Source organism: Pseudomonas sp. Irchel 3A7 (genome assembly GCF_900187565.1).
GTDB lineage: Bacteria > Pseudomonadota > Gammaproteobacteria > Pseudomonadales > Pseudomonadaceae > Aquipseudomonas.
Window position 1 is genome coordinate 115,344 of sequence record NZ_FYED01000002.1, and the last position, 57,671, is coordinate 173,014.

The window sequence follows — 57,671 nt, forward strand, 5'->3', positions numbered from 1 at the left end:
GTACACGCTTTAGATTGGGGTCGCAGCTTTGACGGCCACACCCACATGCCCCTCCACCGGACTCTGCGCCTTGCACGCCTGGCTCAAGGTCAGTGATTTGGTCTCCGGCGCCCAGGCCCAGGACAGCAGCGCGCCAATCGCCAGGATTGCCGCGAGAATGCCCATGGTCGGGCTCAAGCCGATTCCCGCCACACTCACCGGCAACAGGAAGGTGCTGACCGCCGAGCCCAATCGGCTCACCGCCGTCGCCAGACCAATGCCACTGGCGCGCACTTCGGTCGGGAAGCTCTCGGCGGGGAACACGCCCACCAGGTTACTCACCGCCGACAACACCAGGGTGAACAGCCCGAACACCAGCACCATCAGGAACGCCGCGCTGCCCGGCAGTACCGCCAACAGGAACAAGGCGATGGCGAGGATAATGAACGAGTTGATCAGGAACCCGCGGCGGGTGAACTTGATGGTGCACCAGATGCCGATCAAGGCGCCGAGAATCAGCAGCATGTTCAGCATCAACTCGGTGCCGAAGCCTTCGGCCAGGCCCATCTTCTGCAGGATCGACGGCAGGAAGGTGTAGATAGCGAAGTACGGCATGACGATGCAGACGAAGAACAGGCAGTTGAACGCGGTGCGTTTGCGGTATTCACGGCTGAACAGCACCGCATAACCGGAACGGGTTTCGGTGGAACGGGTTTCGTCGAGTTCGACGTTGTCGCCCAGGAACTTTTTGACGATCGCGCGTGCCTCGGCAATACGCCCTTGGTTGACCAGCCAGCGCGGCGACTCCGGGGTACCGATGCGCGCAATCAGGATCAGCGCCGCCGGAATCGCCGACGAGGCCAGCATCCAGCGCCAGGCGTCGTCGCCGAGGCTGAGCATCGCGGTGCCGACGAAGGTCGCGGCCACGTAACCGAAGGTCCAGATCACGCTGAACGAACCGAGCAATACGCCGCGGTGCTTTTTCGGTGCGAACTCGGCGAGCATGGCGTGACCGACACTGAAGTCACCGCCCAGGCCAATACCGATCAGCACCCGGCACAGGAACAGGCTCATCGCCGTCTCGACGTAGAACTGCATGACCGAAGCGATGGTGATCAGCACGAAGCTGACCAGGAAAATTTTCTGCCGGCCGACCTTGTCGGAAATCCAGCCGAAAAACAGACTGCCAAGAAACAGACCGATCAGCGCCGAAGCCCCGATCAGGCCCTGCCAGAAAGCATCCAGTTGCATCTGCGGGCTCAGCAGGGTGAATGCGATACCGATCAGGCCGAGGATGTAGCCGTCGGTGAAATGCGCACCGAAGGTCAGGCCGGCGATCTTGATGTGAAAGCGCCCGATGGGCAGGTCGTCGATTTTTACCGGTTGTACGGACATGTAAGTCTCCAATTGTTGTTATTGACGGAGAAATGAAACCGATATTTCGGGTGGTGAAACTGTGGGAGCGAGCCTGCTCGCGAATGCGGGGTGTCAGTCAGCACCATGTTGCCTGACAGGACGCCTTCGCGAGCAGGCTCGCTCCCACAAGGGGATGGGGTGGGGTTACAGGCCCCCCATCAACAGGTATTTGATTTCCAGGTAGTCATCCAGACCGTACTTCGAACCCTCGCGCCCCAGACCCGATTCCTTGATGCCACCGAACGGCGCCACTTCCGTGGAAATGATCCCTTCGTTGATCCCGACCATGCCTGCTTCCAGGCCTTCGGCCATGCGCCACACGCGGCCGATGTCGCGGCTGTAGAAGTAGGCCGACAAGCCGTACGGCGTATCGTTGGCCCGTTGCAGCACTTCGGCCTCGTCCTTGAAGCGGAAACACGCGGCCACCGGGCCGAAGGTTTCGTCCTGGGCGATCAACATCTCGCTGCTGGCCTCGGCGAGGATGGTCGGCTCATAGAACGTGCCACCCAACGCATGACGACGGCCACCGCACAGCACCTTGGCGCCCTTCTCCACGGCATCGCTGACATGCAATTCAACTTTGGCCAGCGCCGCCGCGTTGATCAGCGGCCCCTGTTCGGTGTCGCCTTCCAGTGCATTGCCGACGCGCATCGCCGCCACGGCTTCGGCGAGCTTGCCGGTGAAGGCTTCGTACACGCCGTCCTGGATGAAGAAGCGGTTGACGCAGACGCAGGTTTGCCCGGTGTTGCGGAATTTCGAGGCCATCGCGCCTTTCACCGCCGCGTCGATATCCGCGTCGTCGAAGACAATGAACGGTGCGTTGCCACCCAGTTCCAGCGAGACCTTTTTCAGTGTGTCGGCGGCCTGGCGCATCAGCAGCTTGCCGATGCGGGTCGAGCCGGTGAACGACAGTTTGCGCACGATGCCGCTAGCCTGCAGCGCACCGCCAATCGCCACCGCATCGCCGGACACCACGTTGAACACACCGGCGGGGATGCCCGCCTGCTCGGCCAGTACCGCCAGGGCGAAGGCCGACAGCGGGGTTTCTTCCGATGGCTTGAGAATCATCGTGCAACCGGCCGCCAGCGCCGGGCCCACCTTGCGGGTGACCATGGCCAGTGGAAAATTCCACGGGGTGATCGCCGCGACTACACCGATGGCTTCCTTGACCACAATGATCCGCGCATCGGCCTTGTGACTCGGGATCACATCGCCGTAGGCGCGCTTGGCTTCTTCGGCGAACCACTCCAGAAAACTCGCGGCATACACCACTTCGCCCATGGCTTCGGCCAGTGGCTTGCCTTGTTCGCGACTAAGCAAGGTGGCCAGATCCTTCTGGTTGCTCAGCATCAACTCACCCCAGCGCTTGATGCGCTGGCTGCGTTCCTTGGCGGTGAGCTTGCGCCACGCCGGCAAGGCGCGATTGGCGGCGGCGATGGCCTGGTTGGTTTCTTCGGCGCCGGCCTTCTGCACGTCGGCGATCAACTCGCCGGTGGCCGGATTCAGCACCGGGTAGGTCGCACCACCGCCGCCCCCCACACCGCTGCACCATTGACCGTCGATGAAATTGCCGTGACGGATCAACGCGCTCATGCCACGGCCTCGGTCAGGTTGAAGCGTTCCGAGCCCGGACGGGACGAACGCAGGATACGTTTACCGGCGGTGTAATCGTTGATCACGTCGCACGGGGTGTAATTGCGTTCCAGCTCGTGCAGTTCCTCGGCATCGAGCCTGGTCTCCAGGGCCGCCAGGGCGCTGTCGAACTGTTCGGTGGTGTCGGCACCGACCAACATGCAATCCACACCCGGATGATTGGCGACCCAGGCCTGGGCAATCTGCGCGTTGGACACGCCGCGAGCACGGGCCACGCGTTGCACCGAACGGGCGATTTCGAACGAGGCTTCGTCGCTGTACATCTGCTGGGTGAAGAAGTCGGTCTGGTTGCGGGTCGACTGCACGTCGCCGGTCAACAAGCCACGGGCCAGCGGGCTGAACACCGAAATCCCCAGGCCCTGATCGCGACAGAACGGGATCATCTCGCGCTCTTCTTCGCGGTAGGCGCAATTCAGTTGCAGCTGCATGTTGATCGGCTTGACCCAGCCATTGCGCTCGCAGGCCATGAGGATTTTCGCCAGTTGCCCGGTGAGCATGGTCGAGACACCTATGTAGCGCGCCTTGCCGGAACGCACGATGTCGTTCATGGCGCTCATGGTTTCTTCGACCGGGGTGTTCACGTCAAAGTAGTGCAGCATGAACACGTCGACGTAATCCATGTCCAGGCGTTTGAGCGAAGCATCGATGCTGTCCATGATGTGCTTGCGCGAATGACCGCTGGCGTTGATACCCGGGCGGGTGCCGTAACCGACCTTGGTAGTGATCACCAGGTCTTCGCGACGGGCCAGGCGCTTGACGATGCGCCCCACTACTTCCTCGCCCACACCGGCGGAATAGAAGTCCGCCAGGTCGATGAAGTTCACGCCATTGTCCAGCGCGTGCTTGACGATCGGCTCGCTTTTTTTCTCATCGAAGATCCACGGTTTCCAATCCGGGGTGCCCATGTTCATGGTGCCCAGGCACAGGCGGGAGACTTGCAGGCCGGAGTTGCCCAAACGGATGTATTGCATGGCGCGAACCTCAGGCTTTAGGTGTGTAGAAAGGGTTACTGATGTGATTGACCACATCTTTGAGCTGCGCGGTTTCCGGCTTGCCGGTCAGGGCGGCGCGGATCGCGGTGCGGCAGGCGTTGTAGTTGTTCAGGTACACCGCATCCAGATCGTCGCAGGCCGGGTTGACCCAGTTGGCGGTGACGATGGCCCACTCGTCTTCCGCTTCCGGCGGCAGGGTGCCGTCCAGTAACGCTTCAAGAACCGCTTTGGCGATACCGGCCTGGGACGCGCCCCAGGTGGCGTTGCCGTGCAGATCGCTGCTGATCGTCGCCTTGTTCACATACAGGGTCATCGGCTTGACCGGGATGTTCGGCTGGGCGATCACCATGAATGGACAATGGCCCTGGCTTGGCGACGCCAGGCTATTGGCGAAGGCCTGACCGGCCGGGCCATTGCGCGGGCCGATCAGGATGTTGATGTGCGCGGCGTTCACGCCAGGGCCTTCGAAACCTTCACCGATGTACAGGTCGAGTTCTTTCATGGGTCGTTACTCTTCTGGGATTTGGGTTGATCAGAGGTGCACGCAAGCCGTGGGATTCGCGTGGCAAATGTCGGGGTTCGAAGAGCGCAGCAGGTCGCTGGCGCAGACGCGGCAGTGATGAATGATCATGGGTGCAAACGCTCTTTTTTGTTGTTGATGAGCAGGTTTGCGATTTTTATCACTGGGGGTTGGCGGAGCTGTAACCATAAAAAATCATGAGGGTATGACTTCAGGTCATACCCTCCGGTAACCGATGCAAAAACCTGTGGGAGCGAGCCTGCTCGCGAATGTGGTGGGTCAATCGACACTTGTATTGTCTGACACACCGCCTTCGCGAGCAGGCTCGCTCCCACAATGGTTCGAAGCGATCTGGACTATTGAGACATCGCGTCCTTTTTCATCGCATCCTTGGACATGGCGTCTTTTTTCATCCCGTCCTTGCTCATCGAATCCTTGGACATGCTGTCTTTCTTCATCGCGTCCTTGGACATGGCATCTTTTTTCATCGAGTCTTTGTGCATGGCGTCCTTGGACATTGAGTCCTTGGACATTGCGTCTTTGCTCATGCTGTCGTTGCTCATGGCATCGGCAGCAAAGACACTGGCGGCGCCCATTGCCAGGCACATCGACAGAACGGCGGTGGCTATCTTTTTCATGATGTAACTCCTTGAAGCTCAGTTTGCGGGTGTATGAACGAACCAGGCGCCGTCAGCTGCCACCGAACCAGTTGTAGCCCTGGTCTTCCCAGTAGCCACCGCTGTAGGTGTTGCTGACGAAAATCGCCTGGATGTGTTTGGGGTTCTTGTAGCCGAGCTTGGTGGGCATGCGCAGCTTCATCGGGAAGCCATACTCGCGCGGCAGTACCGCGCCGTCCCAGGTCAGTGCCAACAGGGTTTGCGCATGCAACGCGGTGGCCATGTCAATGCTGGTGTAGTAATCGTCGGCGCACTTGAAGCCGACGTATTTGGCATCGGTGTCGACGCCGATACGCTTGAGGAAGTCACTGAAGCGCACGCCGCCCCAGCGTCCGATTGCGCTCCAGCCTTCGACGCAAATGTGCCGGGTGATCTGTTCGGTCTGTGCCATGGCCCGCAACTCGTCGAGGCGCCAGCTGCGCTTGTCCGCGACCAGGCCTGTGACTTCCAGGCGAAAACTCTCCTCCTCCACCGTCGGCGCATCCTCGATGCCGTAGAACGCATTGAAGGGAAACGGCCGGGTGATCATCGACGCCGGATAGGTCGGCGCCATGGCATTGGGGTTGAACAGCCAGCCCTGCACCCGATCGTTGAAGCGCGACATGGATGACAACGCGGTCTCGACGCTGTCGCTGTCGGTCAGGTTGCAACCGGACAACATGGCTACGCCACCCAGGGTCAAGCCACGCAGCAGAAACGAGCGACGGGAGCGGTCCTCGATCTGCGGCGCGAGGATTTTCCGGGCGTCGGTCAGGATGGACGACTCGTCCAGTCCGGAGTCTCGAATGGGCTTTTTCATACGTGCTCCTTACGACCGGCGATCATGGCCAGCAGTGTTTTGGGAACCAGCGCGACCATCAGCAGATGCACCGCCACGAACGCCACCAAAAGCGCCATCGCAATGAAGTGCACATGCCGCGCGGCTTCGTAACCGCCCATCAGTTCACGCAACAACGGGAACTGCACCGACTTCCACAACACCAGGCCGGAGATCACCAGCAATGTGATGTCGACCATCACGAACAGGTACGCGACTCGTTGCACCTGGTTGTAATGGCTCATGTCGGCATGGCCGAGCTTTCCGCGCATTGCAGCCCACAGGTCATGCAGCACGCCTTTGGGCGAGACCGGGAAAAACCGTCGTTTGAGACGCCCACTGAGCAGGTTGATGAGCAGATAGACGAGGCCGTTGATCGCCAGCAACCACATCGCCGCGAAGTGCCATTGCAAGGCACCGCCGAGCCAGCCGCCGAGGGTGATCGATTTCGGGAAGCTGAAATCGTAAAGCGGCGAGGCGTTGTAGATGCGCCAGCCGCTGGTGACCATCACCAGCACCGCCAGGGCGTTCAGCCAATGGGTGAGCCTCAGCCAGCGAGGGTGGCTGGCCTTGGGTGAAGCAGTTGACTGCGACATGTCCGGCTCCCGGTGGTTGTTCGTTAGGGCCGAGTATGGGCAGCCGGAGATCGCCAAATCCTCACGTAAAGTTAAATTAATCGTGATAACTACCCTGCGCCCCCTGTAGGAGCGAGCTCGCTCGCGATGGTCGTTAACGATGACGCGGGTTTTCTGAATGAGCGCGGTGCCCGGGAGACCATCGCGAGCGAGCTCGCTCCTACAGGGGGTTGTGTCGTCCGCTGATGGCGCGAGTATGGTTAAATGCCGCCCCCTGAAACTGCCGACCCAGACCGATGAACCCTGACGCCCTCACCACCCTCCACGAACACCTGCTGACCGCCCTGGCAGCCGCCCCTGCCGAAACCCGCCGCCTGTTCCACGGTCGTGGTCGCTGCTGGCCAGGGCTGGAGCAAGTGACGGTCGACTGGTTGCAGGGCGTGTTATTGGTGGCGCTGTTCAAGGAGCCGGAGCCTTCGCAACTCGACGATTTGAAGCAGTTGCTGATGACGATCACCCAGTCAGCGCAGTGGGCACAATCGGGCGCGCATACCCTGTTGCTGCAACATCGCTACCTGCTGCAAAGCACCACCGAATGGCTGCTCGGGGAAGAAATCGACGAATTGACCATTACCGAGGGCGGGCTGAAATACCGGGTGGATCTGGGTCGCAAGCAGAACACCGGTCTGTTCCTCGACATGCGCTACGGTCGCGACTGGGTGCGGGCTAATGCCGAGGGCAAACGGGTGCTGAACCTGTTCGCCTACACCTGCGGTTTTTCGGTGGCAGCCATCGAAGGTGGCGCGACCCACGTGGTCAATCTGGACATGTCCAGCCCGGCCCTGAGCCGTGGCCGCGACAACCACCGGCTCAACGGACATGACCTGGGCAAGGTCACATTTCTCGGTCACGACCTGTTCAAGTCCTGGGGCAAGGTGATCGGCAAGGGCCCGTACGATCTGGTGATCATCGACCCGCCCTCGTTTCAGAAAGGCAGCTTCCTGCTGACCAAGGATTACCAGCGCGTGCTGCGCCGCCTCCCGGAGCTGCTCAGCCCCCAAGGCACGGTACTGGCGTGCATGAACGACCCGGCATTCGGTGCGGACTTCCTCATCGAAGGTGTGACCCGTGAAGCGCCGAGCCTGCGCTTCGAGCAGCGGCTGGACAATCCGCCGGAGTTTCCGGATGCGGACATCGAGTGCGGGTTGAAGGCTCTGGTGTTTCGGCAGTAAGACCGAATCACCCCCTTCGCGAGCAGGCTCGCTCCCACAGTTGAAATGCATTCCATTGTGGGAGCGAGCCTGCTCGCGAAGGCGGCGGCATGATCACCAGGACAATCCTGCCTGACGCGGCTGCAACACCAACGCAAACAACTCCCCATGCCCGTTCACATTGAGCTTGTGATAGAGGTTGCGCCGATGGACCTTCACCGTCTCCGGGGAAATACCCATCTGCTGGGCGATGGCCTTGCTGGAGAAGCCCTGGAGAATCAGCCGTGCGGTTTCGATTTCGCGGGCTGACAGGCGTGCGTCGAAGCGGTCGAGCAGGGTTGCCAGGTCGCCGGCCGCAGGTTCGGCAACCGGACCTTCCGGCGGCAGCAGTTGCAGGTGTCGACGCATGGCGGCCAGCACCCAGTCGCGCACGCACAGCAGACGGCCCTGCTCTTCAAGGCTGAAGCGGGTCGAGCGTCCCAGGGACAGGCCGAGCACGGCGCCATCGAGGTTAACCATGAACTGCAACTCGTCACCGCCGACCACCGAGCGGAAGTAGCTGAGGTAGTACTCGCTTTGCTGGAACTGGTCGGGCGCCACCGAGTCGAGGCTGTGCAAGCCGTCGGCGATGCCGGCGCACACGGCCAGGTAGAACGGATCGAGCAGGTACATGCCGGCGCTGTAATCGGCCAGTTCCTCGTGCTCGTCGCCGCTGCCTTTTGCGTCAAAATCGATCAGCAGGCGCGGCACCCGACCGGGCTGCATCACCGCGACCAGCGCATTGTCGAGCGGCACCAGCAGGCGCAGGGTGTCGACCAGCGCCCGCCAGAATCCGTCCTCGCCCAACGCACCGAACACCCGCGCCAGGCCCTGGTGCAGCGGCAACTCTTTCAACAACGCGTCCACGCACTACCCCTTTCGAGTAACCCATGATGGGAATGGGTAACGGCCACCCCGGTCGATACGCTGCAAGCTCCTGAATATCACCGGCCGCAGCAGGCCAGGAGTGCCGCATCATGAGTGGTCACCGCTCGTATTTCAATCTGGGCCTGGGCGCCTGCCTGGCGGCCTCGCTGTCGGCGGTTGCTGCCGAAGTCCCGACCGTCCACGTGTACAACTGGTACGACTACATCGGTCCCGATACCCTGCAAGACTTCAAGCGTGACACCGGGATCCAGCCGGTCTACGACACCTTCGACAGCGCCGAAGTGCTGGAAGGCAAACTGCTGACCAGCCGCAGCGGCTACGACGTGGTGGTGGCCAGCAACTTCAGCCTGCCGACGCTGATCAAGGCCGGCGCGCTGGCGCCATTACCCCGGGCCCAAATGCCCGACTTCAAGAACATGGACACCGACCTGTTGGCGAAACTGGCCAACAACGATCCGGGCAACCAATACGCCGTGCCGTACCTGTGGGGGACCAACGGCATCGGCTACAACATCGACAAGGTGCGTGCCGTGCTCGGCGACAAGGCGCCGGTGGATTCCTGGGACCTGGTGCTCAAGGAAGAGAACCTGGCCAAACTCGGCGAATGCGGCGTGGCGATGCTCGACTCCCCTGCGGAAATGCTGCCCGTCGCCCTGCACTACCTGGGCCTGCCACCCAACAGCACCCACCCCGAGGATTACAAGAAGGCCGAAGCGTTGCTGCTCAAGTTGCGCCCGCATATTGCCTACTTCAACTCGTCGAAATTCATCAGCGACCTGTCCAACGGCAACATCTGCGTGGCAGTGGGTTGGTCCGGGGCGATGCTGGAAGCCAAGACCACCGCCGAACAGGCGGGCAACGGCGTGAAGATCGCCTACAGCCTGCCCAAGGAAGGCGCGCCGGTATGGTTCGACACGCTGGTGTTGCTCAAGGACGCACCGCATCCGCAGCAGGGCCTGGCCTTCATCGATTACCTGATGCGCGCCGAAGTCATCGCCCCGGTCAGTAACCACCTCAACTACCCCAACGGCAACCGCAATGCGACTGCGTTGGTGGCCGAAGCGACCCGGACCAATCCTGCCGTTTATCCATCGGCCGAAGCGCTGGCCACGTTGTTCACCTTGCAACCTTTGCCGCCGGCGACCGAGCGCGTGCGCACGCGGATCTGGAGCAAGGTCAAGAACGGACAGTAATCCACTCACTGCAAATCACTTGTGGGAGCTAGCCTGCTCGCGAAAGCGATGTGTCAGGTAATACCTATGTCGACTGGCACACCGTCTTCGCGAGCAGGCTCGCGCCCACAGTTTTTGCGCCCAACCAGATAACTTTTTCCTGCCACGAATCGAAGATGAGAATCCCCATGAAACCACGTGCCCGCGACCTGAACATTCAGTTTGGCCAACTGCAACCCGGCCCTCTCAACGCCATCACCGATGTACCCGGCGTGCGGGTCGGCCACAGCAATGTGCGAGGTCGTACCGCCCAGGGTCGTGACATCCTGACGGGTGTCACCGTAATCGAACCGCGTGCCGGTTCCACCAGCCAGCAGCCATGTTTTGCCGGTGTCCATGTACTCAACGGCAACGGTGATGCCACGGGGCTTGAGTGGATTCGCGAGGCTGGCCTGTTGACCAGCCCGATCGCTTTCACCAACACCCACAGCCTCGGTGTGGTGCGTGATGCGCTGATCGTTGTGGACCGTGAGCAGCAACCGGATGACGGGCGGCTCTACTGGAACATGCCGGTGGTGCTGGAGACCTTCGACGGATTGCTCAACGACATCAACGGTTTCCACGTAAAGCCCGAACACGTGGCCGAAGCAGTGCGCACGGCGGTAGGCGGCCCGGTGGTCGAAGGCAATGTGGGGGGTGGCAGCGGCATGATCTGCCACGAATTCAAGGGTGGCATTGGCACTGCGTCGCGGCGTTTGAACAGTGCCCAGGGCGGCTGGACCGTCGGCGCCATCGTCCAGGCCAACCATGGTATCCGCCATGAACTGCGTGTCGACGGTTACCCGGTCGGGCGTTACATGGAACAGGTCGACTCTCCGTTTCTCAAGGCTTCATTGCCACACCCGGGCATGGGTTCGATCGTGGTCTGCCTGGCCACCGATGCACCGTTGCTGCCGCATCAATGCACGCGCCTGGCACAACGCGCCAGCCTCGGCCTGGCCCGCACCGGCGGCGGTAATGAAGACCACAGCGGCGACATTTTCATCGCCTTCGCCACCGGCAACGCTCACGTGCCACCCGCTGCCTATGAGAGCAAACGCGCGCCGACCACCGACCACCTGAGCATGGTCAATAACGATCACATCAGCGAATTGTTCCTGGCGGCCACCGAAGCCGTGGAGGAAGCGATCATCAACGCCTTGCTCGCCGCCGAAACGACCGAAGGTAACGGGCATGGGGTACCGGGGCTAGACGCCGAGACACTGCTCAAGGCCTTGAATCAGGCGGGTTGGCCGGGTGAACAGCCTCGCAGAAGCTGACCGTTCTGGGGGGATTCGACTAGCGGTACTTGAGGGCGAACCCCCATCTTTCTACGATGATTATGCGCAGCCGCTTGCTTGCTCAAGCCGTTGCGTAGGTGGTGAGTGCATTGAACCCCTATCAAGCTCACCGCCTGCTTCATGCGCATCTTGAGCCTCAATGGCTCCACTTCCTCCCCATCAAAGAGCTTTGAGGCTCTTTTTTAACCTGCGCGAAATCCAGACACTTAAAAGCCCGGCACTTTCCCGGGCTTCGCACTTTCCCGACAGCCATCCAAATCCCTTGTGGGAGCGAGCCTGCTCGCGAAGAGGCCTTCAGCTTCAATATCAATGTCGACTGACACACCGCTTTCGCGAGCAGGCTCGCTCCCACAGGGGGGTCATAAGGATTCAGGAGCAGCAACCGACCGCCATGCCGCCTCGGCCAGCATCTCCCGGTAGGCCTTCGGGCTCCCCTTGACCCGGCCCGACAACCAGGCGCGGCAGTAGCTGTCGGCCTGGCCGATGATCAGCGACGGCATCAACTCGGCCGCAAAGCCCCCCAACTGATCCCGATGCGCCGGATCGGACAGCCACTCCAACAGCATTTTGTTGCGCGCTTTGTTGCGGGTGGCCAGTTCGTCCTTGTGCGGCCCCTTGGTCACGGCAAATCGCGAGTGGTACTGGAAACGTGCCCATTCGGGCTGGCTGTCGACCCAATCCACGTAGCTGTGCACCAGGGCGTATACACCCTCCTGAGTGCTGGCGGCATCGGCCATGTAGCTATCGCGCAGCCTGGCCTGGTCATCCAGCGCGGTGAAAAACAACGCGGCCACCAGGCCTTCCTTGTTGCCGAAATGATGGTAGATCGCGCCGACGCTGGTATCGCATTGCGCGCGGATCATCTCGATGGTGGTCGCCTCGATCCCCTGTTCGTTGAACAGCTTGAGGGCGTTGCGAAAAATGTCGCGCTTAAGTTCGGCGCGGCGACCGGGGTAGCAGCGCTCGAGTAAATCTGAAGTTTCCATACTCAACACAGACCAAAAAAACGTGGGTAATGGCTGGCGGTTGCCAACGGACAAGTGGCGCTAGGTTGACAGATTTCCTACCGACAGAATACTGTTCTGTCACAGAACATTATTCTGTTACGGAACAATATTCCGTAAATCCATCATCCAGAGAGGCTTTTACATGAGTCAGTTCCTAACCATGTTCAACAGCGCAGGCCCGCAAGCGTTCAGCCAGATGGCCTGCAAGGTGGCGCCGTACTTCTCCACCATCAACCCGCTGGTCACGGACTTGCGCAAAGGCTCGGCCAGCGTGCAGGTGCCGTTCGCCCAGGAGATCACCAACCACTTGGGCACCGTTCACGCGATTGCGATGTGCAACGCCGCCGAACTGGCAGCCGGGATGATGACCGACGTGTCCATCCCCGCCGGCGCACGCTGGATTCCCAAGGGCATGACAGTCGAATACCTGGCCAAGGCCAAGAGTGATGTGACGGCGGTGGCTGACGGCGAGGCGGTGGACTGGACGACGGAAGGCGACAAAATCGTGCCGGTGGACATTCACGATGTTGAAGGCAAGAAGGTATTTACAGCGCGGATTACGATGAATGTGAAGCTGTCCTGATTACAAACGCGGACCAATGTAGGAGCGAGCCTGCTTGCGAAGGCTGTGTGTCAGGCAATAAATCGCTCGTATGACACACCGCTTTCGCGAGCAGGCTCGCTCCCACAGTTGACCGTGATTGCAGAAGGGAATCAGACCAACCGCAACCGCGGCCCACTGACTGGCACCGCCCCTTCCCCCAACCGCTCGCGCACAAATTCATTGGCCTTGCGCGTCAGCTGGTCCAGGTGCCGATCCCGCTGTTTCTCCGCATCGAGCATGGCCCGCTTGCCGTGTTTTTGCAGCAGATACGTATGGATCTGCCGCACTTCCAGCGAGCTGTAGATCGACGCCACGTCCAGCAGCGCCATCAAGCCATCGCTGCCGTGGTCGCGGGTGTTCATCAGCACCTGGGTGGCGCGCGCGCCCACCACTTGAAAACCCATCGCCTCGAAATACGGCACCTTGGCCACTGCGCAGGTCAACTCGGCATGGGGATAACGACCGACCATTTCCCGCAACATCCGGCGCGCAACGCCCTGGCGCCGATGACCGGCGTGCACCGCCATGTAGGCCACGCCGCAAGCCTCGGGATCGTCCTTGACCGGCAGGTACAACAGGAAACCGATCACCTGTTCCGGGTCATCCAGATCCGTGGCAACGATCAACTCCACATCGATCCCTTTCGCCCCGTTCAACGCCTCCAGATACAGGTGTACCTCATAACCGATCGCGTATTGGTAAACGTTGTACAGCAGGTTGCTCGGCGGTATCGCAACCATGCTGATGTCGGTCAGGTTGTCGACCACCATCTGCAGGATCTGGCTGTTGATGTGCTCGGGGCACGGTGTTTTGAAATGGGTGATCTGGGGCATTGCGGGGGGATGACTCCGAGGGGGCGATGGCTGCCTATCATATCGCGCCGGGAGGTTTGCTCGTGCGTCCTGATTAACTGCAAAGAACTGATACAAATTAATTCGATAACGACTCTCAATGGCTTTAAAGCGGTCCTGAATCAGCAAACAACCACCCATGAATGGTGATAGTAACCCAATGAAATAAGAGCATTTCCCCCGCAAATGAGGAATATCACCCACTGCTTACTGAATCAACCACGAAACAATTCGAAACAACTTGCTGATTAATCAGAACGTTATCTACCCCTGCCCGATGATGGCGCAACAGTTGCACCGCCGCTGGTACCGCAACGCAGTCGTCCCCTCTGCATCGGGGATGGCGGGTTTCGCCAATTTGGCACGTCTGCAGGGGAAACCAAATGAAAACCGTAGCACCCGCGTTCAGTTCGCTCAGCTTCATGTGCAGGTCAAGCGTGGCCTCGGTCATGCTGATCACCGCCAGCCTGGCCTCGGTCAGCGCGGCGCCGATGGACGACGAAAGCCAGCCGCCACCGACCGACCCCTCGGCCTATTACAACCCGCCGGCCGACCCGGCAGCCGCGTTGGAAGCCCTGAAAACCATGCCCGAGACCAACCAGGGCGCACTGGCCTTGCCCAACGGCGCGTACGGTGACCGCAACACGCCACGGGCCGACAACGTGCTGCCACCGAGCTTGCAGACCTCGTTCAACTACCCCACCAACGGCAAACCCAGCCCGCTGTTCGGCGCCGAACCGTTCACCCAGCAACTGCTGCTGTTCGAAGAATTCGGCACGGAAAAACTCGATCCGACGATCCCGGCGCCCCCCCTGGCTTTCCCCGTTCCCACCACAGGCCCGGCACCGCAGCAGGACCCGAACAGCGTCGCCCGCAGCGGCCCATCCAGTGCCGCGCTGGATGCCTTCATGCGCCAGCCCGGGTTGTTCCCATTCCCGTCGCAGTACTCCAATGTGCTGGACCGCAACCCCTGGAAAGCGCAGATCGAAACCTTCCTCAACCGTCACCCGGTAGGTTCGCCCGCCGAAGGACGGCCACCGGGAAAAGGCTGGTCGCACCAGCGCTGGAACGAGTTCTACCCGCAGGTGGATTTCAAGACCGTGCAAGCTGGCGCACGGACCAACCTCGGCCTGCGCGACCGCAAGCAATTGCACAACTACGCCGTCGGTGAATTCGCTCCCGGCGGGCTCTACTACCAGACCTCCGACATTCCGGAATCGGCGGGCACCACCAAGGGCATCGACGTGCGTTTCCACTCAAAAATGCCGGTGCAGAATCACAACGCGCTGTGGACCTTCGACGGCACCGTGCCGCCCAAACTGCTCATGGTCCGCTATGGCCAACCGCTGCTGATGCGTCACTACAATGCGTTGCCCATCGATCCGGCAGCCAACATGGGTTTCGGCCTGCACACCATCAGCACCCACGAACACAACGGCCACTCCCCGGCCGAAAGCGACGGCTACACCAACGCGTTTTTCTTTCCGGGGCAGTACTACGACTATCGCTGGCCGCTGCAACTGGCCGGTTACGACACCATCAACACCAAGGCGCAAGACCCGCGCGCGGCGTTCCCCTGCGCACCGGGCGAGAAACTGTTCGTCAACGACGCCAACCCCGGCATCAAGACCTGCGATAACGGCACCATCAAGATCCGGGGCGACTGGCGCGAAACCATGAGCACCCACTGGTTCCACGACCACATGCTCGATTTCACCGCGCAGAACGTCTACAAGGGCAACGCGGTGATGATGAACTACTACAGCGCCCTGGATCGCGGTAACGAAGCGATCGAGGACGGCGTCAACCTGCGCTTGCCCAGCGGTTCTGCAATGCCTTGGGGCAATCGCGACTACGACGTCAACCTGGTGGTCGCCGACAAGGCCTGGGACGCCAACGGCCAGTTGTGGTTCAACCCGTTCAATACCGATGGCTTTCTCGGCGACCAGATCCTGGTCAACTGGCAATACGAACCCCGCCTGAAAGTGCGGGCGCGCAGTTATCGCTTCCGCATTCTCAACGGCTCAGTGTCGCGCTACTTCAGGATTGCCCTGGTGCGTGAAATTGCCGGCAACGGTGGCGAGTTCCCGGGGCCGTCGGGTTCCGGGGTGTCCTACACCCGCGTGCCGTTCCACATGATCGGCAACGACGGCAACCTGATGGAACACGCCGTGCCGTTCGACGGCAGCATGGACCTGGACGGCGACGGCGATAAGCAGAACCACAACGCCATCCTGCCGACCCAGGGCATCGCCGAACGTTTCGACATCATCGTCAACTTCGCGAAAAACGGGATCAAGACCGGCGACAAGCTGTACTTCGTCAACCTGATGGAACACAAGACCGGCAAGGGCCCGGAGAAGAATGGCCTGAGCCTGGCCGACGTGCTGTCCGAGAAGTACAAGGCGGTGATCAAGCAGGGCAGCAAAGGGCCGGAATGGGACAAGGGCGACCCGGTGGTGGGCAAGTTCATGCAACTGGTGGTTCAGCCTTACAGCGGCCAGGATGTGAGCATGAACCCGGCGGATTACGAACCGGCAAAACCGGGCAAAGCGGCCGGCAAGATCATGATTCCGCTGACCCTCGACCGTAACAGCCCCACCGACCAGGCCAAGCTCAAGGTGGCGCGGCATCGCGAGTTCATTTTCGGCCGCTCAGACGGTACCGACGAAGCCCCCTGGACCATCAAGACCGACGGTGGTTTTGGCTACGCCATGGACACGCGCCGGCTCAGCGCCGCCCCGCAATTGGCCAACGGCCCGACCGATGGCGGCTACACCGGCGACGGCACGCTGGAAGTGTGGAAAATCAAGAACGGCGGCAACGGCTGGAACCACCCGGTGCACGTGCATTTCGAAGAGGGCATCATCCTCAGTCGCGACGGCAAGGCGCCACCGGAGTGGGAAAAAGGCGCGCGCAAGGACGTCTATCGCATCGGCGAAGGCATCGACAGTTCAGTGGATGTGGAAATGGCGATCCACTTCCGCGAGTTCGCCGGGACCTACATGGAGCACTGTCACAACACCCAGCACGAGGACACTTCGATGCTGCTGCGTTGGGATATCGAGCATCCGGGCCAGTTCCAGTTGATGCCAACGCCCCTGCCCGGCTGGGACGGTGTCACCTACGTCGCCTCCGCCGCGCTGCCGACCTTCCGCAATGGCGATGGCGGCAATGGTGATGACGACGATGATGATGACAACGAAGACCAGAACAAAAAACCCGTGGCCAACGCTGACAGTGCTGCCAGCAGCAACGGGCAACCGGTGACCATCAACGTTCTGGCCAACGACACCGACCCGGACGGCAACCTGCCGCTCAAAGTGGTCGGCCTGGCCCAACCGGACTCGGGCATGGGCACGGTCAGCACCGACGGTGTGCGGGTGATCTACATCCCACCGTCCACCGTCACCGCACCGTTCACCGCAACCTTCACCTACCAGGCGAGCGACGCCAAGGATGCCGTCTCGGAACCGGCAGCGGTGTCTGTGTCGGTAACGCCGGCGGCGGTCAACGAAGACCTGGTGGTCACCAGCGCTTCGGTTTCGGTCCGCAGCAACAGCCGCTACACCTGGGACCTGGCCGGCACCACATCGCGCGGCACCGGCAACACGCTGACGGTGACCGCGTCGACCACTGCCGGGCCACTCAACCTGGGTAACGCGATCCTCACACCAACCGGCACCGGAGCACGCTGGCGGGTATCGGTCACCACCACCGGCGCCGGCCCGGCACCGAGCCCGACCGTCACCATCAGTTCGACATTCGGCAAGTCCGTGACGGTACCGATAGCGGTGAAATGAGGTCACCCCGACTGGCGCCCGGTTCCTGCAATGGGGATCGGGCGCCCTCCTGGAGGAAGCTGTCCAGAGGAGTTCCGATTGTCCTCTCGCCAACTTTTCAGCCAACGCTTGAGAAATTTCAACACATTCGGAGCGAGCAACAATAAGCATGAGTAAGTTAGTAAGAAACCTCCAAACACATAAGTAAAAACGATAAAAATTACGCGCACAATTACAACACCAAACAGACAGACAATCGAAATTAGCAAGGCCCACATTATTTCAAATAAATAGAACAGAAGCTTTTCACCCATCTAACTTATAAATAACAAACCCTTAACAACACCATAGTAGAATCCACTGTAAAGCCAGAATTACAAAATCCGTAACATCCATAAAACACTTACACTTAACACAACACCTATCGATTGGTTACTGATCAACAGAGCGACATCAAACGCTATTATTGATCTTTGATTGTTACTGGAGCACAAACATGGACATTGAAAAACTGATCCGCTCTGTCCAGAAGGAGCTTGGCGTCGAGGTTGACGGCAAAGCCGGCCCGCAGACCTGGGCGGCCATCGCCAAGCGGTTGATACCCGATCAAGCACCGTCACTGGTGAGTACGGCGGTGACAGGGCTAGATGCCCGAAGCAAGAAAAACATCGAAACCTTGCTGCCGGAAGTCCAACCCTATGCCGTCGCACTCATTCAGAAAGCTGCACTCAACGGCATTCAAGCCAAAGTCATCAGCGGACATCGAACTTACGCCGAACAGGATGCACTCTACGCCAAGGGTCGTCCTGACAATGGCCCAAAAGTCACCAATGCCAAAGGTGGGCAATCCAACCATAATTTCGGTATTGCGTTTGACATCGGCATTTTTGAAGGCACCGCTTACTTGGGCAGCTCACCCAAGTACAAAGCCCTCGGGTTACTCGGTATGGATCTGGGCCTGGACTGGGGTGGCAACTGGAAAAGTTTCAAGGACCAACCTCATTTTCAACTACGCCCTTCCTGGGCTAATGGAATGAACGAAAGAGAGATGCTGACCGAACTCAGAAAACGCAAATCGGAAGATCAAAAAGTCTTTGTATGATGCCAAGTTGATTTGTCTGCATTGCAACGGCCGGCAACATCAGCGCTGCGGCGCCACCATCCGGAACCGGATGTTGATGCCATCGGAGACCATCGTGTCGGCCCACTCACCGTCGCCGATCTTGAAGTCGCTGCGTTTGAGCACCAGTTCGCCGTCGAAAATGCCGATGGCGTTTTCCGCCTTCAGCAATACCGGTACCGTCACCTCGCGGGTCAGTCCCCTGAGGGTGAGATTGCCAGTGATCCGGTAGCGGTTGTTGCCCAGGTCCTTGAACCGGGTCGACTCGAAAGTCGCCACCGGATAACTGGCGGTGTCGAACCAGGCAGGTTTTTGCAATTCAGTACTGGCGTCTTCGCTGCCGGCATCGATGCTGTCGAGTTCGATGGTGAGTTTGGCGCGGGCCGCTTCGGGGTGACGGGTATCAAAATCGAGTTCGCCCTCGAACTTGCCGAAGGTGCCATACACCCTCGACCCCATTTGGTTGTAGGTGAAACTGATGGTGCTGGCGGTGGCGTTCACGTCGGTGTATTCGACGGCATGGGCACCGGGCAAAACGCCCGGCACAAGGATGACAGCCATCGCGATGAAACGTGAAAATCGAGAGTTCATGGGACTCTCCGGGGCCATGGCCCCTCATGGTTTGAGGTGTCGAACGCACGATGGACTAAAGCAAAGAACCGCCGTTTATTCCACCCCCGAACGGACTTGCGATTATCTGTAGCCGATTTCACTCGGTGACTGTCAATCCTGTCCAGGCTCAAACCCGGGGTGCAACCGATACATCCGCCTGGCCGCTGGCCTGGAGTGCAGCGAGCACGAAACCGTCCGCCTTCTTGCGCTCTACGAACGCTCTCACGTAAGCCGCCCCCGCCTCTCGCTGCCGAGGCACCGCCATCGCCTGGCGAATGGCGGTGAACGCCCCTTCGAGCACCCGATAACGCCGGTCCGCTTCGGCCACTTTCTGCAACGGTTGGCGCACGCCGGCGGCGGCCTCCAGGCCCTTGTCAAAGAACAGATCGACCGCAGCGGCGGAGGTTTCTGCCCGTTCCAGTTGCGCGTGCTTCAGGGTGCGGGTCAGGAACAGGTCATAGGCCGCGCCCTTACCGACCGCCAGACGCAGCCCGGGTTGGTCGAGATCGTCGACCGTCACATAGGGCGAATCGGCCGCCACCAGATAAGTGCCTTCGATGATCACGTAGGGTTCGCTGAAGCCAATTTGCTGCTCGCGCACTGGCTCGATGGCCAGGAAAGCGACGTTCCACGCGCCCTCCTCCAACGCGGCGAACACCTTGCCCGCCGCGTCGAAAGTCAGCATGTGCAGGCGCACGCCCAGCTCCTCGGCCAAGGCTCTGGCCAAGGCCACCGAGACACCCCGCGGCGCGCCATCTTCGCCCTGCTGCGCCAACACCGGATTGCCGAAATTGATCGCCGCGCGCAGCACGCCGCCGGGGGCCAGGTCTTGCAGAACAGCGGGGGTGACAGCACTCATCATTTGCTCCAGTCAGGGGCCGGGACAGGCTCAGGCCTGCTTGTGTTCAGGTAGAAAAAACCATGCAGACCGGGCTTCCCGTGGACACCGAGAAACCGGTCTTGCTCAGCCCGCCCTTTTGCGGATCGACCGCCATCGAGAGGATGGTGTCGCTGTCTTCGTTGAGCGCAAACAGGAAACGCTCATTGGGTGTCAGCGTGAAGAAGCGCGGCGTCTTGCCGTCGGTGGGCATGAACTCCACCGGACTCAACAGCCCTGTGCCCTGATCAATGGCAAACGCCGCGACGCTGTCGTAACCGCGGTTGGAGGCGTAGACGAAACGGCCGCTGCGATCGACTTCGATCTCCGAGGCACGGCTGTTGCCGGTGAAGGTCGACGGCAGCGAGGTCACCACTTGCAGCGGCTTCAAGGAACCGTCCTGCGGGTTGAAGCGATAGGTCGTCACGGTCGAATCCAGCTCGTTGATCACGTAGGCGAACGGTGCCGTCGGGTGCAACGCCAGGTGCCGAGGGCCGGCGCCTTCACGGGTGGTCACGAAGGGTTGCGCGGCAGGGATCAGCGTGCCGTTGTCGAAGCGGAAGCTGAAAATCCGGTCCAGGCCTTTGTCGGGCACCAGGACGAAATTGCCGGTGTGATCGAACGGGTTGAAATGCGGTTTGGAGAACGGCTGCTCGACCCGGTGCGGGCCCAATGGGCCTTCCAGTTTCAGCAACTGATTGAGCGTACCGAGCGAACCATCCTTCTCGACATTCATCACCGCCAGGGAGCCGGTGATGTGGTTGGACACCACCAGGAAGCGCTCGGTCGGGTCCAGCGCCAGATGCACCGGGTTCTTGCCTTCGCAGCCTTGCCGATTGATGAACGTCAGCTTGCCGCTGGCCTTGTCGATGCGGAAGGCACTGACATCGCTCTTGTCGCCGTGCACGGTGTACAGGCGATCGCAGGCTTTGTTCAGTGCGAGGAACGATGGGTTCACCTGGTCCTTGACCACTTGGACCAGCGCCAGCGTGCCCGCGTCCTGATCCACTTTGTAAACGCTGATGCCCTCACCGCGAGCGTTGCGCTCCTTGGTCGTGCGCGACCCGACATAGGCGTACATAGGGGGGTTCTCCGTGAATCAGTCGAGGGTTTATCGGCAATGTTGACAGCAAAAGCCTGGGTTCGGGGCCTTCTCGGTCCTTATTCCGAATCAGTGCCGCGTTCGCTGCACCACTTTGCGGATCACGTAGGGCAACACACCGCCATTGATCAGGTAGCGAATCTCTTGCAGCGAATCGATGCGCACAGCCAGTTCCACCGGTTGCGATTGGCCACGGGCGCCGCGGATCAGCATCGTCACGGGGTTGTCGCCGACCTTGAGATCATCCAGGCCGAGGAAGTCGAACTGCTCGTTGCCCTGCAAGTCCAGGTCATCGACGCTTTGCCCATCCTTGAATTGCAACGGGATGACGCCCATGCCGATCAGGTTGCTGCGATGAATCCGCTCGATGCTGCGCGCCACCACGGCTTTCACGCCCAGCAGTGCCTGCGCCTTGGCGGCCCAGTCGCGGCTGGAACCGGCGCCGTAGTTGATGCCGGCGAACATCACCATCGGCAGCTGCTGTTCGGCGTAACTGCTGGCCGCCATGAACAGCGGCAGGCATTCGCTGTGATCGGCATTCCACGCCCAGCCGCCGGCTCCCGGCTGCCGGTCGCCGAGCAAGCGGTTTTTCACCGAGCGGTTGGTGAAGGCGCCGCGCAACATCACTTCGTGATTACTGCGCCGCGTCGAGTACTGGTTGAGGTCCTGCGGATCTTCACCCCGTTCCAGCAGCCACTGGCCCGCCAGGCTGTCGGCCGGAATCGCCCCGGCCGGGGAAATGTGGTCGGTGGTGACGTTGTCGCCCAGCACCATCAACACCCGCGCACCGCTGATGGCCAGGCTGGTTTTCGGCTCGGCCTGGATGTCCGCCAGGTACTGCGGCCGACGCAAATACGTCGACTGCGGGCTCCACGCAAACTGCACACTGCCCTCGGCGGACAACGCCTGCCAGTGATGAGTACCGTCCCACACCGTCGCCAGGCGCTGGCGGAAAAATTCGGGTTTGACCACTTCACGCACCTGCACTGCAACATCGGCATCACTGGGCATCAGATCGCGCAGGTACACCGGTTGACCGTCGTGACGGTGGGCCAGCGGCTGTGTGTCGAGGTCGATGTCGATGGTCCCGGCAATCGCGTAGGCCACGCACAAGGCCGGCGATGCCAGGTAACCGGCCGGAACTTTCGGGTTGACCCGGCCTTCGAAATTGCGATTGCCGGACAGCACCACCACGCCTTTGAGGCCTTGATCGGCGAAGGCTTCGACGTGTTCTTCAAGCGTGCCCGAGTTGCCGATGCAGGTCATGCAACCAAAGCCGGCGAGGTCGAAACCCAGGGCCGAAAAATCAGCGAGCAAATCGGCGTGTTTCAGGTAATCCGCCACCACTTGCGAGCCCGGCGACAGCGACGTCTTGACCCAAGGCTTGCGCGTCAGACCCAGTTGACGGGCCTTGCGCGCCAGCAAACCGGCCTGAATCATCTGCGACGGATTAGCCGTATTGGTGCAACTGGTGATGGCTGACATGACCACTGCACCGTGGCTGATCGGCTCATGGAACGACGGCTCGAAAAACCTCTGCCCGGCAGGCCCGGCGATCAGGTTGGCACCACCCAACACTTCATCGCGAAACGACGCCGCCGCGTCCGACAGTTTGCGTCGCTGGTGCGGTTGATGGGGGCCGGCGACGCTCGGCTCGATGCTCGCCAGATCCAGTTCGATCAACTCGTCGAAGTGCGGCTCGGGCACGTCATCCCGGCGCCACAACGGCTGGGCGTTCATGTAGCCGACGACTTTTTCACGCAGCGCCGCTGAGCGCCCCGACAGCTCCAGATATGCCAGGGTTTCATCATCGAACGGGAAAAACACCACCGTCGCGCCATACTCCGGCGCCATGTTCGATACGGTGCCGCGCGCCGCCCAACTCAGGGACGAAAGACCGGGGCCGGTAAACTCGACAAACTTGCCCACCACCGAACGCTGACGCAGGATTTCGGCCACGTGCAGCGACAGATCGGTGGCGGTAACGCCGGGCCTCAGCCTGTTGCTGACACGAATACCGATCACTGGCGGAAAGCTGATCGGCACCGGCTCGCCGACCATCGCCGCCTGCCCTTCCAGCCCGCCGACACCCCAGCCCAGCACCCCGATGGCGTTGATCATCGGCGTGTGGCTGTCGGTGGCGACCATGTCGTCCGGGTGCAGTAAACGCTGGCCATTGGCGGTTTGGCTTTCCCAGACCACCCGCGCCAGCGCTTCCATGTTCATTTGATGGATGATGCCGGTGCCCGGTGGAATCACGCTGAAGTTGTCCAGGCTCTTTTGCGCCCATTTGATGAAGCGATAGCGCTCGCTGTTGCGGCGAAAGTCGATGTCCAGGTTCTGTTCCACGGCATCGGCTTGGGCATAGCGCTCGACAATCACCGAGTGGTCGATGGTCAGCACTGCGGGAATCAGCGGGTTCATCGCGCTCGGGTCACCGCCCAGCTCGGCCACCACATCGCGCATCCCGGCAAAATCCGCCAGCGCCGGCAGGCAAGTGGTGTCATGGAACATCAGGCGATTGGGCTGAAACGGCACCTCGCAATCCGGCCCCTGCCCCACGGCGCGGGCCAGCACCGAGGGCAGCGCCTCGGGTGAACAACGGGCGACGTTCTCCAGCAGGATGCGGATCGAATACGGCAGCTTTACCACCTGATCGGCTGAAAGCAGTTTGTGCAGATCGACGTAAACGAAGGATTCGCGGTCGATCAACAGATCGGAGAAAAGGTCGGTGGCAGGCTCGGTCATGCGGGTATCGCTCGGCTTTTTTGTGTTCTTGGAAGCCGATACTAGGAGCAGTCGAAGCCGATGAAAATTGATGCTTTACCATGGCAGCGTTCTCCATCGGAGAACGCTCTGATGTATCACACATCCTTCCTGTGGGAGCGAGCCTGCTCGCGAAAGCGGTCTATCAGCCAACAATGATGTCGACTGACACACCGTCTTCGCGAGCAGGCTCGCTCCCACAAGGGGAAGTGTGTACTACTGCGTGGGCAATTTCAGATGATCAATCAGGGTCTTGATGGTCGGCGACGCCGCCTCGTACTTCTTGAACACCAGCAACAGCGAGCGCTGCGCCCAAGGCTCGGCCAGGGTCACCGGCTTGAGCTTATGGCTGCGCAGGTACTGATTGATCACACTGCGCGGCAGCACCGCCACCCCCAGCCCGGCCGAGACCATGCGGCACATGCAATCGAAACTGCTGATGCGGACTCTCGACTTGAGGGCCAGACCCAGCTTTTCCGCTTCGCGGGTCAGCAGTGTGTGCATCGAACTTTCCAGATGCGGCCCGACAAACTCATGCTCCAGCACTTGCTCGAAGCGTATCGATTTTCGCGTTGCCAATGCATGTTCGGCGGGCACCACCAGGGTCAGTTCGTCATGGCGATAGGGCAAGGTCTCCAGCCCTTGCGCCGCGGTCTGCACGGCAATAATCCCCAGATCGGCACGACCGTCCGCCACTGCGCGGATCACCGCCGAGCCGACCCGCTCCTCGATATCGAATTTGATTTGCGGGTACCGCGCGACAAACCCGGCCACGTCATCCGGCAGAAACTGCGACAGCGCCGAGGTGATCGCATGAATTCGCACATGGCCCTTGACCCCGGTGGCGTAGTCGCCCAGTTCGTTGTCCAGCTGTTCCAGGGTCTGCTTCAATTGCCGCGCGTAAAACAGCATCGACTGCCCGGCTGGCGTTAATTCCACGCCGCGGGCATTGCGGATCAACAGCGGTGAACCGACCTGGGCCTCCAGTTCGGTGATGCGCTTGCTGATCGCCGACACCGCCAGGTGCTTGATCCGCGCTGCGCGGGTCAGGTTGCGCTCCTGCGCCACCGTGATGAAAAGATCGAGACTCGTGAGGTCGTATCGCAATGGAAAAAATCCTTGGCTCGCAAGCCTTGAGTGAAGCACGCCGGGCCACGGGATAGCCAGCGAGGGCGCCGATCTTTATCCGCTACTGTTCAAGCTCACGCTGCCACGCCCGCTGCAACAGATCCATGACTTCCTTATCCGACGTCTGGGAAAAATCCATGTAGAAATATCCGATCGACATCAGCCATTCGGGGATCAGCGGGCAGATCAGTTCATCCACCTCACTGCGCAACGCCTCGGCCGTTTCAATCGGCGCCACCGGTACGGCGACCACGATCCTCGACGGCGCATGCACCCGCACCGCCTGAATCGCCGCCAGCATCGAGGCGCCGGTGGCCAGGCCGTCGTCGATCAGGATCACCACCTGATCCTTGAGTTGCAGCGGCGAACGCGACCCGCGATACACCTGCTCACGGCGCTTGAGCTCTTTCGTCTCCCGGTCGACCACGGCATCGAACGCGGCCTTATCGATCGGGTGCACCCGCAGCGCCTGTTCATTGAGAATCTGAATGCCGCCACTGGCAATCGCGCCCATGGCGAACTCCTGATGCGACGGCACCCCGAGCTTGCGCACCAGCATCAGATCCAGGCGCACCTCCAGCGCTTGGGCCACTTCATAAGCCACCGGCACCCCGCCACGGGGCAAGGCCAGGACAATGACATCGGCGCGATGGGCGTACGGGAGCAGCGGCTCCACCAGGCGTCGCCCGGCGGCGGCGCGGTTCTGCAGGATGGTTTGTGATGAGGGACCCATTTGAAAGCCTCCTCAGGCGATCTCGCCTGTCGGTTAACGCTTTCCCCCAGCATGGACGGTGGCCGGCAACTAGTCGGCCATGGTTCATTGTACGTCCACTCTTGTGGGAGCGAGCCTGCTCGCGAAGGCGGCTACACATCCACCATCACCGCTAGCTGACCCACCGCTTTCGCGAGCAGGCTCGCTCCCACATTTTTTGTGGCGGCACACACCAAAACCATGCCCAACACCGCCCCCTGTGGGAGCGAGCCTGCTCGCGAAGACGGCAGTGAGTTCAGCAGAAGTTTTGCCTGACAAACCGCAATCTCGATCCTTCCCCCCTACACCAACCGCTCAATCTTCTGATGTTGCCAAACCCTCTTGTAGTACAGCACCTGCAACGCCAGCATCCCCAGATACGCCACCGGAAACGCCATCCACACCCCTTGCAGGCCGAACCGCGCATCCAGCAGATACGCCACCGGCAACTGCACACCCACCACACATACAATCGAAATTGCCACCGGCACCATCACCGTACCGCTGGCACGCATGATCCCGCCGATGATCGCCTGGAAACCAAACACCAACAGGCTCCAGAGCATGATGTGCAACAGATGCTCGGCCATGCTCCGCGTCGCCTCCTCGGTGAGGAACAAACCCAGCAACCAGTGCGACAACAAATACCCCAACACCACCAGGCCACCGGTCAGGCACACATTGATCATCAACCCCGTGCGCAAAATCGGCCCGATCCGTTCGATACGCCCCGCTCCAATCGCCTGCGCCCCAAGAATCGACGCGGTAATGGCAATCGACAACGCCGGAAACTGCACGTAATTGACGATCTGCGTCACCGCCCCATACGCCGCCGTCGCCTGGGAACCGTGCTGGTTCACCAGCGCCAGAATCACCAGCTCCGACAGCGACAACACCACCATCTGCAACCCGGTGGGCAAGCCGATGCGCAGCACCTTGCCGAGGATCGCCATGTCCAGCTTCATCGCCGCAAAAAACTCGCGGTCCGGCGCCAACGGATGGCCCTTGCGAATCAAGCGCCACGCCAGCCACCCCATCGCCGCCAGGTTCCCCGCCAACCCGGCAAACGCCGCACTCTGGATCCCCAGCATCGGCAAGCCGAACCAGCCACGAATAAACGCCGGCGTCAGCGCCAGCCCGACGACGGTCGACACCACCAACGCCAACAACGGCGACATCGTGTCACTTACCCCGCGCAGCAACTGCGTGAACAACACAAACACCAGCAGCGACGGCATGAACCACAACATCACATGGGCATACGCCACCGCATCGTCCAGCACATCCCCCGGCGTCCCCAACCCCACCAGCGAAGACCGCGCAAACACACTCCCCAACACCGCCGCCACCACCCCGATCAACAACCCCAGCATCAACGTCGCCCCGGCGATGGCCTTCACCAGATGCGGCTCCCGCGCACCCCAGGCCTGCCCGATCAACACACCCGCGCCCGCGCCGAGGCCGATGACCAGGGCGATGAAGAAAAACACGATGGGAAACATCCCCGAAACCGCCGCCAGCGCTTGAGTGCCGAGCATCTGGCCGATGTAGATGCTGTTGACGGTGCCGGACATGGATTGCAGGAAGTTGGACAGGACCATGGGGGCCAGGAACAGGAGGTAAGTTTTCCAGAGGTGGGGTTGGGGGGTGGTTGGGGTTTGCATGGGGTGGAGGTCCGTCTCGACTGCTGGCGTGTGGGTTGAGGATAGCTTCGGTGAGTTATGAGCAAGGGGCAATGGACATTTCAGAACTGTGTTTAATTTCCCGGCAAGGTGAAGTGAAAGGTCCGAGATTTCATCATCACGAGTCCTACAAAAAGCTCGGAATCCCTCACCTACCCCCGCTGTTGCCATGCGGCTTATAGTCAACACCGTCGCCCATATGGCGATTCGGGTTTGGCGACCTGATCGATCGGAATGCAATGCGCTGTGCTTTAATGCAGGCGCTTTTGCATGCCCGCAAAGTTGTCTTTATGGCAGCTGTGCGCGGGAGACCTTCGGGTCTGCCGGTATCCCGATCCCGGTTCGCCAACCTGCGTACAGCTGTCACCCAATCGTTTGGCGACGATTGAGGGACAGTCAACCTTTGCCTTGATCGGAGTTTCAACTATGGAAAGATACATGCCCCTCACCGGAATCGACCTGACTCCGGCCTCTTTGCTCATTGATACCGAAGCCCCACTCGACGTTCTGCAAGCCATGGCGGATTACCGTATTCGTACCGTTACGCAGGTGCTGGAGAACATCGCCTTCCGCGCCGAAATTGGTTGCGACACGGTGGTGTTGTCGGACTTTTCCAAGCTGTTGGCGATACCGTTGCGGGATGGTTGTGATTTGATGGATGTGATTGGACGACGTTTGCGAGCGCAGGCGAAGGAGTAAGTAAAAACGGGCGCCTAAGCCGCCCGTTTTCTGTAATGGCAATCTGTGCGTAAACACCGCTGACGGCTCACAAAAAAATGTGCAGATATTTTTTCTATAAGAGCTTTGAAAACCTCTGTAAGCCAGTAAATTAGCGATTGTTAATCCCGTCAGTATGTGAAATAAAATGTGCAGACTTTTCTTATGGTACAAACCGGTATGTCCCTGATCACATCAAAATCCTGGCTCGACCCGGTTCTCCCTGAAACATTACCTCCGTCAATCATTGAGCTTGCGGATGCGCTGCCCAAGAAGACGCAATTCGCCCGGAAAGTGCACCCGCAATCATTGCGCTGATCACCCAAGGAAGCCTGCCGCGCAACGAAATAAGGACCTTCACCGGCCTCGCCTCACGCCTGGCAATCGATGAGCTTTCGCGGTTGATCAAAGTCGGCTTGGTGGAAAGTCGAACGCCCAAATCCCGAATCGTTACACCCGGCCTGCCCGCTTGGTTTGCGCAGGAAATTTTTCCTGATTTGCATAGACGGCTTCAGTAACTGGAATGAACGAAAACGGGTGCCTCGATGGCGCCCGTTTTTTGTTCGACGACCCAATAAACTTGTCCGCTGAACCTGCCTGAACCTCTAAACCTTGCTGTCAGTGCCTGCCACTGTTCTTGCGCCGACCAGGGTGCTGAATGCTTCGTTATCAAGCGGTCGGCTCAGGAAATAGCCCTGCCCTTCGTCGCATGCCACCGCCTTGAGCAAGTTCAGGTGTTCAGCGGTTTCGATGCCCTCTGCGGTCACTGTGAGTGACAAGGCCTGCCCCAGACCGACGATCGCCTGGATGATGGACTTGTCGTCATCGCTTTCGGCCAGTCGGTTCAGAAAGCTACGGTCGATTTTCAGCCCGTCGAACGGGAATGTGCGCAGGTAGCTCAGCGACGAATAGCCAGTACCGAAATCATCCATGGCGATCCGCACGCCAAGGCGCTTGAGCCTATGCATCACTTCCAGAGCGCCTGTGGCGTCTTCGAGCATGACGCTTTCGGTGATTTCCAACTCTACGCGGGCCGGGTCGATTCCCGAATCGTGAAGGGCTGTCTGCACGCGTTGAATCAGATTGCCTCGCTTGAATTCGGAGGGCGAAAGATTGACGGAGACGAACAGATGTTCCGGCCAGAGGACAGCATGGTGGCAGGCGGTCTCGATCACCCAGTTGCTCAGGGAAATAATCAGCCCCGTTTCTTCGGCAATGGAGATAAACGTGTCTGGCGCAATCAAGCCACGTTCTGGATGCTGCCAGCGAACCAGCGCTTCGGCGCCCACCATCTGTCCGTCGGCAATGCGAAAACGCGGCTGAAAATGCAGCCGCAACTCATTGTGTTTGATCGCGAAGCGCAAGTCGCGCTCCAGACGGCGGCGCTCAATGATTTTCGCGTTCATATCGCCTGCGTAAAAGCGCCAGGTGTTACGGCCCGAGGACTTGGACTCGTACAAGGCGATATCGGCATAGCGCAGCAGTTCACTGGCTTCGCTTGCATCGTTGGGCGCCATGGCGATTCCGATACTGGTGCTGACGAACACTTGCTGTTCATCGATCTGTATCGGTCGCTCGACGGACTCGATCAACCTCCGACAGAGCGTTTCGACCTCTTCTTGTGAACGCAGATCGGTAAGAATCAGTACAAACTCGTCCCCGCCTATTCGTGCGACGAGGTCTCCATGACGGATACACTCAGCCAGCCGATTCGACACTTCGTTGAGCACGAAGTCACCCGCCGCATGACCCAGCAGATCGTTCACCGGCTTGAATCGATCGAGGTCCAGGCTGAGCATGACCAGCGGATGTTCCACTGTAGGCGAAGCTTTGAGCTTACCGTCAAGAAACTCCTGCAGCCGCGTCCGGTTGGGCAGCCCCGTCAGGGCATCGTGTTGTGAAAGGAATTCGATGCGACGGCGGGCTTCGACTTCTTCGGTGACGTCGGTTGCCGTGCCGCGAAATCCTCCACCGGCCATCTTTCGCGCCGAAACACGCGTGATGCGCTCCTGCCCCTTGGTATCGACATAGCGACACTGGACACTGATGTTCGGGCGCCGGCTCGGGATGCTGAGCCACTGAGAGACCGTACCCAACTCGGTGCGCAGCAGATCGTCCATGGCTGCACCGATCCAGAGGTCCCTGGACAGTCCCGTCACATCCTCGAATCGTTCGGACAGGTAGATGAAGCGCCAATCGGCGTCTATTTCCCATACCCAGTCTGAACTGGCTTCAACGACATCACGAAAACGAGCCTCGCTGATCGCCAAGGCCATTTGGCTGTGTTGCAACGATGCGTAACTGGCATCAAGTGCCTGAGCACTCGCCGTCGTGCGACGCAAGATGACCCAGGTCATCAGGCAGACCAACAGTGCTGCAAAACCCACCAATGGCAAGCCCAGCCCAAGCAAGCGCTGGCCTGGCTCGGGCGGACTCCAGTGCAAGGTGCCCGCACTACCGTTCTCGCCCAATGAAAAGACTGACGGGTCGTAAAGTTCGTCAGGCGTGGCCACCCGCAAGTCATCAACCCCGTAATCCTGGCCCAGAGCTTCGAGCTTGGCAGGCTCCAGGATGTCTACGAATATCAACACGGAAGGTACCCTGCCATCGCGCAAGACAGTAGGATCGGTTCCCGGCGTTATCGCCGCCGCCACCACCAGCGCTGGCACGCCGCCAATATTGATGAAGGCCGATGTCGGGATTTCCGCTTCCGCCCCCGCGCGTGCCCTTTCGAGGATGGCCCCCGTCGACTGTTTAAGCCATTGTGAGGCGTCAACCGGTTTCAGCTCGCCTTTGACCACCGCGTACACAGTGCGATTGCTGTCGTTGACGACAAACATCCCCTCGAATCCAAAATCCGTGAAAAGCGTCGGGCCGACATTCTGACGCACGTAGGCCCAGTCGATGTCCACTTGCGTGTGCAGCTGCCGATAGGTGTCCCCCCAGAAGGCGTAATCCTTGACAGTCGATAGCAGAGACTTCTCCAGCGATTGCACCGCTTTTCTTGTATAGAAAGCGCTCTCGGCTTCCTCGGTCCGGTCCAGATCATTCGCCAGATAAACAAGCAAATAGCTGGCGAGAAAAAAGACGCCAACCAGAAGCCACAGAAACTTGAAAAGAGAAGCACGAGTCAATGCCACGCTGGAGCGACTGGACGACGGACTGGAGGTAGTTCGGGTGGTGTTGGGCATAGATTCCCGCAAGGCGTCGAAACGAGTAAGTTGCACGTCAGGCTATCGACTGTAGTCGATAAACCATTAAGTGTTCCTGGCGGTAATGACTGGCCCCTGAAAACCGAGACAAGACAGCAAAGGAAAGCACGGGCCAGCGTGATTACCGACTTGCCACCGCCCTCCGCGTCCCCGCAAACGCACTCGTCCCCAGCCAACGCCACAAGCTCTGAGCATCCTTCACCGCGCCATCCACACGCAGCTCCCGCGATTCAAGTACCTCCCGCGGTGTGCGGTCGCCTGCCCACACTTCGGTCAATGCGCGCACGCTGGAGTCGACGACCAGGGTCAGTTCGCGGCCGGGGTCGTCGCGGCACAGGTCTGCCACGCCCTCTTCAACCACCAGCCACCAGGCTTGCTCGCCGGGCCGGGCGTCGCGGAATTTGAATTGAATGACCACCGGTCGCGGGGGGAATGTCTCGATGTGGACGAAACGACGTACGTCCCACATGAGCAGGCCGGCGTCGAGCTCGTCATCGCGCAGGCGGCTGCCGATCCAGCGGGCGCCCCAATGCCCCAGCGCCATGATGATGGGGCGCAGTTCCTCGCCCGCCTCGGTCAGGCTGTATTCCCAGACTTTGCCCACGGCCGTGCGACGAACGACGCCAACGTCTTCCAGGTGGCGCAGCCGTTGCGCCAACAGGCCGGTGGACATCCGGGGCACCCCGCGGTGCAGTTCGTTGAAGCGCTTGCTGCCGCACAGCAGCTCGCGCACGACCAAGGGTGTCCAGCGCTCGCACAGTGCTTCGGCACCCCGTGCGACTGTGCAGAACTGACCGTAGCTCTCTTCCATTGCCTGGACTCCGCGACTGCAACACTTCAGATTCTGAACTAGTCCCGCCCCTTCCTTGCGCGCAGGCTCAAGACTTCGAAGCCAAGTGCCAAAGGAGAACGCCATGACCAAGGTAGCCATCATTCAACGCCCGCCCGTGCTGCTCGATCGCAGCGCGACCATCGCCCGGGCCGTGCAATCGGTCGCTGAGGCCGCGGCGGCGGGAGCCTCGCTGATCGTTTTGCCCGAATCCTACATTCCCGGTTACCCGTCGTGGATCTGGCGGCTGGCGGCAGGAAAGGACGGGGCTGTCATGGGCCAGTTGCACACGCGGCTGCTGGTCAACGCTGTGGATATTACCAACGGTGACCTGAGCCCATTGTGCGAGGCGGCCCGCGTTCACGCCGTGACGATCGTGTGCGGCATCAATGAATGCGATCGGCACAATGGCGGCGGCACGCTCTATAACAGCGTAGTCGTGATCGGCGCGAACGGCGCAATGCTCAACCGGCACCGCAAGCTCATGCCCACCAATCCCGAGCGCATGGTGCATGGCTTCGGCGATGCAAGCGGGTTGCGTGCGGTCGACACACCGGTCGGTCGCCTGGGTGCGCTGATCTGCTGGGAAAACTACATGCCGTTGGCCCGCTATGCACTGTATGCCCAAGGGGTGGAAATCTACGTCGCCCCCACGTACGACACGGGCGAAGGCTGGATCAGCACGATGCGGCATATCGCACTCGAAGGCCGCTGCTGGGTGCTCGGCAGCGGAACCGCACTGCGTGGCGGCGACATCCCCGACGACTTCCCGGCGCGTGCCCAACTGTTTGCCGATCCGGACGAATGGATCAACGACGGCGACTCGGTGGTGGTCAATCCCCAAGGCCGGATCGTCGCCGGTCCATTGCACCGGGAGGCCGGCATTTTGTATGCGGACATCGACGTCGCCCTGGTGGCGCCCGCTCGGCGCGCGCTTGACGTGACCGGTCACTACGCACGCCCCGACATATTCGAATTGCAGGTGCGGCGCACAGCGGCGACCTCGGTGCGCTACATCGACGCGTGAAGTCACCCTTGATCGAGGAGTCATTCCATGAACACTGAACGGTCTTACAAAGGCAGTTGTTTTTGCGGCGCGGTCGAGTTCACCGTCAGCGGCGAGCCGGCCGCGATGGGCTATTGCCACTGCGAGTCGTGTCGGCATTGGTCAGCAGGGCCGGTCAATGCCTTCACGCTGTGGAAACCCGAGGCGGTGCAGGTGACCCGGGGTGCCGAGAACATCGGCACCTACAACAAGACCCCGCAGAGTTACCGCAAGTGGTGCAAGACTTGCGGCGGGCACCTCTTCACCGAGCACCCGGGGATGGGGCTCATTGACGTGTATGCCGCAGTCATCCCGGATCTCGCGTACGAGCCGGGGGTTCACGTCCACTATCAGGAGGCTGTGCTGCGCATCAAGGATGGATTGCCGAAGCTGAAGGATGTGCCCAGCGAGTTAGGCGGATCGGGCGCCAGCATGGATGAGTAGCGGCCCCGCGGCGCTCTCCCGCTGAGCATTTAACCTGTGGGAGCGAGCCTGCTCGCGAAGGCGATTTATCAATCAACATTGATGGTGACTGGCAGACCGCTTTCGCGAGCAGGCTCGCTCCCACAGGGGATCAGCGAACCAACCATTGACTGCGTCAATAGTCACCATTAACTCAATGAAGTTCTCTTAAAAACTGTGCGGCGTAACATCTGCTCCATACCAACCAAATACCCCCGGAGCACACGATCATGAAACGCCAAACCATTCTCAGCATCGCTTTTTCGATCTTCGCAGTGAACGCTTTCGCCGCTACCTCTGCTCAACCTGTAGTCGCTGAAGGCGGCTCGGATCGCCTGCTCGAAAAACGCGCTGTTGCTGCCGATGGTTCGGATCGTTTGAAAGGCAACACCGTAGCCGCTGATGGCTCTGACCGCCTGAAAGGCAACACCGTCGTCTAACTAAACCGCTCCACCGCACCACTCAAAAAGCCCGGCCTGATCAGCCGGGCTTTTTGGTGTTTATGCATAGAGATCGGTATAGACACCTGATCAAAAACCGGATTTTTTTAGCAATGATGCGCTTTCGAAGGTAAACCCATCAGATACAAATAAATCCGTCCCCTTTTCGCTCTGGAAAAGGGGACGCCCAATAGCCTTGCCTTGAGATTGGCAAATGGGTGTCCTCTTGGTTTCAAGGGACTTGAGGCGCTCACTCTACCTAAAGCGAATCTATCGTCATGGTCAATTCGCTTAGATTTTCATCTTGCTCCACAGACTCAATTTTGATGGTCACAGTTTGATGGCGCCAACGATCAGTAAACCTCACAGTATCGTAGTCACGGCGTGGATTAAAATACCGAGGCTTTTCGACGCCCTGTTCCGAATAGTTAAAAATGTTTTGCTGAATGAGACACCGATCTACGGCCGCCTCAAGCTCGTTCATTTTTCTTACGAGAATTCCGCGTTGTGCCTCATCCGTTTGACCGTAATAGCAGACGTAATCAACGTGGTGCTTACCAAGACTTTTATCGATCACGCATTCGGACGCGCCGCCTAAGTTAACCGTTCCATAGAAACGATCGTCGTCGATACGTTTGCCTTCAAGTGCAGAAAAGTATCCTTTATTCAACCAGCTCTCCGTCCCCCTGACCAACACATGTGCCAAGCGTTGACAAAAATTTCCCGTTTCCGTACCGGCAGCCAAGTGTGGATTTTCATTAGATTGCTGGGGTTGGAGGGCGCAACCTGCAAGCATTAATAAAATTGCCCCTCCGGATAAGCAGTGGCGCTTCATTGTTTGCATGAAAACTTCACCTCATTATAAATATTTCCTTGATGTTCGCTCGGCCGGAATAACAATACCGCATCATATCCTTTGTAGTTATCAGTTACCCACTGATCAGCCAAAGCATTCAATAAAGCATTCACCGCATAAGTGACCAGCGCCCCCAATTGCGCCCCACCCCATGCAAGTAGCGCCCCAGCACTCTGCTGCCCAGTATCCTTCTGTTCTTTAACGCTGCCACCACTCAATTGAACTCGGTTCAATGCATCCGCTACCGATACTGGAAACTGACTAAGCGGCACAGCTGGTGAGAGTTTGATCGTGATCGAACCACGGCGCTGCCTTACAGCGGAATTTATAGCAGACGAAATAATCCTATCGTCGCCACCTGTAATCAAAAAAGGGTTGGCGTTATTGCAACCAGCCTTAGGTGCAGTCATTTCGGCAGGCAAAGCCGACATTATACTTTCGGCAACCACCTTAGCAGCCGCGCATTGCCCAGTAGTAAGATCACAGGCGGAGCTATTCATCGAGAACAGCGCCATCCACATAGCACAAACGCTAATGACAGTTATCTTGCGCATAGCCGTTCTCCGCAAAAACTTGCTTCACTACTGTCAACACTCCCGGCCCACAATAGATCGGCCAGCCTGTCGTTGCATCGGGTCTGACTTCTGCACCATGCGCCAGCAAATAATTCAGCATTTCCCGCTTTTCAGGGGTCCATGGCCCATACGTCTTGCTTTGCAGGTAAGCACTGGCATCTGTGGTAGACCACTCGACGCCCAATGCCAGTAAGTGTTTTATGGCTTCCACTGAGTCCAACTCAATAGCGGTACGAGTCAACAAAAGCTCTTTATTGAGCGAGTTCAAATTGGATTGTTCATTGAGCATGACCTTGAGCCAATCTTGCACTTTGCCGCTACGTATTGCGGCGGCAAAACCCTTAGTCAACATTTGTGGCTCTAACACCCAACCACTGTTATCTACTGTCACCGGAGCAGGTACCATTGTTGCCCCAAGGCCTTCGAGGCCCGTCATCCCTGAAAGTGTATTGGCCACACTTCCAACATCCAGCGCTTGGGAATGAACACCTACTATCGCGCCGTCTGTTCGAGCCACGATCAGTGCACCAGAGCTGGCTGGGAATGTCATGCAGTGATGGTAGAACTGACTCTGTATTGGTGTGTCTTCATTGCCTACACGGCAGTTCCCGCTTGAAAGCCGCTTCGCCTGCCCCAGTGGATAGCTGACAACCACCAATGTTTCGCCTTTGATCGGCAACCTGATTTTCATAGGGTATGGTTTGAATGAGTCTTTGAACGGTTTACTGAGTACCAACACTGAAATATCCGCGGTCGCCGACGACAATATGGGAGATGAAACAAGATCGATGTCTTCCTGAGCCAAAACACCTCGCACCGAGTCGTAGCTGACCACTTTCGCCCTTATAACTTTTCCCGGCCCGTTACCTGGGATGCAGTGCGCCGCTGTAACAACTTGACTAGGCGCTATTAGCGTTGCAGTACAGCTTTGATATTCTTTCTGTCCTTCGAACTCATTTAAAAGCTCCAGGCGAAGTGTCGCAACCTCAAGATCATGCCATGGAAAAGTAGTGGGTAACTGTTCGGTGAGAAACATCAGTCGTGGCGGCTCATTGGTATATCTACGCAGTGTTGCCATACTGACGGAACCACTACTCTCCGGGAAAGCCTTTTTTATGGCGTTGTACTCGGTTTCCGCATCACCAAATACGTGCGGGCATGTACCTGCTAGTAGAATAAAGATTATCACCACCTGAAAGCGCTCTCGCCAACCCCTCCAAGACGCGCGCATCATGCATGCCTCCCTCGCTGGATTAATCGAACCCACCTAAAAGTCCTTATGGAGAAGGACTGATCAAAAAACTGGCAATCTATCGAGATAGCGTAGTTGCGGGCCGTAAATTCGCAAACTACGGATAGGTAAGACTTCAAAAAAAGAACAACCAATTTGGCTATATCGACTATTCCCCTGTTCATGGACAGCCTAACTCTGCTAGCGAACCAAGCCGTCGAGTAATCAAGACAGGTGTTCCTTCTAAAACACGGCTCATTTTTTGATTAGCTCGGCGAGGTTTGGGTTTCGACCGCCCCTAAAATGCCGATCGTTGCCCGCTAATTCAGCTTTAATTGCCTCTAAATCTGACATTTTCCTCCCTGCACACCTTCGATCAAGCAAGAATGATGGCAAACGGCTACGCTCTCCCCGACGCCTCATGCACACCCCCAATAAAACTGAAACCAACCCATGACCCTGTGGTGAGGGAGTTTGCTCCCGTTGCACCGTTCCGTGCTCGGGGCAACAGGAGCAAGCTCCCTCTCCACAGGGTCATGGGCAGGCTTGTCCAGCCAGCATCTGCCCTACCTCCCTGCTTCACCCTCGCTCAATGACATGGAGTAAGCGTGCATGCCCTTCCCCCCTCGTTTCCTTGAGCACTACCGCAAAGCCGACCGGATCATGCTGGGTTTGATCTGGCTGATGTTCGTCTTCGCGTTGGGCCTGGCGTTCTGGCACGACACGTTCGTGCAGGCGTTGTTGGTGGGCGGCGGGACGAGTGTGGTGTTGACGGTGTTGTATCGCGCCATCGGCGGCACGCGGTTCATGCGCTGTTGCCTGGGTGTGGGTCTGATGGTGATGGCGGCGTTGCATATCAATCAGGCCCGGGGGGTCATTGAGTCACACTTCGGGATTTTTGCGTTGTTGGCGGTGCTGACGTTTTATCGCGACTGGCTGCCGATCCTGGTGGCTGCTGCGGCCATCGCGGTTCATCACGTGGTGTTTCATGTGCTGCAGCATCAGGGATTTCCGGTGTTTGTGATGGCGCATCACGGTGGCTGGACGATGGTGTTCGTGCACGCGTTCTATGTGGTGATGGAGACGGTCGCCCTGCTCTACCTGGCGGTGCACAGTGAGGCGGATGCGGTGGAGAGTCAGGACATGCTGGACAAGATGCTCGCGGCCACGTCGCAGTTGACGGTGGATGCCGGCAAGGGTGACAAGGCCGCGGTGCATGTGTCGCTGGCGCAGCGTTTCGATCAGTTTTTGACGCAGATTACGGCGCTGGTTGACGGCGTGGTGCGTGATTCTCAAGGGTTGGGTGAGTTGGGCCACGAGATTGCCAAGGCGAGTACGACGCTGGAGAAAGGCGCGCAGCATCAGTTGACGGAAATTGCCCAGATGACCGGTTCAATGCAGCGCATGGGGGATGCGATGGGGCATATCGCGGTGCATGTCGAGCATGCGGTTGAACACGCCGGACAGGCCAGTGTGCAAGTCACTCGGGGCCAGGAGAGTGTGAATCGGGCTCGACAGGAGATCACGCAGTTGGCGTCGCGCCTGAACGGCACCCACGAAACCGTGCAGGTGTTGGCGGGTCAGGCGCAGCAGATCGGTACGGTGCTGGAAGTGATCAGCAGCATTGCCGAGCAAACCAATTTGCTGGCGCTCAATGCTGCCATCGAGGCGGCTCGGGCGGGTGAGCAGGGCCGAGGGTTTGCGGTGGTGGCGGATGAAGTGCGCAGTCTGGCGCAGCGTACGGCGGTTTCCACCAAGGAAATCCGGACGATTATCGAGGCGTTGCAGCAAGGCAGCCGCAAGGCGGTCGAGGCAATGCATGACAGTCGTGAGGGTGTGGAGCGCTGTGTCGAGGACAGTCAGTTGGCAGCGGCGATGTTGCAGGCGGTGGGCAGTGATATTTCGCAGATTGATGAGCTCAATGGACGGATTGTGACGACCACTCGGGAACAGTCCTCGGCGAGCCTGGAAATTGTCGGGCGGCTACAGTCAGTGCAGTCGATTGCGCAGAGTACGGCGGATGATGTGGAGACCCTGGCGTTGAGCAGTCAGCGGTTGCCGCCGATTGCGACGCGGCTGGATGCGTTGGGGCGTACGTTTCATCAGTGATAGTCGCAAAACCTGTGGGAGCGAGCTTGCTCGCGATGGAGGTCAACGATAACGCGACATGCCTGAATGAATGCGTTGTGTGGTCGTTTTTCGCGAGCACGCTCGCTCCTACAGTTTGACGAGTACACCCACGAAATCAGGTCGGCTTTCAGGCGGTGATGGCCTTATTTCGATGCATTGCGCGGATCATCGTGGCTATCGATGTACTCAAGGCCCAGCGGGCCTGTCCCGTAGACTTGCGAGATGTACTCGCCTGATCTGGCCCAGTGGAAGTGTGGGGTATTGGCCGGGAGTATCACTACGCTGCCGGGACCATAGGCAACCAGTTTGTCCGGATCGAAAACCGTACCGAAGCCAATGTAGAAAACCCCGGACATGACGGTGTAGATACGATCTTCAGGATGCGTATGGGGCATCAGTTTGGTGCCATTGGGCACTTTGACCCGCACGACGTAGGGTGATGGTTTGCTGGGGTCGCCGACCAGCACAGCCAGTTTCACTTCCTTGGGGAAAGCCGCAAAGCTGCGCCATTCCACATCCTCATTATGCATAGCACCGGTTTTGCCCAGCGGTAATGGTTCAGCCTGGGCGAACGGCACGGCTGCGCCTGCGACAAGAAGCGCTGTCAGGCAAGCCGTTTTCATCATGCTCTGAATCATGAAAGACACCTTAGTTACGCAAGAATCGTCCGCCTTACTGTATTTGTGATGGGCATTACTGATAATGCCGTTACCGCGCATTACAGTTGATACGCAATGTAATCAATGTTCCGCCACATCCGAACCGCACCACCCAAAAAGCCCGCGTAATTCTCGGTTGAGCGAAAACGCCTGTGGGAAGTGGGTACCGGTTTTACAGCGCCGCTCCCATGGCACGCGCTTTCGCCCGTCGCGCAAATGCGATCTTGATGGCAACCAGCATGGGCGCGGCGACGGCGAACAGCAGGGTCACGGCGAAGAACGCCGAGTCGAAGGCAATCACTGTGGCCTGCCCCGAAACAGCCCGACCGAGAAGACTCGCCGCCCCACGGCCGGCCGCCAGCGCATCCATGCCTTTTGCCGACAGCATGGCGGTGGTGGTGGTCAGTCGTTCGATCACCGCGGCCGCCCCCGGGGTGATGTGTGTGCCGAGGATCGAGACGTTGGCGGCAACGTTGTGTTCGATCAGTGTCTGCAGCCCGGCGACGCCCATCAGGCCACCCAACTGGCGACCGGTATTGAACAGGCCTATGCCGCCGGCGAGGTTGCGGCGACTGAGATCGCTGAAGGCGATCAGGGTGATCGACAGAAACAGGAAGCCCAGGCCCAGGCCGCGCAACAGGATGGCGGCCATCATGTCGTCCGCACCGCTTTCACTGGTGGAGCCGGAAAGCATCCACATCGCAATCATGATCATCAGGATGCCGAAGGGCACGGTGGCGAACGGCGCCACCCGACAGACTTGAAACAGAAAGGCGGCAACCAGCAATGCGCCGATGAACAGCGCGCCACTGGGCAACAACAGCAGGCCGGCCTCGGTGGGTGTGAAGCCAAGGACCGACAACGCGAAGGCCGGGATCAGGAACGCACTGCCGAACAACGCGGCACCGGCGACAAAACTGACGATCAACGCAAAGGAAAAATCGCTGGACTGGAACAGGGTGAAGTCGAGCAGGCCCTGCCCCCTGGCCAACACTTGCTGACCGAAAAACGCCAGCAGCGTGGCGACCCCGATCACGCTCAGCCAGAGGATGCGCGGCTCCTCGAACCAGTCCCAGCGTTCGCCCTGGCTGAAGACGTAAGTGAGGCTGAACAGGCTGGTGGAGATCAGTGAGACGCCGATCCAGTCGAATGGACGCCGGACCTGCGCGGGCATCGGGCTGTCTACCATCAGCAGAAGTCCGCCAGACGCCAGCGCCACTGGCACAACGCTGAGGAAGATCCAGGTCCAGTCCTGGCTGTCGATCAACCAGCCTTGCAGCGCCGGGGCGAGTGTCGCGGGCGCAACCACCGAGCCCATGGCGAACAGGGCCTGGAGGATCGGCTGACGGGATGGCGCAAAGGCGAAAAAGATCAGTGCCTGGCCGCCGACCAGCAAGGTGCCGCCGGCGAAGCCCTGAAGGATGCGCAGCGCGATCAGCACGTCCAGCCGCGCGGTGATGGCGGCCAAGGCGCAGGCCAGGCCCATGAGCAGGACCGCGCCGATGATCACGCGACGCGGATCGAAGCGGCTCAGCAGCCAGGCGGCGGTCATGAAGCCGATCAGCTTGAACGCGGTGTACCCGACATCCAGCCAGGCGAACTCATCGGGCGTGGCATAGGTGTCGCCGAGGATGTCGCTACGCCCGAGGGCCAGCACAGTGCTGGCGATCGCTTCCGTCAACGCAGCCAGCACGATGCCCACCATGAGCAGCAGGCCAGTCGCGGCACCGGCGTGGCTGCGCACGATCGCGGCCGGCGTGTTCATGACCCTTCCCCTTGCGCAACGACCCTTTGCTCAACGTCGCCTTGCGCCACATCAACCCGTGCCGACAGACCGGGCACGATGCGCCCCGGCAATGGGTTTTGCACCAGGCGGATCTTCACCGGCACGCGCTGCACGACCCGCACAAAGTTGCCGGTGGCGTTGTCGGCCGGGAGCAGGCTGAACGCCGAGCCGCTGCCCGGTGCGAAGCTGTCGACCCTCCCTTCAAGGGCGGTGTCGGGGTAGCCGTCGACGGTAATGCGCACGCGCTGGCCGGGGCGGATGTGTTCGAGCTGGGTTTCCTTGAAGTTGGCCACGACCCACACGTCATGGACCGGCACGATATCGAGCAAGGCCACACCCGGTGTCACATAGCGGCCGATGCGCACCTGACGGTTGCCGATCACGCCATCCACCGGCGCGCGGACCACGGTGCTGTCGAGGTCGATCTGCGCCAGATCCCGCGCGGCCTGGGCTTGGGCAACGGTAGCAACGGCCGCTTCGCGCTGGGCCACCAGCACGGCGATGCGTTGTTGTTGCGCGTCAACCGTGGCCGAGGCCGCGGACACCGACGACTCAGCTCTCGAGCGAGCCTCGTCGCTTTCATCGACCAAAGCCTGGCTGACCGCGTTGCTGACAATCAGTTTGCGGCTGCGATCATGGGTCTTGGTCGCCAGATTCATCCTGGCCACGGCTGAGCGTCGCTGGGCTTCGGCTTCGCGAATCAGGGCGCGCTGCAACTGGGTTTGCGCATCGACGTCAGCCAGGCGCGCCCGGGCGGCGCTGACATTGGCCTCGGCTTGCGCCAGTTTTGCGCGGTAGTCGCGGTCATCGATGCGAAACAGCACATCGCCGGCGCGCACGCTCTGGTTGTCCTCAACTTCTGCCGCCGTGACATAACCGGCGACCTTGGCGGCGAGCGAGGTGACATCGCCGCGCACATAAGCGTTGTCGGTCGAGGTCGCACCACCGGTCAGCGACATCGCCCATCCGGCGGCCACGACCACCACGGCGCCGACGCACAGCAGTATGCCGACCATTTTCTTCTTGCTTCGCCGCACTACTACGACAGGGATCTCGGCGCTGGCGCCGGTAGCAATGGCGGCCTTGTCCTGGGGCGAGTTCATGGTGTTTTTCCTGTTCAATGCCAAGGGCCAGTCGCCACCTGCGGGCAGCCGCCTGCAGGTGGCGACATGGAGAGTTTCAGCGGCCCGCCCGGGCCATCGACTGAACGAGCCAGTCTTCGAAGCGAATCGAGCCCAGGCGCGGATGCTGGCCGGGGGTCAGCGATTGGTCGTCGAGAACGGCGCCGAAATAGCGCGCATGAACATCGGGAATCACCTTGCGCGCATCCTGGGTGATACGCAGGAAGCGTCTGACCAGTTCATCCAGCGGCATGGCCTCGGGACCGGCGACTTCCACCGTGCCATTGACCGGGGCTTCGAGGGTGACATCGGTCAGCACCGCGGCCACGTCGTCGGACGCCATCGGCTGGATCAGCGCCGGCGAAAGGAAAATCTCCTCGCCAACGGTGGCCGCCTGTGCGATGCCGCCGACAAATTCGAAGAACTGCGTGGCCCGCAGGATGGTGTAGGGAACGGGCGACGCCTTGATCAGGTTTTCCTGGGCGACCTTGGCGCGGAAGTAGCCGCTTTCGGGCAACCGCTCGGTACCGACAATCGACAAGGCAACGTGATGGCGCACGCCGGCGGCCGCTTCGGCAGCCAGCAGGTTGCGGGTAGAGGTTTCGAAGAACTCAAGAACGGCTTGATCCTCCCACACCGGGGCGTTGGCCACGTCGACCACGATATCGGCGCCATCCATCGCCTGGGCCAGGCCCTCGCGGGTGATGCTGTTGACGCCCGTGTTGGGGGACGCGGCAAGCGCTTCATGGCCGCGCTCGCGCAGGTTCTTCACAAGTTTCGATCCAATGAGGCCGGTGCCTCCGATGACGACGATCTTCATGGGCTCTCTCCGCTGGTCGGCGGCAACATTGCCGTCGGGGGTAGCTGCAGAGTGCCTGCGCAAGCCGGGCAAGTCCTTGTACCGGCCTTGAGTTTGCCTTTGAAGAAGCTTGGTTTTCCGTCCAACGCTGCCGGTGTGTGACGAAGCTGCCTTGCCGTGAACGGTGCAGCCCGCTACGCGCTGCCGTATCATCGTCCCATCGCCAGCTCGGACACGGAGTCGAGGGCATCCGACCGGGGGATACTGACCTTGCCATTCGTGTTTGAAGACTACGTACTCGACCAGGAGCGCCGGGAGCTGACCTTGCGCGGCGAAGTCGTGACCGTCGGGCCGCAGGTCTTCGATCTATTGCTTCAGCTTGTCAGCAACCACGAACGTGTCGTCAGCAAGGACGACTTGCTCAAGGCCGTGTGGGCCGGGCGTATCGTCTCGGAATCGACTATCACCAGCCACATCAATGCAGTGCGCAAGGCCATCGGCGATACCGGCGAGGAGCAGCGTCTGGTTCGAACCATCGCACGCAAGGGTTACCGCTTCGTCGGCCTGCTGAAGGTCGACGAGACTGACGCCACGCGACAGCCCGACGCACCGGACATCGTCACCCCCGCACCGGTGGCCCCGCCCTCCACGCTCAGCCTGCCGGACAAGCCCTCCATCACCGTCCTGCCTTTCCACAACCTGAGCGGCGATCCCGAGCAGGAGTATTTCGCCGACGGCATGGTCGAGGACATCATCGCCGCCCTGTCGCGCATCCGCTGGCTGTTCGTCATCGCGCGCAACTCGAGCTTCACCTACAAGGGCCGCGCCGTGGACGTCAAAGGCGTCGGCCAGGAACTCGGCGTGCGCTACGTGCTGGAAGGCAGCGTGCGCAAGGCCGGAAACAAGGTGCGCATCACCGGGCAACTCATCGACGCGCAGAGCGGAACGCACATCTGGGCGGAACGCTTCGAAGGCCTGCTCGATGACATCTTCGAGTTGCAGGACCGGATCGCCGAAAGCGTGGTCGGTGCCATCGCGCCGCAGCTTGAACGGGCGGAAATCGAACGCGCCAAGCGCAAACCCACCGACAGCCTGGACGCTTACGATTACTACCTGCGCGGCATGGCAAAACTGCACAACGGCACCCGCGAAGCCATCGAACAGGCGCTGCCGCTGTTCTACAAGGCGATCGAGCTCGATCCGGAATTTGCCTCGGCCTATGGCATGGCCGCCTGGTGCCACTTCTGGCGCAAGTTGAATGGCTGGATGGCCGACCGTCCGCTTGAGATCGCCGAGGGCATACGGCTCGCACGGCTGGCGGTAGAACTGGGCCGCGATGACGCCGTGGCGTTGACCCGCGGTGGACACGCGCTCAGCCATCTTGCCGGCGATGTCGATGGCGGCATTGCCTTGCTCGACCGGGCACGCCTGCTCAACCCCAACCTCGCCCCCGCCTGGTACCTGGGCGGTATCTTGCGCGCACTGCACGGTGAAACGGAATCCGCCATCGAAAACCTGACCCATGCCGTTCGCCTGAGCCCGCTGGATCCGGAGATGTTCAGGATGCAGGTGGGCATGGCCCTCTCGCACTTCTTCGCCGGGCGCTTCGACTGCGCAGCGGACTGGGCGGAAAAAGCCTTGCGCAACCTGCCCACCCTGCTACCGGCGGTAGCCTTGCTGGCAGCCAGCCACGCCCTCAGCGGACGCATGGATAAAGCCACGCAAGTCATGCAGCGCCTGCACGAGCTGGACCCGACGTTGCGCTTGTCCAGACTGAAAGAATGGCTGCCGATCCAGCGGCCGGAGGATGTTGCGCGGTTTACCGAAGGGTTGCGACTGGCTGGGTTGCCTGAGTAAACACATCCCATAGCGGAACGCTCTCCTCCTCTCTCGCAGCGAGTGCGGTCTTGCCAGGGTTACGGCGACTTTGCAGGTGGTGTGCCGTGGCATCACGCTGATCAATGCGTTGCTCGGCTGGATGGTGCGGACGGCGTCAGTTTGGGTTCAAGGTGATTGTTTTGATTGGCTGCTATCGGCCAGAAGCAGTCATCACGTGATTAGGAAACTACGAGAAATGCACAGGTGAGCGCTAGCCAAGAAGACCGGGATCTAACTTCGCTCAACAAGTTCGATAAGACGCAAATAGCGTTTATCTGATGCGAGACTAGGTTCAGTTTCCGCAATGAGCGCTAGGATCATGGGCAATTGATAAGGCGGTCGGGTGAGGACTTGAGGTGTCGCTCTGTATATCAAATCCAGCGTCGTTTCAGGAAATAGAGAGGTAATCGGGCTTTCATCTCTGAGTTCTCGAGTGAACCGGTAGAACGGTTGATCATTTGTCTCCACGGGCACCAAAAACTTTTTCACCGCTTCATAGACGACCGGAAAACAATCGCCGGTATCATCAAGCAGGCCGATCCATGCCCTCATTGATGCTGAGGTTCTGTACCGGCGCTCTCTTGGCCAGTCCTCGTTGATTAAAGGGATGACGAGCTCCGTCCAGCCGTTATCGTTTTTCCTTCCAACCTGGCCCAGCCAGAAAATAAACCGGTTCCGAGTATCGTCAGGCATCGCTCGTAAAACCGATCGCATTTCGCCTCTTGAAAGGCCGCTCGACTCATTCGGTTGAAAAATCCGCATGTAACCAAGCCACTGGGCGGCTACATTTGAGAGGTCGCGATCCCAAGAGAGTCCTCCGATCCAAGGAAATATGTTGATCAAGAGCGGTTTGATAATCTTTGCCAATGGCGTTCCAGGAACTCGCCCGCCGTGAAGAAAACCGCTCCACGCAGGTTCCGAAGAAGGGTGATCAAATGCCAACATTGGAATGAGGCATTCTTCTGTCCAGTTGGGATCAACGTACATGAGCCAATTCAGTTTGCGGCTCGCTACTGACACGGCATGATCTCCCCCCTCCCCAGGTGCCGTGAGGAGGCGATCGAAGCGAGACTTGATGTGATCTGGGATTAAGGAATCAGCTTCCTGTTTATCTCCTGGGACTGCATGGAAAAGTGCCTCAGTGCACATGCCAACAGGGCCATTCATCGCATGGCTGAGAGTGCGCCTAGTTTGTTGAGTAGTTTTTCCACCTCGGCGGACTTCCCCCAAACCGCTCTTCGCTGCATCCGCCCCGCAGCTAAAGATGCCATCGATAATGTGGTCGTATACTGCCCAGCCGAGACCATCATCAATCTCAAGGACCGCGACCAAATTCTTTTCGAGCCATCGGCCCAAGGTATGACGCAGCCCACCGATCACTGCATGTGGGAGTCGTATTAACCTATTCAGGAATACCCGCTTCAGCCTGGGCGATATGTCCGTAGGGAGCTCATTGATCATGGAAGACCAGAGTGCCTCAGGGTAGTCCCCAGTTTTTCCTGCAATAGTGAGTGCAGAGAGCGCCTTTTGCGGACTGATTTTAACCAAACCAGTGAAGGGTCGCCTCTCGGTGAAGCTATCGAAGTCGAGCTTCAGGTCTTCTTTCGCTCTGGAGGCAACTTCGTTTACGGGAAGGTTTATAAGTACATCTGGCTTTTCGTCTGTACCGATCCAACCTCCTCGAGCCCCCAGTTCGGTCACCGTCGAGACTGCCCAACCGTCGTTCCAACCTGAAATGCCTTTTATCATTTCAGCAAGCCGTTCACTTCGATCTTCGCTCAGATCGCAGCCCTGTAGTTCAAGATATCGAGCGTATTTGGCAGCCCCCAAGTCCCGCATTGCAGAAAACTCTTCGTCAGACCAATGAGCGCGCTGATCGGGACCGGCAAAGATGCGATCAGTGAGCTGGATTCTACTATCTTGCGAGAACTCTCCCCATCGATCCACCAGTAAGAAAAGAAGCTCTCGATCTACATCAGCGTCCCAGAATACCTCCTGATCTAAGGACAATAGTTCATTGGCAACATAGTCAGCCTCGAACGCGTCGACCTTACTGAATGCATACAGTTTAAGCTTTCGGAAATAGAACAAATCTGAAACAGGCCAGGTCGTAGCATGTGCCTTGGCCAGTTCTGGCCACTTGGCAGCCATTCGGTCAAAAAGTCGAACGAACCACGTCACGATATCCGCCGAATTTGTTATGTGTTCTTCTCCTTCAACATCACGGCCTGGATAGCAGGTTGGTGTCTGGAAGTAGACAGTCTCGATATCTCCTAGCAGTCCTGAGGCAATAGTTAGCTGCTCCTCTAGGATGCCTACTACCTCTGGCAATAGATCATCAGGCACGTCCAACTCTTCGTTGTGCCGCTCGATGAGCACAACCTCCCACTCACCAAGGTCCCTAAAATGGATTTCCTCCCACCGTGCTGATGGGGGCTTTGCCTTCCCCAAGCCGAACGGCCGCTCGATCTCCAATCGAGGAGTTGAAATCCTCCGGAATTCTCGTAGAACGCTGGCCGTCCAGCCCTCCGTCGAGATTCGCTTTTTGAATTTGAACCAGTCGCCATTCCACTGACGATTAAGGGGACCTCGATGGTATTCGAGGATCAACTGCCAGATATGGCGCGCATGCTCGTGGAGAGCCTCCGAATGCTCCACTCGCCACTCAAGCTGTTGCAGTAGTCGTGGATGCAGTCCACTCTGTCGGATGACCCACCAAGCCAGAACAGGGCTATCAATGCACTTGCTCATCCAGGTAATGAGATGACTAAGCCGTTTCGGCGTCGCTTCGTAACCATCAGCCTGACGCCCACATAATCGATGGCGCTCGTGTGGATTATCGTCCTCGTCTCGCCAGACTAGAAGATTGTCGTTGCTGACACCCTGCTTAAAATCATCTTCGGAAAGATCCTTCAGATCGTCATCGAGTGCATAGGCGGTCCAAGGGTCGAAGACTTCATCGTCACCATAGCTGCTGCTCTGGTTGGCTGATCGAACATTCGAATCCATTACGCAAACCCACTCCGGATGAGGCGCGGGCTCAGCCTCCGCAAACAACTTCGCCCCATGCACTGTGCGAAGGACATGTGCAACCTGACCACGCTCGTGCGGGGCTAGACCCTTTGGATCCTGCTGGCTGTTGGCGATGACGGATTCACGCCATCTACGCGGATCGTCAGCCCGATTTGCCCAGGCGTCCATGCTCTTCCACAGATCCGAGTGTTCGGAATAGGCTATGGCTGTGACACCGCGGTCACGCCATTTGGCTTCGATCTCCTCTGGAAGCCCACGGTCAAATGCATAGAGCCTAGAACGATCATACTGGCCATCATGGTTGAGACCCTGAAGAAGATATTTGATTGGTGGGTCTTCTGCCTGATAGCCGACCAATACGACGGTATAACGTTCGAGCAGGTTCCGGATGAAGTTGGTCGCCCATCCCTCTGAGAGATAGGCACGCCCAAAGTCTGCACTGCTCAGGACGTAGGGATGGGTTTCTGCGGCGACCTCTGCAAGCCGTCCGTGTAGATACGTGATTCCCTCTATCTTCGATCCGAAGTTCAAGTCGGGGAAAGCGGGTGGCATATGCAGGGCCAGTTTCTCTCCCTTCTCTCCTACTTCGAACAAACGATCGAAATTCGTCGTGACAATCTGTGGCACTCCGCCCTGGCTTGAAGATATTCGCTTGATCAAGCCGTGCTCATGCCCAAAACCTGTGTTTGCCAGGGAAGCACTCAACCGCTCTGTAACCAAAGCGTTAACTTCATTCTTGCCGTACTCAAGTTGAAGGAGGTTAAAGATCTGATCGAGTGGGACGTTCGCTGCCGCAGGTGATTGATCGTCCAGCCACGGTTGAAATGCGGCCATGATTTCTGAATCGCCGGGCGGATCATAGAACTCTATGACATACCGAGTAAGGCCAACAAACGTTGGCATCCCTGATGGAAGTGAAACGCCGGCACCGCACAGAAACACTACGCGACCAGTATCACAACGTTCCAGCAGGATGTCAGGTATGGAGGGACCATCAGGATGAAATTTCATGAATTCAGTATCTCAGTACTGTGCGTAGATTCTAATGCCAGATTGGTGATGGCGCCCGCTTCGATGCTAGAAAGTACCCCTGAGTAAATGGCTGCTTTTGGCCGGTAGCAGTACGCTTCTGGCCGACAGCAGACCGTCGCGTTGAACTGCACTACGCAACGAACCACTGGGCGACTGTTCAAGATAAAAACTGGCATAAAGTTGCCGCAATTCATCAAGTTAACAGAGCGCCACACCACCCAAATCGCAAGTTCGCGCTCAAGCAGTGGGATGGCGCTTTGAAGATCAGTCTGTACCACACCTAGGCTTTGATCATCGCTTGTCGAGCACCTCAATCAAGCGCTGGAAGCGCTCCAGAAGGTCATCGTAAGTGAGAATCTTGATATCTGACTTTGCGTTATGGATCATCAAGGTGTCTTTCTGCTCCTGCGTCAAATCCTTAGAGCGCCCGATCACCACCATACCTTCTGCGGCATAGTTGCCCGCCAGCCACTGTGGCAGGTTACTCGCGTTGTTATGGATCTCCCTGATCCAGTCCTGCACCTGCTGCACTGCGTGGGTCACCTTGTGCCGCTGGCTATTGCGCTTGGTGAATATCTGCGCGCTGTGGGGTTCGAGCTCCACCAGCACAACACGCTTGTCCGATTGGCGGTATTGCAGCACCAGGTCTGCACGGTATTTGCCGATGCGAACTTCGCTGTAGACCGCTGCCACATGGGAATCCAGTACTTGGGTGTGCTGCTTGAGGAAACGGTGAAGGTCTTTTTCACGCGTGCCGACCCGGCCCAATAGCTGGCACAACTCAATGAAGTTGCGCTCAAACCTTGCCGACTGAGAGACCTTTGGCCCAAGCGCTGTTACCTTGCGTTGCAGCAAATGTTGCTTGTCGACGCTGCCCCGGCGCGAGCGATTGTCCCGGCGAGTGACGCCTATGGGCGGTATCAGCTCGCGCCCCCCTACCTCCATTACCTCGGCAAGCGGCTGGTCGAAGGCACCTACAATCACTGCTTTCACCCGCGTCAGGCCAAGCGCCCTGCATGCCATATAGACGATATAGTCATCGTCCATGACCAGCGCGCCGTTCTCTTCGTACAAAAGGATATCGGTGGTTCTAGCATGGGTGATGAACCGGCTAATGTCCTCATCCGGGATACGCAGTGCATAGTCAATGTCCCGAGGCTGCACAATGGCAATGTCTACCCTGACCCGCGTACACGCCACCTGACCATGGTAAGCACGGGTGATGAGCTGCACCAGGTACGGGTTGTCGCGAGGGCGGTCCTTGCGGTTATCGACGATCGAATTCAGCGGCAGTACCGGATAAAGGTATTTCTTGTATTGATACAGGCATTGCAGAAGGAACATGATGTGCGCCACCTGCACGGCGTACTCGCGCTCGAACCGGACCCAGCCTTCTTCCGTGCACATGGAAATGAATGGCTCCGGTCGAGTGCTCGATAGCTGCAGGTTCAATTGCCCCACCTTGCCAGACAACCCTTCGCGCCCAAAAACCGTAATTTCGAACAGAACTCCACCATCCACCATTTCCGAGCGCCTGAATAGGACGCCACAGGGCCGGCCCTCGAAGGTGGAGGAGACAAAGAACTCGCGATCCAGCTTTAACTTTTCTAGGCGATGAAGATCGCGCAGTACTTCGTCGGGGGTAGGCAACTCCGAATCGGCCACCACCAAATCTTCGTTGATCACGAACATCGCACGGGCTATATCGCCGATTAGGGGATTCTTGCGATAACAGTTACGCACCCAACTGACGATCTCATCGACATCGGGCGTACGATGCTCGCCTTGCACGATTTCACTCAGGGTGCCTTGGCGGACCTGCTGCAGCATGGGTTCGGTACCAGGTGGAAGGTCGTTTTCGCTAAGCGATAGCCTGGTATCCGTTGCCAGCGAACCGTCCATGTAATGTGCTTCCAGCTCTTGCATCCGGGCTTTCCTTAGGTGTTGAACGCAGGGTGCGAAACGCCATTAAGGTATCACTTCTGCCACCGCCTGCTACATTGCCGACTATCCTTCGCGCTAGGGCCGTAGTTCGGTGAGAGGATAATTCTGAAAGATAGCCGAACCAGCATACAACAGGGGGCGCATCCTCTTTTGGCCGATTGCTGCCTGTCACCACAGTCCGCTATGGGTCGGTTGCAGCCCTTCACGACAGCAGCAATCGGCCAGAAGCAGTCGTTTGACAAAGCTGACTCTGGCGAGAATCAAACCACCTCGTTTAAAAGAGGATGATCCTGTCCTGGAGGGAATCATGTTCACAAAAACCTGCGCGATAGCAGTCGTCATCACCGGCATATCGCTCGCTCTAAGTAGTACAGCGCCAGTAGCCTCCGAGATGTGCAGTATGAACCCGGCATTCGACCAGAAAGATAGCGATGCCAAGAACCAGAAGACATCTGTCTGGGCCAACGGAGCAGTTGGCAATCAACCTTCGGCGCTGATGTTTGTGGAAAAGATCAACGTCAACACTGACGGAACCAGGCGGTCGTACAACGTTGCAGATTTTTGGGGGGAAACTGTAGCCCTGAATAACCTCTGCAATGCCATGTCGGATGCCTGTTCAAACCTGGATAGCGAAGGGATGCGCCAGCGACGAATTCTGACGCAGAGAGCAAAGGCTCAGGGTTGGCCAGCCGATCTTTTCCAGGCGACGCGCATTTCCCCTGGCATCATCCCGCTAAAAAACGGAAAACCATGCCCGGAAGTAGATGGCTTCCTGGTGTCTGCTACCGCACTGCATAAAAAACCGATCCAGGATGCATGTGATATCACAAATTATGTGGATGCCTTGGTAACGCCAGCGATTGTGATACCCAAGGGCACCAATGGCTTCTCTCAGCGCAATGTCCGTGTTGGAGATCTGGTTGTCACGCTCCGCCCTGGAAAAACTTCGCCCGTGTTCGCTGTAGTCGGCGACACCGGCCCCGTGAACTCCTTGGGCGAGGGAAGTATCGCGCTTAATGGTCGATTGCTTGATAAGGCAGCACCGCCCGTTAATTACACGGAGGTCAGAGGCAGGAAAGAGTTTGTCGGCAAGGGATGGTCGGTGCCTGAAACCATCGTGTTGATTTTTCCGGGCACGCGTGACGAAAACACGCCCTACATGACTCCAGAGCGCATCAATGCCGCGTCTAAAAAACTGTTCGAAGATTGGGGTGGAATAACACGAGCTCAGGCATGCGCTGAAGAGTACGCAAAGTGATTTTTTTGATACCAATTTGATGGGTTGTTGAGCCTATTGAGGAGACAACACACCTATGGATCGCTCAAAGTTTCAAGAAACCATTGAAGGAATTGCAAAGCATTTCAAACCCGGGCAACGTCGAAAAGTTCATTCGATTGGTCGTGCGTTGTGGAAAGCCATCGCTTTTTTTACGCTCCTGTCCGGGTTGGTCTCGTATGCTATTAACGGGACGGAACTATTCACCAAAAAAATTCCTTCCGCCATTGCCCACATAAGCAAATACGTCCTCTTGGGAAAAACAGGCCGTCCCTTTCTGCTGAGGCAACTTATTGAAGAAGACCTCGCACTGACTGGCATATGCCCTGGCAGAGTACTGGTGAGCGACTTCGATAGTGATGGGCAAGCCACCGATTTAGTGATCGAATTGTTAACCTACGACGAAGAAGGTCAATGTACGGAAAATAATCCGGACACCGCGTATGCTTTGATGAAAGATTCTCCATCAAGCGATCTTTGGCCTAGATACACATTGCTTCGATTGATTGCCCGCGGTGACATTGGCACATTTTCACAAGGCACAGGGCTTCCCCTGACATTTGAACAAAAGGGAAAGTTCTTGTTAGGTAGCGTCTACGCCACCGATTTTCCAGGATGGTACGTATACGGTTACTCGAACGGCCACATGCATCAATTTGGTTACTATCGTCCGGTGGGGAGCCTGTCGGAGATCGAAGGTAGCGAGCCAGTATCCCAGATCGGTGACAAACTTTTGATCCCGACCGAAGCGGGAATTCAGAGCTTTGAGATAACCTCCGACGGTCAGTTCAAGACTACAAAGCTTACGCCCAAACAAATTGTTGAGCGCAATAACTCCGCTTTGGTTCTGGAGGTGTTTTCCACCACGCCCGATGAAGACGCGCTCAACGATGTAAAGACGTACTCCACAGACAACCTCAAGGAGATCGCAAGTGCCTCCTTCGATGCCTGCGGGTATTGGGCAGTGGCAAATGGTGTACCGGTCGAGTTGAAAGAGAATGCCTCACCTGGAGCACCTTGTGTCGGGGAACTTAGCGTATTTCCAATCACAACGGTCACTCCGATGGTCGCCTGCGACGTCAAGGGTTTTAAGCAGACGTTGCAGTTTCCTTGGGGGTGGGTCGTAGATCCTGCCGCACAAGAACCTTCAATCACTTGCCCTGTCGACGGCGAATCGGAATCGCCTGGAGGGTTTACTCTGAAAGTTTCTGTAGGTTCTTAATCCACTTGTCGCAGGGGTTGGGAACGGATTATTTTTTTCGAATTGCCCCGGCAGCTTCGAAAAATGGATCGCTCCATTGTTGTGTCCCCCATTGTTGGATGAGCGATACCGCCAATCTGCGATGGGCATCAACGACTACTCACCCGCCTCAATGAACGCATACCTCATGTGGGAGCGAGCCTGCTCGCGATGGAGGTCAACAATTACGCGGTCCGTCTGGATGTCCGCGTTGTACCGGCGCTATTCGCGAGCGGGCTCGCTCCCACAGGTCCGCGTTCATGGGCTCTTTCAAGGCGGATCAATCTGATCCAGCACCCGATTCGCGGTGATCTGCGCCAACATGATGCTGTTGGAAATACCCAGCAGCGCATTGCAATCCCCACCCTCCAGATGATCCACCCACTGATGAACCATCACATCGACCGAAGCCAGGGTTTCAACCAGATACACCACCAGCGCTATCGCCCCCCAGGCCATAGGCCCGGGCGACTCATGCGCTCGCCCTGCCAACTATCATCTCCACCCAAACATCGCTTGGTAAGCCACTGGAAGGCGCCTGCTGTGCGGGCTTCGCTGAGTAATTGCGTTGTCGATCCCGCACTGTCAGCGATGCAAGCGCCTTCACTTCACGCGCCTGAACTATCCCTTTAACACTTGGCTGATCAGCGCCCCCATTTGGTCCGCATGCCGCTTGATAACCGTCTCGTGGTCACCCGGTACTGACATCAAGACTATGGCAGACGGCGCCAGCAGTTGCTCCCAGCCCAGGTATCGGGACGGCTCTGCGTGTCCCTCCAGCGGTGTCAGCGCTGTGTCCTGTGCAATGAACAAGTGCAATCTGGCATCGAGCGCACGCGGTCGCCAGGTGTGCATGGCTTTGCCGTGGCCTAGCATGCGGTACAGGAACTGCCGGTTTTCCTGCGGCGTGTCATGGGCGAGATGCCACAGGTTTTTTCCGGCACGCTTGTACTTTTCAAGGGCTTGTACGATGTCCTCGACCACCTCCTCCACCGTTCGCCGCAAAGATATCTCGATCAAGTCCGGTTCGTGCTCGACAAAGTTATTTGTCACGAACGCATGCAGCGTCACCAGGCTGGCGTGATGCGTACTGTCTTGCCTGTCAAGGGACGGCAAGGTGGTGTCGAACAGCCCGAGGAATTCAACCGACTCGCCCGCTTCTCGCAACTGCGTGGCCATTTCATAGGCGATCAAACCGCCAAATGACCAACCGGCAATCCGGTAAGGTCCTTCGTGCTGGATTTGGCGAACGACGTCGACGAAACGCGCGGCAATCTCGACTAAATCCTCCAGAGGCTCAGCTGACAATGGAAGCGGAGGCAAGCCGTACACCGGAACATCGGCATCGATGTATCCGGCAAGATGCTCGAAGTACCAGGAGTAGCCTTGCAAGGTGTGTGTAAGGAACAGTGGTCGCTGCCGGCCCTCGCGGTTGAACGCCTGCACTGGAGCCTGATCGGTCGGTACACACGCTTGCAATTGCAGCAATGCCGCCAGCTTGGCGACGCTGCGGGTGTCGAAGATGCTACGCACCGACAGATCCACCGCCAACGCCTCCCGGATGCGCACGACCAATTGCGAGGCCATCAGCGAGTGCCCGCCCAACGCGAAGAAATTATCGTGGCGCCCGACCCGCTTGACCTCCAGCACCTGCGCCCAGATCGCCGCCAGCACACGTTCGAGCTCCCCTTGCGGAGCATCGTACGAACGCTCTACGGCGCTCAACGCACTTAATGGCATCGTGCGCAAAGTCAGGCGATCCAGCTTGCCGTTAGGCAAAACCGGAAACGCCGGAAGCGGTACAAAGCGGCTGGGGACCATGGCCCCGGGCAACCGTTGCGCCAGCCAGTCGTGCAACTCATTGTGATCGACCTGTGCGCCGTCGCCCGGGACATAGAACCCGATCAATTGATCGTGCTCGCCACCTGCGCGGCGCGCCACTGCAGCCACTTTCGTCAGCCCCGGACAGCTGCCCAGCGCCAGTTCGACCGCGTTCAGTTCAACACGCTGGCCACGTACCTTGATCTGGAAATCCTTGCGACCCAAGTGCATGAGTTGACCATCAGCCAACCACATGCCGATATCGCCGGTCATCAATGCACGTGCGCCGGATGGCAATACGATGAAACGTTCGGAACTCAATTCCGGCTGGTTCCAATACCCGGGGCCAACATTGAAACCTTCGACGAAAATTCCGCCCACAGCACCCACCGGCACCGGATTGAGCCGCTCGTCCAGCACACGCACCCGCACGTTGGCAATCGGCCGGCCCGCCGGCATCACGGGACCGAGGCCCGCCAAATCTTCGCCCTCGCTGTAAGTGATGTCGTTGAGTTCGGTGCAACCGTAGTTGTTGTGCAGCCGTGACCGGGGCAGCAAACGGCCAAAACGGGCCCTGACCTCACGGCTCAACGGCTCACCGGCGGTCACGACATGGCGCAGCCTGCCCAACTGCGAAGCGTGATCGAGCAACGCATTGAGGTGCGAAGGCACCAGATTCAGCCTCGTTACCCGATGCTCGCGCAGCGCTGTTGCGAAAGCTTCGGCATCTTTGACGGTTGGATCGGCAAAAATGACCTGAGGCACACCCGCCAACAGCCCGCTGAGCATTTCCTTGATCGACGGTACAAACGACATGGATGTCTTCTGTGCGACCACCTCGTCTGCCGCAAATGGCGTGCGCGCCCACAAGGCCTGCAAACCGTTGAGCAGTTGCCGGTGTTCGACCGACACGCCCTTGGGCTGTCCCGTAGACCCCGAGGTGTAGGCGATGTAGGCCGGATCATCAGGATGGTTGTCGCAGACGACAGAATTCAAGCTGGCGTGCTGATCGATATCGCAGTCCAGCCGCAACAGCGGCAGATGGGTTCCCACCAGTTCATTCGCAAGACCGGAAGTGGTCAGCACACGGGCTGGCATCGCAGCGTCGAGGATGCGCTGTACATAGGCAGCCGGGTAACCCGGATCAATCGGAACATAGATGCAACCCAGCTTGAACACCGCCAGCACGCTGGCGAGAAAATCGGCCGACCGCGGCTGATAAAGGGCAATGCGCGCACCCGGCGTAATGCCCTGGTGCTGCAACGCCGCAACGATCGCGTTGCTGCGTTTGTCCAGCCCGGCAAAAGTGACTGCTTGCCCGTTATCAAGACAGGCCGTGGCATCGGGTCGCTGCGACACCTGGCGAGCGAACAGTGCCGTCACCGACGTTTGCTCAAACGCCTGGAGCGTGTCGTTACTGCGCGCAATCAGCACTTGCTCGCTCGGGGTAAGGGCCAACAGGCTGGACACGCCAAGTCGTGGCGACTGGATCACCCGTTCCAGAATCTCGAGCCAGACCGACAGCATCAATTCCACTTGAGCTGCGCTAAACCGAAGGGTGTCGAAGCTCGCGACGATTTCCAGCTTGCGGGCATCCCCGAACACCTCCAGGTCCAGATCCGCCTGGGCGGGACGATCGGCTTCGACTGGCCATTCGCTGACGGTCATCTCGTCGCCCCAAGCCTGAGTGTCGATGCCCGGGAAATTTTGATGCCGCAACATGACTGGCAATGGCGAACGACCGTCCGCCTGACGCAACCGGGGCGCCGCCGCAAGCATCTGCTCGAACGGCAATGCCTGATGTTCCAGTGCCTGAAGCACGACGTTGTGGGTCTGGTCGAGCACATCGGCGATCAGCGAATCGCCGTCCAGCCGCACCCGCAACGGAAGGATGTTGACGAAGAAGCCAATCAGCGGATCCAGCAACGGATCGTCCCGCCCCGCTACCGTGGTGCCGGTGCACACATCCGAGTGTCCGGTTTGACGATGAACCAATAGCGTCCAACCGGCGAGCAGTACAGTGA

General features: G+C 58.9%; 43 protein-coding genes and 1 pseudogene (1 of these 44 only partly in view). 14 read left to right on the top strand and 30 right to left on the bottom strand.

The genetic code is table 11. From position 1 onward, the window contains the following. Nucleotides 1–9: 9 nt before the first annotated feature. From CKW21_RS03165 to CKW21_RS03195, 7 genes are all read right to left on the bottom strand, one after another. The gene (locus CKW21_RS03165) at nt 10–1,374 is read right to left on the bottom strand and encodes an MFS transporter (protein ID WP_095192572.1); all 1,365 of its coding nucleotides are present in this window, start codon (nt 1,372–1,374) and stop codon (nt 10–12) included. 165 nt (nt 1,375–1,539) lie between these two features. Then, nucleotides 1,540–2,988, bottom strand: a complete 1,449-nt coding sequence (locus CKW21_RS03170; protein WP_095192573.1) for an NAD-dependent succinate-semialdehyde dehydrogenase — start codon at nt 2,986–2,988, stop codon at nt 1,540–1,542. Next, nucleotides 2,985–4,019: an aldo/keto reductase gene (locus CKW21_RS03175; protein WP_095192574.1), complete on the bottom strand. Its 1,035-nt coding sequence runs from the start codon at nt 4,017–4,019 to the stop codon at nt 2,985–2,987. The genes CKW21_RS03170 and CKW21_RS03175 overlap by 4 nt, the downstream gene beginning before the upstream one ends. 10 nt (nt 4,020–4,029) lie before the next feature. Beyond that, a complete protein-coding gene (gene fae, locus CKW21_RS03180; protein WP_095192575.1) occupies nt 4,030–4,542 on the bottom strand; it encodes a formaldehyde-activating enzyme in 513 nt (170 codons plus the stop codon). Between the two features lie 374 nt (nt 4,543–4,916). Continuing rightward, nucleotides 4,917–5,198, bottom strand: coding sequence for a pentapeptide MXKDX repeat protein (locus tag CKW21_RS03185; RefSeq protein ID WP_095192576.1), 282 nt, complete (start codon nt 5,196–5,198; stop codon nt 4,917–4,919). A gap of 52 nt (nt 5,199–5,250) precedes the next feature. Further along, nucleotides 5,251–6,036 (bottom strand): molybdopterin-dependent oxidoreductase, encoded by a 786-nt coding sequence (locus CKW21_RS03190; protein ID WP_095192577.1) that lies wholly within the window; start codon nt 6,034–6,036, stop codon nt 5,251–5,253. Next, the gene (locus CKW21_RS03195) at nt 6,033–6,650 is read right to left on the bottom strand and encodes a cytochrome b/b6 domain-containing protein (protein WP_095192578.1); all 618 of its coding nucleotides are present in this window, start codon (nt 6,648–6,650) and stop codon (nt 6,033–6,035) included. Before CKW21_RS03195 ends, CKW21_RS03190 begins: the two co-directional genes overlap by 4 nt. A 275-nt stretch (nt 6,651–6,925) precedes the next feature. Between CKW21_RS03195 and CKW21_RS03200 the strand changes: the two genes are divergently transcribed. Beyond that, nucleotides 6,926–7,861, top strand: coding sequence for a class I SAM-dependent methyltransferase (locus tag CKW21_RS03200; protein ID WP_095192579.1), 936 nt, complete (start codon nt 6,926–6,928; stop codon nt 7,859–7,861). Between the two features lie 93 nt (nt 7,862–7,954). On the opposite strand, the gene CKW21_RS03205 is transcribed toward CKW21_RS03200, so the two are convergent. Further along, complete coding sequence (locus tag CKW21_RS03205; RefSeq protein ID WP_095192580.1) at nt 7,955–8,746, bottom strand: helix-turn-helix transcriptional regulator; 792 nt, start codon at nt 8,744–8,746, stop codon at nt 7,955–7,957. 110 nt (nt 8,747–8,856) lie between these two features. Here CKW21_RS03205 and CKW21_RS03210 point away from each other — a divergent pair, with 110 nt between their 5' ends. Both CKW21_RS03210 and CKW21_RS03215 read left to right on the top strand, forming a co-directional pair. Further along, a complete protein-coding gene (locus tag CKW21_RS03210) occupies nt 8,857–9,960 on the top strand; it encodes a polyamine ABC transporter substrate-binding protein (RefSeq protein WP_095192581.1) in 1,104 nt (367 codons plus the stop codon). Nucleotides 9,961–10,127: 167 nt separating this feature from the next. Beyond that, the gene (locus CKW21_RS03215; protein ID WP_095192582.1) at nt 10,128–11,258 is read left to right on the top strand and encodes a P1 family peptidase; all 1,131 of its coding nucleotides are present in this window, start codon (nt 10,128–10,130) and stop codon (nt 11,256–11,258) included. A gap of 380 nt (nt 11,259–11,638) precedes the next feature. Here the strand turns inward: CKW21_RS03215 and CKW21_RS03225 are convergent, their stop codons facing one another. Next, nucleotides 11,639–12,265, bottom strand: a complete 627-nt coding sequence (locus tag CKW21_RS03225) for a TetR/AcrR family transcriptional regulator (RefSeq protein WP_095192584.1) — start codon at nt 12,263–12,265, stop codon at nt 11,639–11,641. Between the two features lie 163 nt (nt 12,266–12,428). Here CKW21_RS03225 and CKW21_RS03230 point away from each other — a divergent pair, with 163 nt between their 5' ends. Continuing rightward, nucleotides 12,429–12,869, top strand: coding sequence for a hotdog fold domain-containing protein (locus CKW21_RS03230; RefSeq protein WP_095192585.1), 441 nt, complete (start codon nt 12,429–12,431; stop codon nt 12,867–12,869). Nucleotides 12,870–13,000: 131 nt separating this feature from the next. Here CKW21_RS03230 and CKW21_RS03235 read toward each other — a convergent pair whose 3' ends face one another. Continuing rightward, nucleotides 13,001–13,723, bottom strand: a complete 723-nt coding sequence (locus CKW21_RS03235) for a GNAT family N-acetyltransferase (RefSeq protein WP_095192586.1) — start codon at nt 13,721–13,723, stop codon at nt 13,001–13,003. A gap of 401 nt (nt 13,724–14,124) precedes the next feature. Between CKW21_RS03235 and CKW21_RS03240 the strand changes: the two genes are divergently transcribed. Both CKW21_RS03240 and CKW21_RS03245 read left to right on the top strand, forming a co-directional pair. Then, nucleotides 14,125–17,544, top strand: coding sequence for an Ig-like domain-containing protein (locus CKW21_RS03240; RefSeq protein ID WP_095192587.1), 3,420 nt, complete (start codon nt 14,125–14,127; stop codon nt 17,542–17,544). A 475-nt stretch (nt 17,545–18,019) separates the two neighbouring features. Continuing rightward, nucleotides 18,020–18,625, top strand: a complete 606-nt coding sequence (locus CKW21_RS03245) for a M15 family metallopeptidase (protein ID WP_095192588.1) — start codon at nt 18,020–18,022, stop codon at nt 18,623–18,625. Between the two features lie 39 nt (nt 18,626–18,664). Here CKW21_RS03245 and CKW21_RS03250 read toward each other — a convergent pair whose 3' ends face one another. From CKW21_RS03250 to CKW21_RS03280, 7 genes are all read right to left on the bottom strand, one after another. Continuing rightward, complete coding sequence (locus tag CKW21_RS03250; RefSeq protein ID WP_095192589.1) at nt 18,665–19,234, bottom strand: YceI family protein; 570 nt, start codon at nt 19,232–19,234, stop codon at nt 18,665–18,667. Between the two features lie 148 nt (nt 19,235–19,382). Beyond that, nucleotides 19,383–20,114 carry a transporter substrate-binding domain-containing protein gene (locus CKW21_RS03255; RefSeq protein WP_095192590.1) on the bottom strand — a complete coding sequence of 244 codons (732 nt, stop codon included), beginning with the start codon at nt 20,112–20,114 and terminating at the stop codon, nt 19,383–19,385. Nucleotides 20,115–20,160: 46 nt separating this feature from the next. After that, entirely contained in the window at nt 20,161–21,213 is a 1,053-nt protein-coding gene (locus tag CKW21_RS03260) for a lactonase family protein (RefSeq protein ID WP_095192591.1), read from the bottom strand. Between the two features lie 90 nt (nt 21,214–21,303). Further along, nucleotides 21,304–23,982, bottom strand: coding sequence for an aconitate hydratase AcnA (gene acnA, locus CKW21_RS03265; RefSeq protein ID WP_095192592.1), 2,679 nt, complete (start codon nt 23,980–23,982; stop codon nt 21,304–21,306). Nucleotides 23,983–24,216: 234 nt separating this feature from the next. Beyond that, nucleotides 24,217–25,107 (bottom strand): LysR family transcriptional regulator, encoded by an 891-nt coding sequence (locus CKW21_RS03270; protein ID WP_095192593.1) that lies wholly within the window; start codon nt 25,105–25,107, stop codon nt 24,217–24,219. Between the two features lie 82 nt (nt 25,108–25,189). Then, nucleotides 25,190–25,861 (bottom strand): phosphoribosyltransferase, encoded by a 672-nt coding sequence (locus CKW21_RS03275; protein ID WP_095192594.1) that lies wholly within the window; start codon nt 25,859–25,861, stop codon nt 25,190–25,192. Nucleotides 25,862–26,181: 320 nt separating this feature from the next. Then, complete coding sequence (locus CKW21_RS03280) at nt 26,182–27,543, bottom strand: MATE family efflux transporter (RefSeq protein ID WP_095192595.1); 1,362 nt, start codon at nt 27,541–27,543, stop codon at nt 26,182–26,184. Between the two features lie 444 nt (nt 27,544–27,987). Between CKW21_RS03280 and CKW21_RS03285 the strand changes: the two genes are divergently transcribed. Then, nucleotides 27,988–28,260, top strand: a complete 273-nt coding sequence (locus tag CKW21_RS03285) for a hypothetical protein (protein WP_095192596.1) — start codon at nt 27,988–27,990, stop codon at nt 28,258–28,260. Between the two features lie 623 nt (nt 28,261–28,883). Here CKW21_RS03285 and CKW21_RS03295 read toward each other — a convergent pair. Then, nucleotides 28,884–31,469: an EAL domain-containing protein gene (locus CKW21_RS03295; RefSeq protein ID WP_095192597.1), complete on the bottom strand. Its 2,586-nt coding sequence runs from the start codon at nt 31,467–31,469 to the stop codon at nt 28,884–28,886. 142 nt (nt 31,470–31,611) lie between these two features. After that, complete coding sequence (locus CKW21_RS03300) at nt 31,612–32,301, bottom strand: helix-turn-helix domain-containing protein (protein ID WP_095192598.1); 690 nt, start codon at nt 32,299–32,301, stop codon at nt 31,612–31,614. Nucleotides 32,302–32,404: 103 nt separating this feature from the next. Here CKW21_RS03300 and CKW21_RS03305 point away from each other — a divergent pair, with 103 nt between their 5' ends. From CKW21_RS03305 to CKW21_RS03315, 3 genes are all read left to right on the top strand, one after another. Continuing rightward, on the top strand, nt 32,405–33,346 hold the full coding sequence (locus CKW21_RS03305) for a carbon-nitrogen hydrolase family protein (RefSeq protein WP_095192599.1): 942 nt from the start codon (nt 32,405–32,407) through the stop codon (nt 33,344–33,346). 27 nt (nt 33,347–33,373) lie between these two features. Next, nucleotides 33,374–33,808, top strand: a complete 435-nt coding sequence (locus CKW21_RS03310) for a GFA family protein (protein ID WP_095192600.1) — start codon at nt 33,374–33,376, stop codon at nt 33,806–33,808. 248 nt (nt 33,809–34,056) lie between these two features. Beyond that, on the top strand, nt 34,057–34,266 hold the full coding sequence (locus CKW21_RS03315; protein ID WP_095192601.1) for a hypothetical protein: 210 nt from the start codon (nt 34,057–34,059) through the stop codon (nt 34,264–34,266). A gap of 259 nt (nt 34,267–34,525) precedes the next feature. Here CKW21_RS03315 and CKW21_RS03320 read toward each other — a convergent pair whose 3' ends face one another. From CKW21_RS03320 to CKW21_RS03330, 3 genes are read right to left on the bottom strand one after another with little or no spacing between them, the layout of a single operon-like run. After that, nucleotides 34,526–35,110 carry a hypothetical protein gene (locus tag CKW21_RS03320; protein WP_141232890.1) on the bottom strand — a complete coding sequence of 195 codons (585 nt, stop codon included), beginning with the start codon at nt 35,108–35,110 and terminating at the stop codon, nt 34,526–34,528. Further along, nucleotides 35,098–35,676: a hypothetical protein gene (locus CKW21_RS03325; RefSeq protein ID WP_095192603.1), complete on the bottom strand. Its 579-nt coding sequence runs from the start codon at nt 35,674–35,676 to the stop codon at nt 35,098–35,100. Before CKW21_RS03325 ends, CKW21_RS03320 begins: the two co-directional genes overlap by 13 nt. Then, nucleotides 35,654–36,931, bottom strand: coding sequence for a serine protease (locus CKW21_RS03330; RefSeq protein WP_095192604.1), 1,278 nt, complete (start codon nt 36,929–36,931; stop codon nt 35,654–35,656). Before CKW21_RS03330 ends, CKW21_RS03325 begins: the two co-directional genes overlap by 23 nt. 609 nt (nt 36,932–37,540) lie before the next feature. On the opposite strand from CKW21_RS03330, the gene CKW21_RS32055 reads away from it, so the two are divergent. Then, nucleotides 37,541–39,037, top strand: coding sequence for a methyl-accepting chemotaxis protein (locus tag CKW21_RS32055; protein ID WP_095192605.1), 1,497 nt, complete (start codon nt 37,541–37,543; stop codon nt 39,035–39,037). A gap of 164 nt (nt 39,038–39,201) precedes the next feature. On the opposite strand, the gene CKW21_RS03340 is transcribed toward CKW21_RS32055, so the two are convergent. The 4 genes from CKW21_RS03340 to CKW21_RS03355 all read right to left on the bottom strand — a co-directional run bounded on the left by CKW21_RS03340 (nt 39,202) and on the right by CKW21_RS03355 (nt 43,444). Beyond that, nucleotides 39,202–39,696: a cupin domain-containing protein gene (locus tag CKW21_RS03340; RefSeq protein WP_095192606.1), complete on the bottom strand. Its 495-nt coding sequence runs from the start codon at nt 39,694–39,696 to the stop codon at nt 39,202–39,204. A 193-nt stretch (nt 39,697–39,889) separates the two neighbouring features. Then, nucleotides 39,890–41,482, bottom strand: a complete 1,593-nt coding sequence (locus tag CKW21_RS03345; protein WP_095192607.1) for a DHA2 family efflux MFS transporter permease subunit — start codon at nt 41,480–41,482, stop codon at nt 39,890–39,892. Further along, nucleotides 41,479–42,606: an HlyD family secretion protein gene (locus tag CKW21_RS03350; protein ID WP_095192608.1), complete on the bottom strand. Its 1,128-nt coding sequence runs from the start codon at nt 42,604–42,606 to the stop codon at nt 41,479–41,481. Before CKW21_RS03350 ends, CKW21_RS03345 begins: the two co-directional genes overlap by 4 nt. A gap of 76 nt (nt 42,607–42,682) precedes the next feature. Further along, nucleotides 42,683–43,444, bottom strand: coding sequence for an SDR family oxidoreductase (locus CKW21_RS03355; RefSeq protein ID WP_095192609.1), 762 nt, complete (start codon nt 43,442–43,444; stop codon nt 42,683–42,685). 249 nt (nt 43,445–43,693) lie between these two features. Here CKW21_RS03355 and CKW21_RS03360 point away from each other — a divergent pair, with 249 nt between their 5' ends. Continuing rightward, nucleotides 43,694–45,280, top strand: a complete 1,587-nt coding sequence (locus tag CKW21_RS03360; protein WP_095192610.1) for a winged helix-turn-helix domain-containing protein — start codon at nt 43,694–43,696, stop codon at nt 45,278–45,280. 252 nt (nt 45,281–45,532) lie between these two features. Here CKW21_RS03360 and CKW21_RS03365 read toward each other — a convergent pair whose 3' ends face one another. Both CKW21_RS03365 and CKW21_RS03370 read right to left on the bottom strand, forming a co-directional pair. Beyond that, complete coding sequence (locus CKW21_RS03365) at nt 45,533–49,345, bottom strand: SIR2 family protein (RefSeq protein WP_095192611.1); 3,813 nt, start codon at nt 49,343–49,345, stop codon at nt 45,533–45,535. A 312-nt stretch (nt 49,346–49,657) separates the two neighbouring features. Then, nucleotides 49,658–51,292: a Shedu anti-phage system protein SduA domain-containing protein gene (locus CKW21_RS03370; RefSeq protein WP_095192612.1), complete on the bottom strand. Its 1,635-nt coding sequence runs from the start codon at nt 51,290–51,292 to the stop codon at nt 49,658–49,660. Nucleotides 51,293–51,617: 325 nt separating this feature from the next. Between CKW21_RS03370 and CKW21_RS03375 the strand changes: the two genes are divergently transcribed. Together CKW21_RS03375 and CKW21_RS03380 are read left to right on the top strand one after the other, a co-directional pair. Next, nucleotides 51,618–52,568, top strand: coding sequence for a glycoside hydrolase family 75 protein (locus tag CKW21_RS03375; RefSeq protein ID WP_095192613.1), 951 nt, complete (start codon nt 51,618–51,620; stop codon nt 52,566–52,568). Between the two features lie 55 nt (nt 52,569–52,623). Then, complete coding sequence (locus CKW21_RS03380) at nt 52,624–53,808, top strand: hypothetical protein (RefSeq protein ID WP_095192614.1); 1,185 nt, start codon at nt 52,624–52,626, stop codon at nt 53,806–53,808. A 288-nt stretch (nt 53,809–54,096) separates the two neighbouring features. Here the strand turns inward: CKW21_RS03380 and CKW21_RS03385 are convergent. Both CKW21_RS03385 and CKW21_RS03390 read right to left on the bottom strand, forming a co-directional pair. After that, a pseudogene (locus CKW21_RS03385) lies at nt 54,097–54,264 on the bottom strand (DUF6124 family protein); the annotation flags it as partial. A gap of 183 nt (nt 54,265–54,447) precedes the next feature. Beyond that, on the bottom strand, nt 54,448–57,671 hold part of the coding region annotated (locus tag CKW21_RS03390; protein ID WP_170948621.1) for a non-ribosomal peptide synthetase (this coding region is incomplete at its 5' end). Its footprint extends 5,756 nt past the window's final position; 3,224 of 8,980 annotated nt are visible.

What these genes read in the sequence shown, in the direction of transcription:
- CKW21_RS03165 (WP_095192572.1), bottom strand. Translation starts at nt 1,374, where the DNA reads ATGTCCGTACAACCGGTAAAAATCGACGACCTGCCCATCGGGCGCTTT.
- CKW21_RS03170 (WP_095192573.1), bottom strand. Translation starts at nt 2,988, where the DNA reads ATGAGCGCGTTGATCCGTCACGGCAATTTCATCGACGGTCAATGGTGC.
- CKW21_RS03175 (WP_095192574.1), bottom strand. Translation starts at nt 4,019, where the DNA reads ATGCAATACATCCGTTTGGGCAACTCCGGCCTGCAAGTCTCCCGCCTG.
- fae (WP_095192575.1), bottom strand. Translation starts at nt 4,542, where the DNA reads ATGAAAGAACTCGACCTGTACATCGGTGAAGGTTTCGAAGGCCCTGGC.
- CKW21_RS03185 (WP_095192576.1), bottom strand. Translation starts at nt 5,198, where the DNA reads ATGAAAAAGATAGCCACCGCCGTTCTGTCGATGTGCCTGGCAATGGGC.
- CKW21_RS03190 (WP_095192577.1), bottom strand. Translation starts at nt 6,036, where the DNA reads ATGAAAAAGCCCATTCGAGACTCCGGACTGGACGAGTCGTCCATCCTG.
- CKW21_RS03195 (WP_095192578.1), bottom strand. Translation starts at nt 6,650, where the DNA reads ATGTCGCAGTCAACTGCTTCACCCAAGGCCAGCCACCCTCGCTGGCTG.
- CKW21_RS03200 (WP_095192579.1), top strand. Translation starts at nt 6,926, where the DNA reads ATGAACCCTGACGCCCTCACCACCCTCCACGAACACCTGCTGACCGCC.
- CKW21_RS03210 (WP_095192581.1), top strand. Translation starts at nt 8,857, where the DNA reads ATGAGTGGTCACCGCTCGTATTTCAATCTGGGCCTGGGCGCCTGCCTG.
- CKW21_RS03215 (WP_095192582.1), top strand. Translation starts at nt 10,128, where the DNA reads ATGAAACCACGTGCCCGCGACCTGAACATTCAGTTTGGCCAACTGCAA.
- CKW21_RS03225 (WP_095192584.1), bottom strand. Translation starts at nt 12,265, where the DNA reads ATGGAAACTTCAGATTTACTCGAGCGCTGCTACCCCGGTCGCCGCGCC.
- CKW21_RS03230 (WP_095192585.1), top strand. Translation starts at nt 12,429, where the DNA reads ATGAGTCAGTTCCTAACCATGTTCAACAGCGCAGGCCCGCAAGCGTTC.
- CKW21_RS03235 (WP_095192586.1), bottom strand. Translation starts at nt 13,723, where the DNA reads ATGCCCCAGATCACCCATTTCAAAACACCGTGCCCCGAGCACATCAAC.
- CKW21_RS03240 (WP_095192587.1), top strand. Translation starts at nt 14,125, where the DNA reads ATGAAAACCGTAGCACCCGCGTTCAGTTCGCTCAGCTTCATGTGCAGG.
- CKW21_RS03245 (WP_095192588.1), top strand. Translation starts at nt 18,020, where the DNA reads ATGGACATTGAAAAACTGATCCGCTCTGTCCAGAAGGAGCTTGGCGTC.
- CKW21_RS03250 (WP_095192589.1), bottom strand. Translation starts at nt 19,234, where the DNA reads ATGAACTCTCGATTTTCACGTTTCATCGCGATGGCTGTCATCCTTGTG.
- CKW21_RS03255 (WP_095192590.1), bottom strand. Translation starts at nt 20,114, where the DNA reads ATGAGTGCTGTCACCCCCGCTGTTCTGCAAGACCTGGCCCCCGGCGGC.
- CKW21_RS03260 (WP_095192591.1), bottom strand. Translation starts at nt 21,213, where the DNA reads ATGTACGCCTATGTCGGGTCGCGCACGACCAAGGAGCGCAACGCTCGC.
- acnA (WP_095192592.1), bottom strand. Translation starts at nt 23,982, where the DNA reads ATGACCGAGCCTGCCACCGACCTTTTCTCCGATCTGTTGATCGACCGC.
- CKW21_RS03275 (WP_095192594.1), bottom strand. Translation starts at nt 25,861, where the DNA reads ATGGGTCCCTCATCACAAACCATCCTGCAGAACCGCGCCGCCGCCGGG.
- CKW21_RS03280 (WP_095192595.1), bottom strand. Translation starts at nt 27,543, where the DNA reads ATGCAAACCCCAACCACCCCCCAACCCCACCTCTGGAAAACTTACCTC.
- CKW21_RS03285 (WP_095192596.1), top strand. Translation starts at nt 27,988, where the DNA reads ATGGAAAGATACATGCCCCTCACCGGAATCGACCTGACTCCGGCCTCT.
- CKW21_RS03295 (WP_095192597.1), bottom strand. Translation starts at nt 31,469, where the DNA reads ATGCCCAACACCACCCGAACTACCTCCAGTCCGTCGTCCAGTCGCTCC.
- CKW21_RS03300 (WP_095192598.1), bottom strand. Translation starts at nt 32,301, where the DNA reads ATGGAAGAGAGCTACGGTCAGTTCTGCACAGTCGCACGGGGTGCCGAA.
- CKW21_RS03305 (WP_095192599.1), top strand. Translation starts at nt 32,405, where the DNA reads ATGACCAAGGTAGCCATCATTCAACGCCCGCCCGTGCTGCTCGATCGC.
- CKW21_RS03310 (WP_095192600.1), top strand. Translation starts at nt 33,374, where the DNA reads ATGAACACTGAACGGTCTTACAAAGGCAGTTGTTTTTGCGGCGCGGTC.
- CKW21_RS03315 (WP_095192601.1), top strand. Translation starts at nt 34,057, where the DNA reads ATGAAACGCCAAACCATTCTCAGCATCGCTTTTTCGATCTTCGCAGTG.
- CKW21_RS03320 (WP_141232890.1), bottom strand. Translation starts at nt 35,110, where the DNA reads ATGCAAACAATGAAGCGCCACTGCTTATCCGGAGGGGCAATTTTATTA.
- CKW21_RS03325 (WP_095192603.1), bottom strand. Translation starts at nt 35,676, where the DNA reads ATGCGCAAGATAACTGTCATTAGCGTTTGTGCTATGTGGATGGCGCTG.
- CKW21_RS03330 (WP_095192604.1), bottom strand. Translation starts at nt 36,931, where the DNA reads ATGATGCGCGCGTCTTGGAGGGGTTGGCGAGAGCGCTTTCAGGTGGTG.
- CKW21_RS32055 (WP_095192605.1), top strand. Translation starts at nt 37,541, where the DNA reads ATGCCCTTCCCCCCTCGTTTCCTTGAGCACTACCGCAAAGCCGACCGG.
- CKW21_RS03340 (WP_095192606.1), bottom strand. Translation starts at nt 39,696, where the DNA reads ATGATTCAGAGCATGATGAAAACGGCTTGCCTGACAGCGCTTCTTGTC.
- CKW21_RS03345 (WP_095192607.1), bottom strand. Translation starts at nt 41,482, where the DNA reads ATGAACACGCCGGCCGCGATCGTGCGCAGCCACGCCGGTGCCGCGACT.
- CKW21_RS03350 (WP_095192608.1), bottom strand. Translation starts at nt 42,606, where the DNA reads ATGAACTCGCCCCAGGACAAGGCCGCCATTGCTACCGGCGCCAGCGCC.
- CKW21_RS03355 (WP_095192609.1), bottom strand. Translation starts at nt 43,444, where the DNA reads ATGAAGATCGTCGTCATCGGAGGCACCGGCCTCATTGGATCGAAACTT.
- CKW21_RS03365 (WP_095192611.1), bottom strand. Translation starts at nt 49,345, where the DNA reads ATGAAATTTCATCCTGATGGTCCCTCCATACCTGACATCCTGCTGGAA.
- CKW21_RS03370 (WP_095192612.1), bottom strand. Translation starts at nt 51,292, where the DNA reads ATGCAAGAGCTGGAAGCACATTACATGGACGGTTCGCTGGCAACGGAT.
- CKW21_RS03375 (WP_095192613.1), top strand. Translation starts at nt 51,618, where the DNA reads ATGTTCACAAAAACCTGCGCGATAGCAGTCGTCATCACCGGCATATCG.
- CKW21_RS03380 (WP_095192614.1), top strand. Translation starts at nt 52,624, where the DNA reads ATGGATCGCTCAAAGTTTCAAGAAACCATTGAAGGAATTGCAAAGCAT.